The sequence below is a fragment of the Luteibacter sp. Sphag1AF genome (assembly GCF_014192715.1).
Lineage (GTDB): Bacteria > Pseudomonadota > Gammaproteobacteria > Xanthomonadales > Rhodanobacteraceae > Luteibacter.
Genome location: NZ_JACHYH010000004.1, coordinates 111,339 through 169,009 on the forward strand (window position 1 = coordinate 111,339; position 57,671 = coordinate 169,009).

Consider the following 57,671-nt stretch of genomic DNA (forward strand, 5'->3'; position numbering starts at 1 on the left):
CACTGGCGCGCGGCCCAGCTGCCAGATCAACCAGCCGAGCAACGGTACCGAGATCGCCTTGAGGATGCCGCTGGTCAGAATGATCGCCCGCGCATAACCCACAGCCGCAATGGCCTCAGGCGGAAGCGTTCCGCCCGTCATGAGCGCTGTGAGTTCAAAGCACTGCCTGAAAGCCAGCCCTGCGGTGACGGCTGCCCATACGAGGAGCACGGCTGATACAACGCGCATGCCGTTGCGCGCCCATGGCCGCCAGCGCAGCGCGGCCAGGCACATGACGATCACGATGAACGCAAAGACGGCATACCCCACCGCCCAGGCCAGCGCCACCCGCGGATCGGGCGTGCCCGGCACGTTGGCCAGGCCTTCCATCATGTTGCCTACCATCATCACGGAGCGCACGTTGAGGATGAAGCCAACGCCTGCCAGCAACATGACCAGCCAGGTGACCATGCGCCAGGCCGCGAACGGCCGGGCGCGCTTCTGAGCCTTGTTTGCGGCAAGAACCATCAGGCGTTCGCCGCCTTCAGGGAGGCCAGGTCAGCAAGGACCTGCGCGGAATTCTTCTCCGGGTCCACGTCCTTGTAGATCTTCACGATCTTGCCAGCCGGGTCGATAAGGAAAGTTTCGCGGCGTGCGTACTTCATGCCCAGCTTGCTGGTCAGCACGTCGTACTTCTGCGCCACCGAGCCGTCGGCATCGGACAGCAACGGGAAGGGGACGTGGTACTTCTCGGCGAATTCGGCATGCGACTTCACATCGTCGAGGCTCACACCCAGCACCGTGGCGCCGGCCTTGTGCAGCCTGGCGATGTCGTCACGGAAGGTGCAGACCTCGGTCGTGCAGCCGGGCGTAAAATCTTTCGGATAGAAATAGACGACGAGCCACTGTCCCTTGTGAGTGTCGAGCGTGTGCCACTCGCCCTTCTGGTCCTGCAGGCGGAAGTCGGGCGCCTGCTGACCGACGGCGGGCTCAGCGGCCCAGGCGGAAACAGCAACGAAGGCAAATGCCAGGAAAGCGATGAGTCGACGCATGGGGAAACCTCGCAGGTGTGGGAACGCGGACACGAAGTGTAGCGTCAAGCCTTACCGTCCCGCAGGGCCGCACCCCATGACATAAAAGAAAGGGGCGCCGAATGAGGCACCCCTTTCCCATTCCGCCGTCAGGGCAGAAATTACTTCACACGGGTGATCGTGAACTTACCCACGTCGACACCGAGGTTCACGCCTTCGCCCGTACCGGTGATGGCCAGCGAGACGGTGCCCTTGGTCATGACGCTGGAGCCTGCGCTCTTGACCACGCCCGCATCGGCATTGGCCGCGACGTAGTCACCGAAGACATCGTTGATGCTCTTCACGTTGGTGATGTCGCCCTTGCCATCGTTGATCTGCCACTTGCCTGCGGTGAGGCCACCGCCCCGGACTTCAATCTTGATGTTCGCGGTCTGTCCGTTCTCGCAACGGACCTTACCGGCGCCGTCTGCCTTCTTGTAGATGGCCGACCAGCCCTTCAGGTTGAAGTCCATATGGCATTTCAGTGCCGCATCATCCGCCTTGGCGGGCTGTGCGGAGAAAACGCCGGCTACTGCGAGAGCCAGTACAGCCAAACCCGTCATGCGCTTGATCATTTCGTTTCTCCGTTGAAAGTGGCAGGAAGTTGTGGGAGGGGATTGTCTACTCACGAATGTGAAGAAACCTGCAGGCCGCAAAAGCCTGTTCAGGATCGGCAAGGTTTCGTGGATTTCCCGTCACATCCTGCCCGGTTCGCACCCGTGCCCGGACTGCGCCTACTATCGGCTCAACAGGCACATTTCAAAGGAAGCGCCATCCATGCCGAAAAATATCCTTGTGGGCTACGACGGCTCGGACACCGCCCGCCGCGCGTTCCATTTCGCCCTGGAGCTGGCGCGCTGCGCGGGCGCCCGGGTGCGCGTGGTTTCCGTCATTCAGATCGCCGAGGGCGGTCCCGACGTCGCCACCCTCATGATGAGCGACACCAGCGAGAAGCGGGTCCGCGAACTGATGGCCGAACTGACCAGCATAGAGCCCGACGCCGCCTTACTGGTGGACCTGGACATCGTGCACGGCAGCCCTGGTGACGCCCTGCTCACCCAGGTCACGCAAAATGGCATCGACCACATCGTCATCGGCCATACAGATCGTGGCGCCCTCGCCCGCTGGCTGCTCGGCTCGGTATCAACCGATGTACTGGCGAAGGCGCACGTTCCTGTCACGGTCGTTCGATAACGCGGCTCAGCCTTCCAGCGTGGCCATGTCGATGACGAAGCGATATTTCACGTCGCTGCGCAGCATGCGCTCGTAAGCCTCGTTGATGTCTGCGATGGCGATTTTCTCAATGTCGCAAACAATGCCGTGTTCGGCGCAGAAATCGAGCATTTCCTGCGTCTCGGCGATGCCGCCGATCAGTGAGCCGGCCAGCGAGCGACGGCCGAAGATCAGCGGTGCGCCGCTCACGGTGGGCGGCGTGTCGGGCAGACCCACCAGAACCATCGCACCTTCACGCTTGAGCATGCCCAGATAGACGTTCAGATCGTGCGGGGCCGATACGGTGTCGAGAATGAAGTCGAACGTGCCAGCGTGCGCTTTCATCGCCTCGGCATCGTTGGAAAGAACCACTTCATTGGCACCCAGACGCATCGCGTCAGCGCGCTTGGACTCCGACGTGGTGAACTGCACCACGTGTGCGCCGAATGCGTGAGCAAACTTCAGCGCCATGTGGCCAAGACCGCCCAGGCCGATGACGCCCACCTTGCTGCCCTTGCCTACCTTCCAGTGGCGCAGTGGCGAATAGGTGGTGATGCCGGCGCAAAGCAGGGGAGCAGCGGCCGCGGCATCAAGCTTGTCGGAAATGCTGAGCACGAACTCCTGGCTGACCACGATGTTGTTGGAGTAACCACCCTGGGTCACGCTGCCATCGTGGCGATCCTTTGCCCCGTAAGTTCCCACGAATCCCTTCTCGCAGAACTGTTCAAGGCCTTCGTTGCAGCTGGAGCAGGTACGACACGAATCGACCATGCAACCGACGCCGACCAGATCGCCTTCACGAAACTTTGTCACACCTGAACCGGTGGCGCGCACTCGGCCGATAATCTCGTGGCCCGGCACCATCGGGAACTCGCCCCGGCCCCATTCGTCACGAATCTGGTGAAGATCGGAGTGGCAGACGCCGCAATAAAGGATGTCGATCACGACGTCATCGGCACGGGGATCGCGGCGCTCAAAGGCATACGGGGCGAGCGGCGCGTGGGCTTGGGAAGCCGCGTAACTACGGGTGGGGATCATGGGGACGTTCCTTTGGGGTTGACGCAAACCCGTATGGTAGCGGCACAGACCTCTTCGACACGTAGCCACCGGCTGTACGGTTTGTCACAATTCGGTCACTGGCCCCCGGGGGGACCAACGCCGAGCATGGTGAGGAACAAACCGAGTGAGCTACCCCGCAACGTTACCCTGGACGCTCGAAAGCCTCGATCTCAACCGCATTGAGGTCGACCGCGTCCGACAGAATGAAGACCTGTTCCTCCTGCTTTGCAGCTCGTCATTCGTCGAAAGCGGATCGGACCTGTATACGCACAATCTCGTGGATCACTTCGCGGGCGACGACGAATTGCAGGGGTGGCTGCGCGACCACTGGGAACATGAAGAACTCCAGCATGGGCGCGCGCTGGCCGCCTATGTGCGCCACGTGTGGCCGGAGTTCGACTGGGACACCGGCTTTCGCAACTTTTTTGCCGAATATGGCGCGGTGTGCACGGCCGAAGAGCTGGAAGACAGCCGCGGCCTGGAGCTTGCCGCGCGCTGCGTGGTGGAAACCGGCACCGCCAGCCTCTACCGCGCGCTCAACGACGTGACAGATGAACCGGTGTTGCGTCAGCTCACCAACTACATCAAGAGCGACGAAGTGCGTCACTACAAGCACTTCTACCAGCACTTCCGCATTTACCGTGATCGCGAGAAGATCAGCCGGTTCAAGGTATTCCGCGCGCTGTTCAAGCGCGTGCGCGAAATCAAGAATGAAGACAGCGACATTGCGCTACGCCACGTCTTCAACATCCGCTATCCGGACAAGGCGACTGACGACGCAGAATTCCGCCGGGTCATCAGCCGTGCGGAAGGCCTGCTGAAGCGCCATCTGCCCGCGGAAATGACCGTGAAGATGCTGCTCAAGCCGCTGGACCTTCCGCCCAAAGTGCATACCGCACTGGAATGGCCGCTGACGCGCATCACCGAGAAGCTGTTCCTGCATTGATGCAACTGCCTGGTCGCGGCATGACCGCGACCAGGCCCGCGATCATTTTTTCTTCTTCGCAGGCAACGGCGCCCACTTCTGCGGATCGTAGCCACCCACTTCGTACACCAGCGTCTGCTTGCCGCGCGTTTTCGTCACGACGTCGATCGTGATGCGTTTGGCCTTCTGTAGCGCCGTGATGAACGCCGGATCATTGCGAAAGATCAGGGCAGGCTCGCCCGTAGGTGGCGAGAATGCTTTCAGCGGATGCGACTTTCCATCAAACGTGGCGGGAAGCGTGCAGTCACCAGAGCACTGGAAGCCCTTGCCGCTACCGTACAGGAACACGTTCTGTCCCCAATCGGTATGGCGGCGAAGCACCAGACGCACCTTGTCGTCACCACGCGGCTCGCTAGAGTAAATGGTGGCCGTGCTTTGCGTGCCGCCCTGCATCGGCGCCACCTGGTACTGCCACAGATTGGAAAGGCGCGCTTTGGTGGATGCTTCCTTCCATGACGCTTCGATGCCCGGCAAGGTCTTGTTGACCTCGTTGGCGGCCTCGGTCCCCGGATACGTCGACACGATTTCCTGGCCCAACTGGATCGCCACTTGATCGCTGTGAATCTTCACCATCTCCTGATACGCCGCCAGCTTCCGCGCCGACGCGTCGGCTTCCGGCGCCTGTGCCGCCGCAGGCGGGGCCGCATCCGGCTGCTTTGAACATCCTGCGAGCGCGAAGCCGCCGAGGGTCATGGCAAGCAGGGAACGGGAAATGGCGGGCATGCGGGATTCCTTGGAATGGATGTTCAGGCCGCTACTTTGGACCGCACGGACCTGCGCTGGCAACTTGCGCTGGCGCGCGGGCACATCGGCCGTACAATGGCGCGTCGATTTCGGAACGTACCCATGTCTACCAGCACCCGGGGCGATGCCCCGCTGTTCGCGCACCGCGCCTTCGTCCAGTTCTGGTTTGCGAAGAACGCTTCCAGTTTCGGCTTCCAGATGATGTCGGTGGCGGTTGGCTGGCAGATTTACGAGATCACCCATCGCGCACTCGATCTCGGCCTCATTGGCCTGGCGCAGTTTGTGCCCTCGGTGCTGCTCGCACTGCCGGCAGGCCACGTCGCGGATCAGTTCGAGCGTCGGCGCATCGTGGTGCTCTGCCAGATCATCGAATGGATCGCCATCGCGTCACTTGCCGTCGCCAGCGTGATGGGGCGGCTGGATGAAGTGATCATCCTTTCGCTGATATTCGTCATCGGCGTGGCGAAGGCATTTGAATTTCCTGCCATGCAGTCGATGCTTCCCGCCCTCGTGCCGGCGAGCATTCTTCCACGGGCGATGGCGGCCAATGCATCCGCCGGACAGGCCGCGATGATCATGGGACCTGCACTGGGCGGCTTCCTGTATGTGGCTGGGCCAGCGATGGTCTATGGCGTTTCCGCACTGCTGTTTCTTATCGCCGTGCTGCTGATGACGCGTCTGGAATACGATCATCCGCCCGCAAGGCGCGAGCCACCCACGTTGCGCACGCTGTTCGCAGGCGTCCATTTCATTCGCCATCGCCCTGCCGTGCTAGGCGTGATTTCGCTGGACCTCTTCGCTGTACTGCTTGGCGGTGCAACGGCCCTGCTTCCCATCTTTGCGCGCGACATCCTGCATACAGGGCCGTGGGGTCTCGGCCTGCTGCGCGCGTCGCCGGCGGTGGGTGCACTGCTGATGTCGGTGTGGCTGGCCCGCAACAGTCTCACCCGGCGGGTGGGACCGATCATGTTTGCATCGGTCGCCGGCTTCGGCGTCGCCACGCTGGTATTCGCCCTGTCGAAGACCCTGTGGATGTCCATGGCCTCGCTGTTCGCGCTGGGCGCGTGCGACATGGTGAGCGTAGTGATCCGGGGCGCGCTGGTGCAATTGGAAACGCCCGATGACATGCGCGGACGCGTCAGTGCGGTCAATGCCATTTTCATCAATACGTCCAACCAGCTTGGCGAGTTCGAGTCGGGCATGCTGGCCGCTGCGCTCGGCGCCGTGAATGCCACACTGATCGGCGGTATCGGTACGCTGGTGGTGGTTGGGCTGTGGATGTGGTGGTTTCCGTCGCTGCGCAAACGCCAGGGACTGGTCTCCCACCCCGAGCCGGCAGAGGGCGCCAGCAACACGATCTGACCGACGGCGGCACTTGCCGTTTTCGCTCAGGTGCGTGCTAGTCTGGCCGTCTATACCGCCGGGAGGGGAACACCATGCACCGTCTTGTTGCAGCCAGTCTGCTTGCGCTGGCCGCGCCCGCCTTTGCCGCGACCCATGAGGGTCCGGCCACCATCGACGCCGCGCTGGCTCAGGCAAGGAAGGACCATAAACCGGTCCTCATAGATTTCCAGGCGGTGTGGTGTTACTCCTGCTATTACATGGCCAGCCACGTGCTCAATGGCCCGGAATGGACAGCGCTGAACAGCAAGGTCGTCTTTGTTGAAGCCGATGCCGACACACCCGACGGCCAGGCCTGGATGAAGAAGCTGCGCGTCCAGTTCCTTCCCAGCTATGTGGTCATTGGCGACAACGGTGACGAACTGGGCCGCATTCTGGCCGAGCGCCCGCGCGACAAGTTCTATCCCGAGATCAACACGATCCTTGCCGGCGACGCGCGCCTGGACAAGCTCAAGGCCGATTCCGCGAAGGGCTCCCTCGCCGCCACGGCGGCCGTGCTGGATACCTACCAGTCGCGCTATCAGGGCGACGAAGGCATGGCCTGGTTCGCGAGCCTGCCTGCCACCGTGCGCAATGTGTCCGACCAGGACAAGCGCGTGGCACTGGCCAAGCAGCGCCTTCTGCTGTTGCAGGCCAAGGCGGCAAAAAACTATCGCGGCATCGCCGAGGCGGCGACCAAATCGCTTGCTGGCAACATCGGCTGCGACCGTCCCTATGTGCTTGACGACCTGATCGAGGCCAGCGGCCACTTCCACCCGGAAACCGGCACCCCCATGCTCACGCCGCAGAAGGCGCCCATGGACAACTACCTGGCAACCCAGGTGTTCACCGCCTCCCCTGCCTGTGCGGATCAGCGCAGTGCTGTCATCACCGCCGCAGACCTCGACGCTGCGCTGGGTGACAAGGCGGCTGAGGAAGCCGTGCTCAGAAAGGCCATTGACCTCACCCGCGAGAAGCTTGGCAGCAACCTCGGCTCCGACCGCAACCTGGCGGACAACCTGCGTGCTTACTACGTACGGGCGAAGGACACGGACGCGCTGAATGCATTGCAGAAGGATCTGATCGCAGCGTACCCGGACGACTACGTCTATCCGTACCGCTACGGTCGCAGCCTCACCGATGCCGGCAAGCCGGACGAAGCGCTGCCCTATCTGGAGAAGGCCGCATCGAAAGCCTATGGCGCCAATCGCTTCGCCGTGGCCACAGCACGGGTCAAGGCGCTGCGCGCCCTGCACCGCGACAACGAGGCGCGCAAAGTAGTGGACGCCGTAGTGGCGTCGGACGGCAAGGCGTTCCCCGAGCAGTCCAAAAAGCTGAAAGACAGCCTCACTTCGTAAGAACCGCGCGCGCGGTACATCAGGTCTGGGATGTGCCGCGCGCGACCGAGTCCAGGTGAATCACCTGCTCGATCCGATCCAGCCACAGCGTGACTTGCCAGCCGGGACGCGTGGGGTCGGTGAGCTTCACCACGCCGTTGACCCCCTCTTTGCCGTCCGCGTCGCGGAAAGTCTGCACCGTGGGAAGCACGGTGACGATGCCGGTCGTCCGCGTCCCGTCCGTCTCCACGATGGTGACTTTGGCGTTGTCCGCCAGATCGTCCACCCGGGCCTCAAGCCGCTGGATGGACGCCGGGTCTGAATATACCTGTGGCGCGTGACTACCCATGGGATCACCTTCGACGACGGCTGACGTGTGGAGGCTTGAAACTACTCCCCGCGCGTCGACGCGATGTCTACGAGTCACTGGTACGCTTCATACTTCCACTGAAGGGGCACCGTGATGATCGTCGTTCACCACCTGAACAATTCGCGCTCGCAGCGTGTGCTGTGGCTTCTGGAAGAACTGGGCCTGCCCTATGAGATCAAGCGCTATCAGCGCGATCCGAACACGATGCTTGCGCCCAAGGAGCTTCGTGCCGTTCATCCACTGGGCAAATCACCTGTCATCACCGATGGCGAGGTCACCATCGCCGAATCCGGCGCCATCGTGGAATACCTCGTTGGCCGCTACGGCCAGGGGCGACTGATTCCGGCCGCCGATACGCCCGAGCGGCTGCGCTATACCTATTTCCTGCACTACGCCGAAGGCTCGGCGATGCCGCCATTGCTGCTGAAACTGGTGTTCATACGGATGGAATCGGCGCCTGTGCCGTTCTTTGCCAGGCCGGTGGCACGCATGCTCGCCAAGGGTGCGCAGAAAGCCTTCGTCGATCCCCAGCTCAAGCTGCATCTGGACTACCTCGAAGGCGAAATCAGCAAAACCGGCTGGTTCGCAGGCAATGAATTCACGGCAGCCGACGTCCAGATGAGTTTCCCCCTGGAAGCGGCTGCCAGCCGTGGCGGCCTGGATGAAAGCCGGCCGCACCTGACCGCCTTTCTCTCCCGCATCCACGAACGCCCTGCATATCAGGCTGCGCTGGAGCGCGGCGGCGACTACGACTTCGCCCCCAGGCCCAGACGCTGAACGACTGCTCAACCGGCAGCTCCCCTGTTTACATGGCAATCACGGTGGCAAACGCACAGTCGTTGCTCAAACATGTCAAACGAGGGAGCCATCCGATGAGCAGAGACCGGGAATTTGCACGACAGGTGGAAAGCGCCGTCAATGGCGTCTCGGGCCGCGTGCGTCACTACGCTGACGAAGCCACCGGCACCGCCAGCGATCTTTATGATAGCACCCGCCGCATCAGTGCGAAGCTCGCCAAGAAGAGCAACGGCAGCGGCCAGCGTGCACGCTACATGGCAGAAGATTTCGCAGACGAAGCCACTTATCAGTATCGTCGCCTGCGCAAGCAGGTGCGCCGCCATCCGGCAACGACAATCGGCATAGCCGCGGCTGCCATCGGCACGTTCCTGCTGATCCGCCACGCACTGCGCAGCAACGACGACTGAGTCGGCTCAAGCTGAGATGCGGGAGCGAGCCTGCTCGCTCCCGCAGTCGTTTTTGTTCACGGAACCGGATGCTGCTCCACGATTTTCTCAACGCGCCAGCGCAGTGACACGCTGTCTGCTGGCGGATGCGCCACGCGCACCTCGGTAATTTTCAACAGGTACTCGTTACCTGGCTGATAGTCGAAGTTGTCGATGGGTATATACGACAGCTCCCACGGTTTGGACGGCTCTTCGCGTACCTGAAGACACTCGGTCTTCGCCACGCCCGCCGTGCAGGGTGCCCTGCTTGCTGCCACGTAAATCTGTCGCGTACGCGAGCCATGCTCGCTGCCTGTACTGGCGCAACCGGCCAGCAGTGTGCACAGGGCCATACCGATAAGACGCATTGCGGCCACCATCATCCTGGAATCTGCGGACAGAAATAGCAGAGTCGCCGTGCAGACACGATAAAGGCCGGACTGGCCGGCCTTTATCGTTACCTTTCGATTCGCAAATTAACGCGTAATCGGATTCGGCGTTTCCGGATCAAGCTTGTACTGCTTGATCGCGCGGCTGACGTCCTTCGCGTTGACCTTGCCTTCCTTGACCAGAGCCGACAGCGCGGCAACCACAATCCAGTGGCGGTCGACTTCAAAGAAGTCACGCAGTGCTTCACGCGTATCGCTGCGCCCGTAGCCGTCCGTACCCAGCACCGTGTAGTGCATGCCATGGGGCATGAACGCGCGGATCTGATCGGCAAACTCGCGGACGTAGTCGGTGGAGGCGATGGCCGGACCCTGACGGTCCTGCAGCAGGCTGGTGACGTAGGGCACGCGCTGCTCGGCTTCCGGATGCAGGCGGTTCCAGCGTTCTGCGTCGAAACCATCGCGACGCAGTTCGATGAAGCTCGGGCACGACCAGATGTCGGAGCTGACACCGAAGTCCTTCTCCAGCAGTTCCGCCGCAGCGATGACTTCACGCAGGATGGCGCCCGAACCCAGCAGCTGCACGCGCGGCTCGTTCTTCTTCGCCTTGCCGCCATCCTTGAACAGGTACATGCCCTTGATGATGCCTTCCTCGCTGCCCTTGGGCAGGTCGGGGTGAACGTAGTTCTCGTTCATCACCGTGAGGTAGTAATAGACATCTTCCTGTTCCTGCATCATGCGGCGCGTGCCGTCCTGCAGGATCACTGCCACTTCGTACGAGAAGGTCGGATCGTACGACTTCACGTTCGGGATGGTGCCGGAGAACAGGTGCGAATGGCCGTCTTCGTGCTGCAGGCCTTCACCGTTCAGCGTGGTGCGACCCGACGTGCCGCCGATCAGGAAGCCGCGCGCGCGCATGTCGCCCGCTGCCCAGCAAAGATCGCCGATGCGCTGGAAGCCGAACATCGAGTAGTAGATGAAGAACGGCAGCATCGCCACGTTGCTGATGCTGTAGCTGGATGCGGCAGCCATCCACGCGCCCATGCCACCGGCTTCGCTGATGCCCTGCTGCAACACCTGACCCTTCTGGTCTTCGCGGTAGTAAAGCAGCTGGTCCGAATCCTGCGGACGGTACTTCTGACCGAACGGCGCGTAGATGCCGATCTGACGGAACATGCCTTCCATACCGAACGTGCGGGCTTCGTCGGCCACGATGGGCACAACGCGGGGACCGAGTTCCTTGTCGCGCAGCATGAGGTTCATGCCGCGGACCAGCGCCATGGTCGTGCTGATCTCGCGATCGCCCGAGCCCTTGGTGATCTGCTCGAATGCTTCCAGCGACGGTGCAACGAACTGCTGGTCGGCCTTGCGGCGACGCTGCGGGAGGAAGCCGCCGAGCTTGCTGCGACGATCAAGCAGGTACTGCACTTCCTCGGAGTCCTTGCCCGGATGGTAGAACGGCACTTCTTCCAGCTTGTCGTCGGGCACCGGGATGTTGAAACGATCGCGGAAAGCGCGGATCGAATCGGTATCCATCTTCTTCTGCTGGTGCGCCGGGTTCTGCGACTCACCCGCGCGACCCATGCCGTAGCCCTTCACCGTCTTGGCGAGGACCACCGTCGGCATGCCCTTCGTGTTGACGGCAGCGTGGTACGCGGCATACACCTTGTGCGGATCGTGACCACCACGGTTGAGGCGCCAGATGTCGTCGTCGGACATGTTGGCGACCAGCGCAGCGGTTTCCGGATACTTGCCGAAGAAATGCTCGCGCGTGTAGGCGCCACCAAAAGCCTTGCAGGCCTGGTACTCGCCGTCGACGGTTTCCATCATCAGCTGACGCAGCTTGCCCGTCGTGTCACGTGCAAGCAGCGGATCCCAGTAGCTGCCCCAGACCACCTTGATGGCGTTCCAGCCAGCGCCACGGAACACGCCTTCCAGTTCCTGGATGATCTTGCCGTTGCCACGCACCGGGCCGTCGAGGCGCTGGAGGTTGCAGTTGATGACGAAGATCAGGTTGTCCAGACCTTCACGGCCGGCCAGCGAGATCGCACCGAGCGACTCCGGCTCGTCCGTTTCGCCGTCGCCCAGGAAGCACCAGATCTTGCGATCGGACTTCGGAATGAGGCCACGGTGTTCGAGGTACTTCCAGAACTGTGCCTGGTAGATGGCCTGGATCGGGCCCAGACCCATCGAGACCGTCGGAACCTGCCAGTAGTCGGGCATCAGCCACGGATGCGGGTACGACGACAGGCCCCTGCCCTTGCCTTCCACTTCGCGGCGGAAGAGGTCCATGTCAGATTCGCTGAAGCGACCTTCCAGGAACGAACGGGCATACACGCCGGGGCTGGAATGGCCCTGATGAAAAATCAGGTCGCCCGGATGCTCGGCACTGGGAGCGCGCCAGAAATGGTTGAAGCCCACGTCATACAGCGTGGCCGACGAGGCAAAGCTGGAAATGTGGCCGCCAAGATCACCCGGCCGGCGATTGGTGCGCACGACCATGGCCAGTGCGTTCCAGCGGATCAGCGAGCGGATGCGCCATTCGATGGCGGCATCGCCCGGGCTGCGCGCTTCCATGTGCGCCGGAATGGTGTTGACGTATTCGGTGGTCGGGTCGAACGGCAGGTAGCCGCCCGCACGACGAGTCGAATCGACCATGCGCTCCAGAAGGAAGTGTGCACGCTCGGTGCCGTCATGGTTGATGACCGCATTGAGCGATTCGACCCATTCCCGGGTTTCGGTGGGGTCGAGATCCTGGTGGAGGATGTCGTCGATCTGATCCATGGACTACTCCGCGGCGCGCTGCGCGCTCATGGGGGAAGGAAGGCCCGCGGGGGAGCGGGAAAACCTTTTCATGATAGCGCCGGGAGGGGCATTTCGCACGTGATAACGCCGTACCTGGGCGTATGTAGACCGGTCGCGGGCCAGGAAGAGAGGGGCAAAGCCCCGCTCCTCCTGGCCCGGCAAGACGTTTACCGGGGCTTCTGCGTCCGGATCTGGGCCTCGACGCAGGCCACCGAGGTCATATTGACCACGCGGCGGACGGTCGCCTGCGGCGTGAGGATGTGGGCCGGCTTGGCCACGCCCATCAGGATCGGGCCGATGACCACGCCGTCGCACAGCACGCGCACCATGTTGTAGGCCGTGTTGGCGGCATCGAGGTTCGGGAACACGAACATGTTGGCCTTACCTTCCAGACGCGAGTTCGGGAAGATCCGCTCGCGCAGTTCCGGCGTGAGGGCCACGTCGGCCTGCATCTCGCCTTCCACTTCCAGCTTGGGCACGCGCTCGCGGATGATCTTCAGCGCTTCGCGCATCTTGGCCGAGCTCTTGGTCTCGCGGCCGCCAAAGTTGGAATTGGACAGCAACGCGACCTTCGGCTGGATGCCGAACAGCTTCAGGCGGATGGATGCCTGCATGGTGGCTTCGGCAATCTGCTCGGCGCTGGGATCGTCCTGCACGTATGTGTCGAGGAAGAAGAAAGTGCCCTTCTCCGTCGAAACGGCTGCCATGGCGGAGGCTTCGGATACGCCTTCGTCCAGACCGATGATGCTGGTGATGTATTCCAGCTTGTTGTGATACGTGCCCACGAGACCGCAAATCATGGCGTCGGCTTCGCCGCGCTCGACCATCAGCGCCGCAATCACGGTGGAACGCGAACGCACCGCCGCCTTCGCGGAGGCCGGCGTGACGCCACGTCGCTCCATGATGCTGTGGTACAGGCGCCAGTAGTCTTCAAAGCGCGGATCAGAGTGGATGTTGCACATCTCGAAATCCACACCCGGGCGCAGGCGCAGGCCGGCACGCTGGATGCGACGCTCGATCACGTCCGGGCGGCCCACCAGGATGGGCTTGGCCAGACCTTCATCGACCACCGTCTGCACGGCGCGCAGCACGGTTTCTTCTTCGCCTTCGGCGTACACCACGCGCTTCGGATCCGCCTTGGCGCGATCAAACACGGGCTTCATCAGGAGGCCGGTGCGGAACACGAAGCTGGTCAACTGGTCGATGTAGGCACCGAAGTCCTCGATGGGACGTGCGGCCACACCCGACTCCATGGCCGCGCGCGCGACGGCGGGCGGCAACTGGATCAGCAGGCGCGGATCGAACGGCTGCGGAATCAGGTATTCCGGGCCGAAGCTCGGCGGCTTGCCGCCATAGGCGCGGGCACTGACGTCCGACGCTTCGCGGCGGGCCAGCTCGGCGATGGCGCGCACGCAGGCGACCTTCATCGACTCGTTGATGACCGTGGCGCCCACGTCCAGCGCGCCGCGGAACAGATACGGGAAGCACAGGGCGTTGTTCACCTGGTTCGGGTAATCCGAACGGCCGGTGGCCATGATGCAGTCGGGACGCACGGCCTTCGCGTCTTCGGGCAGGATTTCCGGGTTCGGATTGGCCAGCGCGAAGATGATCGGACGGTCGGCCATGGTGGCCACCATTTCCGGTTTCAGGATGCCGCCCGCCGACAGGCCGAGGAAGATGTCGGCACCTTCCACGATTTCAGCCAGCGTGCGCTTGGGCGTGTCGCGGGCGTAGCGCAGCTTGTCCGGGTCCAGGTCGGTACGCCCGGTATGCAGCACGCCGTCACGGTCGAACGCCAGGATGTTTTCCTTGCGCATGCCCAGAGCCACAAGCATGTCGACGCAGGAGATGCCTGCCGCGCCCATGCCGGTGGTGGCGAGGCGCACGTCTTCGATCTTCTTGCCGGTGACCAGCAGCGCGTTGATGACCGCCGCACCAACGATGATGGCGGTGCCATGCTGATCGTCGTGGAACACCGGAATCTTCATCCGCTCGCGCAGCTTGCGCTCCACGATGAAGCACTCCGGCGCCTTGATGTCTTCCAGGTTGATGCCGCCGAAGGTCGGCTCAAGGCTGGCAATGATGTCGACCAGCTTGTCCGGGTCGTTTTCGTCGATTTCGATGTCGAACACATCGATGCCGGCGAACTTCTGGAACAACACGCCCTTGCCTTCCATCACCGGCTTGGACGCCAGCGGGCCGATGTTGCCAAGGCCCAGCACTGCCGTGCCGTTGGTGATCACAGCCACCAGATTGGAACGCGCGGTCATTTCCGCCGCCGCCTGCGAATCGCTGACGATGGCCTCGCACGCCGCTGCCACACCGGGCGAATAGGCCAGCGAGAGATCGCGCTGAGTCAGCAGCGACGTCGTCGGAGTGACCTTGATTTTGCCGGGGCGAGGAAGGCGGTGATATTCAAGCGCCGCCTGCCTGAGTTCCTCTGAGATAGCCATCGGAATCCTGTGAATGGGGTGGAGATGGGGACGCGCAGCATGGAGGGAGCACGTGAGGCCTGAAATGGTAGCACCGGCGGCCCCTCACCGGCCCGCCTGCGCAGCCGATTCACGCGCCAGGGCGCGGCAGCGGCCCGCAGGTCCCGGGGACATCACGTGCTTGCATGACAGCTATGCGGCCGACGTCGCTGACCGACCGCGATCCCGCATTCCTCCTACATTCGTGCAGGCACCAGCCGACAGACCAGCCCACACCTTCGTGGCTTCATATCTGTCAGGCACGCCTCATCCGAAGCGCGCCGTTCATCCCAAGGAGCACCACGTATGGACACAACCCTCACTGTACGCAAGCACCGGCTTCCACTGATCATCGGCGCACTGCTTTGCGCCACCGCCGCCCACGCCGAAACCAGTTCCGACCGCCTCTGGACAGATGCACCCGCCACCGACAGAACGCAGGCTCCCGCACGACGCGGCGCTTCGGTCCCTTCCACCCTGCCCAGCCAATACCGCACCGTGATGCTGGATGTCGACGCACTCATGCGCTCCATTGCGCCGCGCACCCACACCACCGCGCGCGGCGCGACGACGGCGGCAGCGTCCATTGACATCCCCATCCCGGAGGGCGGCTTCTCGCGCTTTGAACTGGAATCCTCTGACGTGATGCCGGCAAGCCTGGCGCAGCGATTCCCGCACCTGCGCAGCCTGAAGGGCCGCGATGCCTCCGGCCGCAGCATCCGTCTGGATACCACCGCGCGGGGCGTCCAGGCTCTGGTTTCCGACGAGAAGGGAAGCTGGCTGGTGCAGCCGTTGTCCGACCTGACCGGCGCCCGCAAGACCATGGCTCGCGGCGCAACGCCGGATGCCACCTATGCGGCATTCCGGCGCAAGGATGCGGCACGCACGAAAGGCGATTTCCTTAAAAACGACATCATGTCGCGTGCCAGCACCGCCAAAGCCACGCCAGCGATGACGGGTGTTCACGCCACGGCGCGCAACGGTGGCGCGGTGCTACGCACCTTCCGCATCGCGATGTCCGCGACCAGCGCCTACACAAAGGCATTGGGCGGTTCGGTCGAAGACGGCCTCGCGGGCGTCATCCGCACCGTCAACCGGGTAAACCAGATCTTCGAAAACGATCTCGGCATCCATCTGGTACTGGCCGAAAACAGTGACCGCCTGATCCTCACCGATCCGGCCAACGATCCGTTCGAGGCCGAAAACAACAACCCGGCCCACACGGCCAACGGCGCGGAAGGACGCGATGAAGCCGTCGCCCTGGCCAATACCAGGTTCACCGACGAGAAGCTCACCCAGAAGGGATTCGATATCGGCCATGTGCTGGATGCTCACCGCGATTCGGGCGTGGCCGGAACACTGGGCAATAGCTGCGTGGACTTCACGCCTGGCATGTCTGATCCGGGCCTCACCAAGGCCGCCGGCATGACCGGCAGCCCGAAACCGGTGGGCGATGCGTTCCATGTCGATTTTGTCGCTCATGAACTGGGGCATCAGCTGGGCGCACCGCATACGTACTCGGTATGCGGCTCATCGGGTAACTACGCCAATATCTCGATGGAGAGACGCTTCGAGCCGGGATCAGGCTCAACGATCATGGCGTACGCCGGCTTGTGTGGCGAAAACGACCTGCAAGCCAACAGCGACCCGTTTTTCCACATCGCCAGCATCGACGCCATCAACGCCTGGATGGCCAGCGCGGGGGGTGCATGCGCCAGTACCCGCAGCAAGTCCACGCGCACGCCCTTCCTCCAGCCGGCCGCCCCGGAACCCTTCATTCCGGCGCACACCCCGTTCTACCTTAGCGAAATTGCCAGCTTCGCCGACCCGCTCGCAACGCTCACCTACGCCTGGGACCAGGTAGACGTGGGGGTGCCGCAGCGCTCGCCCGTGCTGACCGATCAGGGCAATGGCCCGCTGTTCCGCTCCCGGGCTCCCACCCGTGAATCACGGCGCACGTTCCCGGCAATGAAGGTTCTGCTGGGCGACGAGCCGCTGGGTCTCGGGGATGCCCTGCCAACCACCAGCCGCGTGCTGCACTTCCGCGCCGTGGTGCGCGACAACCTGGATCATCGTTCCACCGTGGCTTCGAGCGATCGCTACGTCCACGTGCACAACACTGGCGAGGCATTCGCCATCCGGGCTCCCCGGGCAGGCGCCAGCCTCACGGCGGGCAGGACCTACCTGCTCAACTGGAATGTTGCCAAAACCGATCAGGCACCGATTTCCTGCCGGAACGTCAGCGTGGACCTCTCGGTGGATGGCGGCCGTACGTTCCTTGCCAGCCCGCTGCTGAAAAATGTGGCCAACAACGGCAAGGCGCGGATTGCCCTGCCGGCGACGCTCCCGGCCAGCGCTCATGCACGCCTTCGTGTGACGTGCGACAGCAGCACGTTCTTCGCCCTGTCACCGGGTGACTTCACCATCCGCAAATAGCGCGCGGCGCTACAGGCCGAGGGAAATTTCCTCGGCCTGTACGCCAGCCATGTGGATGTGATTCACGAACAGCGAAAAAGCCAGCTTGCCGGCCAGTCCATGCACGTGCTGCATCCACGGCGGCAGATAGCGCGGAGCAGCGATTTCGCCGGAGATGAAGTGGGCTTCCAGACTCATGACGTCATGCAGCGCGAGCTTGCCGGCAAACAGGTTGCGCAGCAGATCCAGCCGGCGCTGACGCAGCGCCCAGCGGAAGAACGTATGCACGGCAAGCAGGCCGGTCAGGTACACGTTGTCTTTCGCAAACGCCGAGCCACCGGTCAGCGGCACGCCACGGAACACGCGCTGCGCGGAGTGGAAGCTGTCGGCCACGTTCTGTCCGCAATCGCGGAAGAAGCGGAACACGTCGACGAAGTCCGCGCCGTTCAGCGCCATGTCGATGGCAAGAATGCGCAGACTGATGCGTTTCAGGCGTGAGATGTCGATAGCGCCGGACATCAGCTCGGCGAACACCGCAAGACCTTCCTGCGTTGCCGTGACACGCGGCGAGGTACGCGCCAGCGACGCCAGCACAGGCTGCTCGCGACCATTCAATGCGGTAAGCGAATGCACGAAGGCTTCGTGCGCCAGCAGCTGATGGCGATCGTATTCAGTGAATCTTGCGCCGCCGCGCAGACGGATGCGCGTGGCGCCTGCCGCTGCCTTGGCGGTCAGTTCCGGGTCAACTTCCACGGAAATGGTGCCGGGGGCGAAAAAGGCGTCCAGGCTCTGCGCCATGTCGCGGCGCAGATCTTCGGCCTGAATGTTGCCGGTGGCATCTTCGGTATCCAGATCGGCGCCCAGCTCGTCGGCCAGGTCCACGAAATAGCGCGCGGCGTCCAGATTGCTGCGGTTGCTGCCCGGAATGGCATCGCCCGGCCGGCCGTACAGCGACACCGAGGCGGCCGTAACCCCCTCGGTACCCACCGCATCCAGCAGATCGGCGGCCACCCGCCAGGACTCCGCCGTGCGCTTGAGGTAATCGGCAATGGGATGACCCTCGCCGGCCTCCGCCTCGATGGCGTCCAGTTCATGCCGGGCCGCCGAGAGGTCTGGCGGGGCATAGCGGATGTCCGGCAGGGACAGCCGGCCGGCGCCGAACTCGGCAATCAGCCTTTCTTCCACCGAAGCCGGCCAGGCGACCGTCGGAAGGATGCGGATCGGACGCACGGCGGCGAGCAAGCGCTGATCCAGCGTGGCAAAACGCTGCATGTCCGGGCTGAGATGGGCGACAACAAAGGGTGCGTGCATGTGCTTCGGAGTCTATCCCGGCTTGCCTGCCACGGCGATTACCGGGATGAAATGTATTTCTCGCGACGGATATGCTGAACCGCCAGCCCGGCCTCTTTCAGCGCCGCGAACGAGGCGTCCACCATGTTCGGGTTGCCGCACAGATAGGCGATGTCGCCATCTGCACGGGGCTCCAGCTCGGCCAGAACGCTCTGCACATAGCCCAGGCGATCATGCGGACGCGGGTTCGGGCGCGCGCCACGGCTCAGGCACGGGTGGAACACGAAACCCGGATGCTGACGCGCAAAGGCTTCAAATTCCTCACCGTAGAGCAGCTCGCCCTCATTACGCGCCCCGTAAAGCAGCACGAACTCGCAGCCGCGGTCGCGGATCAGCGCTTCGATCTGGGGCAGCATGGCCCGGTACGGCGTGACGCCGGTGCCGGTGGCGATGAGGATGTAGCGCTTGTTGGTGTCGCCATCCATCAGGCAGAAGCGGCCGTACGGGCCACTGGCGTCGATCACGCCCTCGTGGGGCAGCTCGCTCAGAAGCTTGGTGGCGGCGCCGCCTTCCACGTAGCTGACGGCGATTTCGATGCGCTGGACCGGGCTCGAACCATCGCCCACGGTACCCACCGAATAGCTGCGCTTGGTCGGCTTGCCATCGTCGTAGGCGAAGTGCACCTGCAGGAACTGGCCCGGCACGAAGGTCAGCGGCTGACCGTCCACCCGCTCAAACGACAGGTGTCGCACGCTGGGTGCGAGCATGAAACTGTCCGCGAGGCGGAGCTGGAATTGTTCAGCCATGGCAACTCTCTATTGACCGTGCGACACAAAGTCGGCGTGGGAAAGCCCGGTATAATAGGCGGCTTGTCAGTCCGGCGCAGCCCATGACCACTCCCGCTTTACACGTCAAGGATTTACGCAAGACCTACGGAAACGGCGTCGAGGCCCTCAAAGGGGTCTCCCTGACCGTCGAACAGGGCGATTTCTTCGCGCTGCTCGGCCCCAACGGCGCGGGTAAATCCACTCTTATCGGCATCCTGTCCTCGCTGGTGAACGCCTCCAGTGGCGAGGCCGAGGTTTTCGGGGTGTCCATTCACAAAAACCGCAGCGCGGCGATGCAGCTGATTGGCCTGGTCCCCCAGGAAATCAACTTCAACCAGTTCGAGAAGCCATTCGACATCTGCGTGAACCAGGCCGGTTTCTACGGCATTGGTCGCGCCGAGGCATCCGTGCGCGCAGAGAAGTACCTCAAAGAGCTGCGCCTGTGGGACAAGGCACACCATCAGGCCCGCATGCTGTCCGGCGGCATGAAGCGCCGCCTGATGATCGCCCGGGCCATGATGAACGAGCCGCGGCTCCTGATCCTGGACGAACCCACGGCGGGTGTGGATATCGAAATCCGCCGCTCCATGTGGCAGTTCGTCAGCGGCATCAATGCCGCCGGCACCACGGTGATCCTCACCACGCATTACCTTGAGGAAGCCGAGCAGCTGTGCCGCAACATCGCCATCATTGACCACGGCCGCATCGTCAAGAACACGACCATGAAGAGTCTCCTGTCCACTCTGGACGTGGAAACCTTCGTGCTCGACGTGGCCACGGTGCCCGGCACGCTGCCAGTGCTTCCGGGTGTCACGTTGCGCCCGATTGACGACCACACCATCGAAGCTGAAATGTCCCGGGCACACGACCTCAATTCGCTTTTCTCGTCGCTTTCCGCACACGGCGTCACCGTGACGTCGATGCGCAACAAGGCGAACCGGCTGGAAGAGCTCTTCGTCCGTCTGGTTGAACAGGGCCGGGAGGCCGACGCATGAGCACCTCCACCAACCTGGTCGCCCTGGGCACCCTTGTTCGCCGCGAAGTGGCCCGCATCCTGCGCATCTGGACGCAGACGCTGATTCCGCCTGCCATCACGATGACGCTGTATTTCGTGATCTTCGGCAAACTGATCGGCAGCCGCATCGGCGTGATGCATGGCTTCACGTACATGCAGTACATCGTGCCCGGCCTGGTCATGATGAGCATCATCACCAACAGCTACGGCAACATTTCCAGTTCGTTCTTCGGCGCCAAGTTCGGCCGCTTCGTGGAAGAGATGCTGGTGTCGCCGATGCCCAACTGGGTGATTCTGCTGGGGTACGTCACCGGTGCCGTAGCGCGCGGCGTCATCGTTGGTGCGCTGGTGCTGGTCATCGCCCTGTTCTTCACCGACCTCAATGTGGCCCACCCGCTCATCACCGTGCTGTCGGTCATTCTGGGTGCCACGGTGTTTTCGCTGGCGGGTTTCGTCAACGCGGTATTCGCCAAGAAGTTCGACGATATCGCGCTGGTGCCCACCTTCGTGCTGACCCCGCTGACCTATCTGGGCGGCGTGTTCTACTCAGTAGACCTGCTGGGTGAACCGTGGCGCAGCATCTCCATGGTCAATCCCATCCTGTACATGGTGAACGCATTCCGCTTCGGCGTGCTGGGTGTCAGCGATGTGCAGATCGGCACCGCCTTCGCCGTCATGCTGGTGTTTGTGGTGGGGCTGTCTGCGCTGGCATTGCATCTCCTGAAGCGTGGCGTCGGTCTGCGTTCCTGATGCGCGTCAACAAATACATCAGCGAAGCGGGCATCTGTTCGCGGCGTGAAGCCGACGAACTGCTTGTGGCGGGCCGGGTCACCATCAACGATGAAGTTGTTGGCATGGGCTCCAAGGCGCTCGACGGCGATGTCGTGCGCGTGGACGGCGAAATCGTCGTGGCGCGCACGCTGGCGCCCACGTCGTCCCGGAGTCGCGCGGTCTACATCGCGCTCAACAAGCCGGTGGGCATCACCTGCACCACTGACCAGTCGGTGGACGGCAACATCGTCGATTTCGTGGACCACCCGCAGCGCATCTTCCCCATCGGTCGTCTGGACAAAGACTCCGAAGGCCTGATCCTGCTCACCAGCAACGGCGACATCGTCAACGAAATCCTGCGCACTGAAAACGGTCACGAGAAGGAATATCTCGTCGCCGTGAACAAGGCGGTGACCGACGAATTCGTGATCGGCATGTCGCGTGGCGTGCGCATTCACGGCCAGATGACCAAGCCATGCAAGGTGCGGCGCATCGCGAAGTACGGCTTTTCCATCGTGCTGACCCAGGGTCTGAACCGGCAGATTCGCCTGATGGCCGCCGCATTCGGCTACCGCGTGACCCAGCTTCGCCGCGTGCGCATCATCAATGTGAAGCTCGGCCACCTGAAGCCAGGCCAGTGGCGCAACCTGACCGAGGCCGAGCTGAAAGGCCTGCTTCCAGGCCGCACCAGCTGGTAAATCACTGATTGTCGCGGGTCGCCGCATGGCGGAGGCCCGCGCTGTTTCCTTCGATGGCGCCGGAGATGCGATCATGTGCGCATGACCGATTTCAGCCAGCTCGCCCTCAAACCCGCCCTTCTCTCTGCCGTGGAGGCGCTGGGCTACCCCGGCATGACGCCCATCCAGGCCGCCAGCCTGCCCCCGATTCTTGAGGGCAAGGACGTGATTGCCCAGGCGCAGACAGGCAGCGGCAAGACGGCAGCGTTCGCTCTGGGCCTCCTTCAGCACCTCAAGGTGGAGACCATCCGCTTGCAGGCACTGGTGCTGTGCCCCACGCGTGAACTGGCCGATCAGGTCAGCAAGTCGATCCGCAAGCTGGCCGTGAACATCCCGAACGTGAAGCTGCTCACGCTGTGCGGCGGCATGCCGCTGGGACCGCAGCTGGCATCGCTGGAACACGATCCGCACATCGTCGTCGGCACGCCAGGCCGCGTGCAGGAGCACCTGAAGCGCAACAGCCTGCACGGCGGCGGCATCAACGTGCTGGTGCTGGACGAAGCCGACCGCATGCTGGACATGGGCTTCGAGGAAGCGATCAACGACATCGTGTCGCGCATCTCCAAACACCATCAGACGCTGCTGTTCTCGGCCACCTATCCGGACGAAATCCGCGCCGTCAGCGGTCGCGTGCAGAACAACCCGGTCACGGTCACCATCGACACGCCGCATGGCGAAGCCACCATCGAGCAGCGCCTGGTTGAGGTGGAAGTGAGTCAGAAGATCGACACGCTCTCGCAGATCATCACGCACGAACGCCCGGAAGCCGCGCTCGTCTTCTGCAACATGCGCAAGGACACCGAGACGCTGGCCGCCGAACTGGATCGCCGTGGCTTCTCCGCGCTTGCCCTGCATGGCGACCTTGAACAGCGCGACCGCGACGAGGTGCTGGTGCGCTTCGCCAATCGCAGCTGCTCGATCCTGATCGCAACGGATGTGGCCGCACGCGGCCTGGATATCGCCGAACTGCCGCTGGTCGTCAGTTACGACGTGGCGCACGATGCCGACACGCATACCCATCGCGTTGGCCGCACCGGCCGTGCAGGCAACACCGGCCTGGCCATCACGCTGGCCGGCTCGCGCGAGCTTCCGAAGATCCGCGCCATCGAAGAGAAACAGGGCGCGCCGCTCAAGCGATATCCCGCCAGGCCCCTGGTGGGCGCACGCAAAGTGCTGAACCTCGCGCCGATGAAGACGGTAGTGATTGATGCGGGCCGCAAGGACAAGCTGCGTCCCGGCGACATTCTGGGCGCCCTGACCGGCGATGCGGGTCTGGATGCAAAGGACATCGGCAAGATCGACGTCTTCGCCACCCGTGCCTATGTAGCCATCCGCCGGGACCTTGCCAACAAGGCGCTGGAGCGTCTGCGTGCAGGCAAGATCAAGGGCCGCAACTTCCGTGTGCGGCCCCTGGGTTAAGCCTCAGCAGTCCGGATCAGGCGCCGGCGGCGGCGAACGCGGCGGGCTGTCCAGCACATCCTCCAGGTACCAGCTCGACTGTGCAGCCCGGTGCCTGCGGGTAGTCCGCCAGACGATGTTGCGCACGTCCTTGTAACGCGCATATGCCGGGGAGTCCCTCAGCAGATACTCGATCTGCGGTTCGGCGATGCGGGGATGAAGTTCAAGGAACTGCTCGAACGCGCCGCGGCATGAATAGCACGGCGCCTGAGTGATCCGGCCCGCAAGCACCCCACCGTCTTCCACCACGCCACTGGCAATCTCCGCGTGCAACTGGCGAAGCATTTTCAGCTCCGCGTCGCGCGCGTGGACCACGCCATCGAGCGCATCGCCAGCCTTGATGGGCGATTGATCCTCATCAATCAGCACCACCCGTACGCTGCTGCTGGACGTACGAAACGATTCCGATGCAGGCGATAGCGGGGGTCGGTAGCCCGTAGCCGCTTCAACGAGACGTCCGAATGCTTCGTCAGGCTCTTCGCCTGACGTGCTGTAGTAAGTCCGCACGAATTTCCTGCCGTTGACCTCGTACTTGTATTCAAAGCGGCCGAACGTCGCGCTCAGAAAGCGACTGGCGAAATTGTCATACACGCCACCCACAATCAGCGTGGGCGAACCCGGTGCCTCCAGACGCAACCAGGCGTCAATGCTGAATGCGAAACGGGAGAACGTGTCGATCATCTCCTCGACCACGCCGCTTTCCGCATCGTCTACCGGCACATACTCCGGCGTGCCTGCAAATGCGGGGCTTGCAAGGCAAGCGGTGAGCAACCACGCATATATCCGATGCCTCTTGGCGCCATGCCGTGCCATCACAGATAGATCCTTCCGCAAGTGCGCTCTTCGGCGCGGGACGATGCCAATTCCGCCTCTTTTTCTTCAATGAGGCCGGACGAATACATTTCCTCTGCAACAAGCGGCTCCATGAACTCAAGCAGTGCGCCCACATCCGTGAGCAGTAGCGCCGGCGCAAGAAGATTCAGGATTTTCGAGGCCGTGCTCGGGCCTTCGGCATGCAAGCGTTCGCGCATGCCGTGCGCCTGATTCCACAGTTCGCCGACGTACCACTTGTAGACCGCCCGATCCGTGGCGCCCACAAAACACAGCGGACGTTCGTCGCCAGGCTGCTGGGTACCGGCGTAGCCCAAGCGTGCGTTGCCCTGGGCATCACAGGGCCACGTGGCGAAGTAACCCTGCATGTCGCGATAGGCAGCGGCCACGCGTGCCACGCGGAAATGTGTGGGAATTTCCCGGTCACCCCGCGATGTGGCGCGACCCACGCGCCAGCGATTCATCTCCTGGCCGATAGTCATCGACAGATATTCGCGATCAGACTCAAGCAGTTCGTCGGAATTGCGGGTGGCGAGAAAGCGCTCCAGCACGTCAAGCCGGACTCCCATCTTCCCGTAGTCGGAAGGATCCACGCCACGTGCCCTGTCGCGGAGAATCTGCGCTCCCACGGCGATGTTTGCAGCAACGGTGGAGTGCCGGTGACTCAGAAGGTCGATGGCCTTGTCGAAGATGTCGCGGTCCACCCCGGCTTTGCTGTAGTTCGCCGCAATGAAATCATCAGGGGCGATACGGCTGATTTCCTGTCCCGGGCGCGCCTTGGTAAAACCGCCATCCCATTGCAGAAAAGCCAGCGCGACTTCCGGTGACATGGGGCTTCCGGCCACTGACAGATTCGAGACGGCATCGAACCACGCCACGTCGTTGGTCAGTGTGGGAGCCGCCTCCAGTTCGCTGTACGGCGATGCGGGGTCAACCAGCATCATGGCAACGAAGTCGCGGTCGTGCATGGCGATGGCACTGGCCACACCTTCGCTTTGCATTCGTGACTTGATGAGTGCCGAGGTGATGTCCGTCGGGTCCGACGCCGCCATCGCGTTCGTGGCGGCGAGGCACCCCGCCGCGAGGGCGAGGCGAATGATCCGTTTCATGTTTGAACTCCCATGTATGTGTCGGCGATTCCGTCTTTGGAATCGCTGACATTAGAGTGGGTTCATCAAACAGCCGGGATCGGCGAAGCGACGCAATGTCTGCGGGCGAGCCTGCGTGTGCAGGCAGGAACAATGCAGGGCCCTCGCGTAGGTCTTCAGTCCTCGACGTGCGAAACGAATGACTCAGGTTCCGCGAGGCTTCGCCCGGTGCGTGGCCGTGGCGGTCCACGGATCATCAGGCCAGGGGTGCTTGGGATAGCGCCCTTTCAGTTCCTTTTTCACTTCCGGATACGTGCGCGTCCAGAAGCCGTGCAAGTCCTGGGTCACCTGGATGGGCCGACCGGCGGGCGACAGAAGATGCAGCATCACGGGCACGCGACCACCGGCGACACTTGGAGTTTGGGCCAGTCCAAAAAGCTCCTGGAGCTTGACCGCGAGCACGGGCGACGCGCCCGGATCATCGTCACGCGTGCCGTATTCAAGGCGGCGGGTCATGCCACTGGGCACCGTGATGTCATCGGGTGCCTGCGCGTCCAGTTCACGACGCTGATCGTAGGTGAGCATCGACGCCAGCGCCTCGGACAGATCACTGGCCTGCAACGCACCGAGCCGGCGCTTGCCTGCAAGGAACGGCGCGAGCCATGCTTCCAGCGTGCCAAGCAACGCCTCGTCAGACACATCCGGAAGGCCTGCTTCCGGGCGCCACAATCGCAGCGCCCCCATGCGCGCGCGCAATCGGCGGGCCGCTTCACTCCATGGCAACGCATCGACACCACGTGAGCGAATGGCCGCGAGCAATGCAGGCAGCGCATCTTCCGGCGTGATGGGCACGCTGCGCCGCTCGATCACCAGCGCATCGAATCGTCGCTCTTCAAACGCTTCGGCGATATCGCGTTCGTCGTCCCAGCGCAGCACGCGCTCACTCACGAGGCGCGAGGGATAGTCCGATTCAAGCAGGCCCGGGTCGAAGGGCGCGGCTGAGTAGATGAGGCTGTCGCGCGCTTCCAGTCGCAGGTCCAGCACGACGAGCCACGGCTCGCCATGCAGTGCGCTATTCTCGTGCAATCGCGCACCACGGCCATTGGCCAGCTGATAGCGCGACGCATTGCTGTCGTCGCGCCGGGCAATGCGATCCGGGAAGGCATGCGCAAGCATGTCGCCCACCGCGTGCGCATGCGGCACGCCGCTTGCGCCATTGCGCACCTGAAGTCGGCGGCGCCAGCCTGAGGCCGATTTTTCGATGGCCGCCAGCGCGCCGACATCAGCAGAACTGGACCGCGCGCCACGTGCGCCGCTGTCGCGCCACACATGCAACGCCGCCACGCGCACGCGAAAGTCATCGGTACGCCCCTGTTCGCCACGCAGTGGCGAGCGCGCCTCCATCAAGGCAAGAAGGTCCGATACCAGGGGACGCAGCGTGGCGTCCGCGCGCAGCGCGGCCGCGGCCAGTCGCGGTGACGCACCCAGGACGAGCATGTCGCGCCCCAGCGCTGTGATGCGCGCATCCTCATCCAGCGCACCAAGACGGCGCAGCAGATCGCGTGCCTGACCCAATGCACCTACAGGGGGTGCGTCCAGCCACGCCAGGTCGTCGCTACCCCACGTGGCCAGCTCCAGCGCGAGACCCGACAGCTCCGCCTGCGCGATTTCTGCCGTGCGCTGTGCCTCCAGCCTCCTGCTCTGTGCCCACAGCCGATATGCCACGCCTTCGGCAACGCGGCCCGCACGTCCGGCGCGCTGGTCGGCGGATGCCTGCGAGATGGTCACCGTTTCAAGGCGCGTGAATCCGGATGACGGGTCGAAACGCGGCTCGCGCGCAAGGCCGCTGTCGATGACCACGCGAATGCCCGGCAGCGTCACACTGGACTCGGCCACGTTGGTGGCGAGGATCACGCGGCGCGTGCCCGGATCGGCGGGAGCCAGCGCCAGCTGCTGCTCTGCCAGCGACAACTCGCCGTGCAGGGGCACCACTTCCACGCTTTCATGCACGCGCTCCACGATGAGCCGCGTGCGTTCGATTTCGCGGCGTCCGGGAAGAAACACAAGAATGTCGCCGTCGTTGTCGCGCAGCGCCATCTGTACCGTGCGCGCTACATGCTGCTCCACCGTTTCCTGATGGCGCGCCGGCGGGTAGTCGATGCGCACGGGAAAACTGCGGCCCGGACTGCTGATGCGTGGCGCGTCCAGCCACGTGGCCATGCGCTCGCCATCCAGCGTGGCCGACATCACCAGCAGACGCAGGTCCGGACGAAGATTGGCCTGTACGTCCAGCGCCAGGGCAGCGCCAAGATCGCCGGCCAGATGACGCTCGTGGAATTCATCAAACACGATGGCGCCCACGCCTTCCAGCATCGGGTCGTCCTGAATCATCCGGGTGAGGATGCCCTCGGTCACCACTTCGATGCGCGTGAGTGGGCCGACCCGCGACTCAAAACGGATGCGGAAACCGACCGTCTGACCCACCTCCTCGCCCAACAGCGACGCCATGAATCCGGCGGCCGAACGGGCCGCGAGGCGACGCGGCTCCAGCATCACGATCTTGCCGCCGTCCAGCCAGGGCGCGCCGAGCAAAGCCAGCGGCACCTGCGTGGTCTTGCCCGCGCCAGGCGGCGCCTCAAGCACCAGACGCGGGTGGTCCGCCAGCGACGCCAGGATGTCCGGAATAACCGGAGTGATGGGAAAAGAAGTGCTCATGGACCGGCTATGGTACGGAAAGCCGGTCCACGTGGGCGAACGGATCAGGCCTCCCGCGCAGCCTTCGGGCCATCGGCCCTGGGCGGCGCCACCGGCTCAAGCGAGCGGAAGCGCTGACGAAACTCGTCGGCTACCCGTTTGGCGTCCTCACCGTTGGCGATGACTTTCGGGGTTATCAACACGATCAGTTCGGTGCGGCCGTCCTGACGCGAGGTCTGGCCGAACAGGTTGCCGATCCACGGAATGCGACTCAGGAACGGCACGCCGGATCGCGTGCGTTCATCGCCTTCCTTGATGAGCCCACCCAGCAGGACAGTCTGGCCACTTTGCACGGCAACCTGCGTCGCCAACTGGCGCTTTCCGATCGTGGCGTTGGCCGCATTGGGGCCCTGCTTCACATCGCTGACTTCCTGTTGGATTTGCAGGTAGACCAGACCACCCGGATTCACGCGTGGCTTCACGTTGAGGATGACGCCGGTGTCCTTGTACTCCACCTGGCCCACCTGATTACCCGCGTTGGCGCCTGTCTGGACGAAGGTCTGCACAATGGGAATCTGATCGCCGACCTGGATGCGCGCCTTCTGATTGTTGACCACCACCAGCGAGGGTGAAGACAGCGTGCGTGTATCGCCACTGGTCTCCAGTGCGCGCACTTTCGCCTGCACTTCGTTGTTGATGAACGAATAGAAAAAGCCACCGGTTTCCCGGGCTGGCAACGCTGCCCCCAATTGCCATTGCTGTTTGTTGCCCGGCTGCCCGCCGCCCACCAGGCCTTCGAGGAACCACTGCACGCCGAAAGCAAACTCGTTGCGCAGCGCCACCTCAAGAATGCGCGTTTCGATCTGCACCTGAAGCGGTATGGCATCAAGGCGGCGGATCACTTCCTCGATCTCGGCCCACTGCGCAGGCCGTGCGCGAACGATGAGCTGGTTGTTGGCTTCCACCGCAGTGAAGCGGACGCTGTCGCCCGATGCGTTGCTTGGAGTGGGCACGGATGCGGCGGGTTTCTTCTCCGATGCAGCAAAGAAATCCGGATCGCTGTCGCCACCGCCCGCTGCTGCCGTCCGGGGATGGGTCGCAGGCGATTCGGATGATTCATCCGTGTTCTGCGTCGTTGCCGCCGTGAGCCCCGGTGAAACGCGTCCGCCCTGATCCACAGGCTTCGACGCGCCGCCATACAGACCCGAAAGATATTGGGCCATGTCGGCGACCGGAAGATTGCGCACGTCGTACACGAACAGTCGCGGCTCATTGCCTCCGCCCTGGTCAATCCGCTCGATCCACTCGTGCACTTTTTGCAGGTAGGCTTCCTGCGGGCTGATGACGACCAGCGCATTGGTTCGCTCGATCGGCATGAAGCGCATCAGTCCTGCCACCGGCGTGCCGCTCTTGTTGCCGAACAGGTTCTCCAGCGTGGGCATCAACTCTTTGACGTTGGCGCGCTGCAAATTGAAAACACCCACGGACATGCCGCGCAGCCAGTCGACATCGAATGTTTCGATGGTGCGCTGGTAGTTTTCCAGTTCGCTGGCCGAACCGGCCATCACGAGCACGTTGCGCGACGGATCGGCCAGCAGCACGGCATCGGGCCGCGCGAAGGGTTTCACCAGCTTGTGCATTTCCACCGCGGAAATGAAGCGTAGCGGGAACAGCCGCGCCTGAAGACCATGTACCGGCTTTGCCGCACCCAGGCTGGGCGCCACGTTTCCCGCAATGGCCTCGCGCGCGGGCATCACCACGTAACGGGTGCCCTCGCGCACCAGCGCGTTGTCTGTCCACGACAGCAGGGTTTCGAGAATCGGCAACGCCTGATCCTCGGTCACGGGTTTGGATGTAGAGAACGAGATGCTTCCGGCGACGCCGGGAACGATGCTGTAGTTCTCACCGAGCAGGTCGCCGAGGATCGCCTTCACGACGGCCTCGACCGGCTGGTCTTCAAAGTTGAATGTCACCGTTTCCTTGCCGCCCACCACGGGACGGGGCTTTTTCAGAGCGGCAGGATGAATGAACTGGCCAGTGCCCCTGGCGATGACGCTTGTTGGCGGTGTCGAAGGTGATTCGATCGCGGGAGGGGCCTGCGGGCGTGGCGGGTCTTTGTCCAGGCCAGCGAGAGCTTCCCGCTGCATGGCCCCGTTGTCACGCGGTACGCCGAAATCCGCGCAGCCGGCCATGAGCGTGACAAGTGCCGCGCCTCCGATTCGCATTCCCGTATTCATGTTTCACCGTACTCCTTCCTTGGCTGGATCTGCCTGCTGCTGTTGCTGCTCGGCCCTGCGCTTCTGCACAGCGGCCTTCAATGCTTCAATCCTCTGCTGTTGCAACGCCGCGTCGTCCTGACGCGGGCGGGGCAAGGCAGGACCTGTCATGCCTGGGCTGGAAACGCGCGCCACCGGCGGGGCTGCCGGCAGGATGGTCGGCGGGGGCGGAGGCGGCGAGTTCTGCCCATCGGCGCGTTTCGGCCCGTCTTTCAATGCTTCGGGCGCGCTGACTTTAAGCGTGAGCTCACGACGTTCGCCGCCGTTGTCGAATGTGGCGCTACGTGCACCCAGCGTGGCCAGCGTCCAGCGCCCTTCCAGCAGCGCGCCTTCGCGCACGCGCACCGTGGAGTCTTTGCTGCGATCACGCAGAAGTGCGATGCGCAGGCCGGGCGTCATGATGATGCCGGTAAGTTCCAGATCGCCCAGGTTGCTGGCTTCGCCGTCGCCGTCGGCCAGTACCAGCGGCTTGCGATCGCTGGTGAACAGCGGACGCTGCCAGACCTCGGCAAAGGTGGCCAGCGGCACCGACGGCGGCAGCGCGGGCGGCCGGGCGGCCGGGGGAGCCGTGGCAGCCAGCGGCTCTTCCCAGCGGATGCCGCTGCCTGCCCCGGCCAGGATGCCGACAAAAACCAGCGCGAGTACACCCGTTACCGCTGCGAGCACGGGCGTCAGACGACGTTGCTGGGCGGCCCTCATGAGGACCCCTTCGCGCTGTTGGCCTGGCGGATGTAGCCCGATACGGTGAACTGCACTTCCATCGGCACCGGGGCACCGGAACGTGCCGCTACCGGATTGCGATAGACGCTGAAGTCTTCGATGAACAGGTATGGCGTGCCTTCTTCAATATCGTGCAGCACCGCGGCCAGCGGCTGCATGTGGCAGCGCAGGCTGATGTTGACGGTGACCTTGCGATACGGGTCCGATGCCCGCTCCTGGCTGGGCACCGGCTGCTTCTGCACCACGTCGCAGGAGCCATCGTCGTGATGGGCGGCAGCCACGTCCACGATGTGCTGCATCAGGCCAGCCGCGGCCGCGTTGGTGTCGTCTTCCGGCAGGAAGGCGCTGCTCTGGGTCTGTCCCTGCGCGAGGCCAGCCAGACGCTTCTGAATCAGCGGACGCTCGGCGATGGCGGCGGCGTACCGGCGCTGGGTGTCGCGCAGATCGTTCATTTCATCGGCCATGGCGAACTGCGGTGCCACAAACCACCAGTGCACCAGCACGAAATAGGCTGCGACAAGCACCACCACCAGCAGAAGAATCGCGGCGATGCGCGACTCAGTGGGTTTCATTCGCACGGGCGACCTCCGGCTTCGCGACGTGTGCCTTCGCCTGCATGTAGAAGCGCTCCTTGCCTGACGTCGGGTCGGTCTGGATGGTGCCCTGGAAACTGGGATCGCCCAGCTGCGTGGCGCCCTTGAGCGTGTCGATGAGGCGCGCGGCCTGCGGGCTTTGTCCCTGGAAGCCGATCTGACCGGTGGTGCTGAGTGTGAAGCGCTCCAGCCAGGTGTCGTCAGGCAGGCGGTGCGTCAGTTCGTTGAGCACCGGCAGCACGGCAGGGCTTTCCGCCTTGCGCTGGGCAAGGAAGCCCGAGGCGCCCGCGCTGTCGGTCAGCCGTTGCCGAAGCGCCGCCACGGCCTGCGCGTCACCACGCATGGATTCGACCTGCTCGCGCATGGCATCCAGTGCGGCTTCACGGTTGTGCAGCCACGCGCCCATGCAGGCAAAGACCAGCACGACTGCGCCCACGGCCAGCGCAAGGTTGATGCGTCCGCGCATGTTGACGCGCCGCGTGGCACGGCCCGGTGGAAGCACGTCGATACCGACACGCTGGCCGCCCTCGATCACGTCAACCCGATCCAGTGGTACACCCAGCGCCTGCAACCGGTCCAGCAACGGATCGAGCCGTCCTCGGGGAACCACGGCAAGCTCCACGGGGAAGCGACCTTCGCCTGCCGGCCCGGTGAGTTCGCGAACACCGAAATACACGTCCGCACTGCTGAAAGGGGTTTGCCGGTCGATGTCGTAGCTGGCGACCTGGCGCAGGTTGGAACGCGCCACCAGCGGCAGATGGAGACGACGGCGCAGCACATCGGTAGGCGGAAGGCAAAGCGCCACATAGCGATCCACCGGCTCCACGCCGTTCATGGCGGCCTTCAGCGCCGAGGCCTGTTCGTCATCCGGAGCGTCGTCGCTGACGCGTACCGGCAGCGCATCGGCAGCAGGCCCACGCATGGACCAGCCATCGCCATCGCGCTGAATCACAAACCATGTGGCCCCGCCTTCCAGCAACGAGCGCGCGCGCGGCGGCACCAGCCAGCGAAGTTCGCCGCCCCACCATGAAAAAAAGGCGGGTAACGGTGATCCCTGCCACGCCCGGCGCATGCGCTCCAGGGGTTGAGCAAGAGCATCCTGCATTGAAGTCATTCACCGTCTCCTTCGCGCCATCGCAACACGGCGTAGGGCTGAGTTCCCGATCTTATCCCACGCAGTCGGATCGTCGCTGTAAGGGAAGCCCTTGTCTTGTCCGGAAGAATCGCCTGCGCGTGGATTGTATGTGTCACACCATTACCGCCTGACAACGCGTTGCCGACCGTGCTGCCCCTTTGCGCAAGAATCGCGCTGGCCTGATCGGGTGACAGGCCGGGCACGGCGGCCAGTGCCAGCGCAGGCGCATGGGCGGTGTTCGGACGCTCGCGGCCGGACCAGATGGTCACCACGGGCGCGATGGTGGCAAAGGTCGCCGCATCCATGCCAAGCACCATGCGGGCTTCCTCGATGGTGGCGAAAGGTCCGTTGCGCGGGCCGTAGGTGAGTCCGGCAGCCTCGTACTGCGGCTTCTTCGCGCCATTGGGCAGCGCGCCCTGGGTCGGATTGCGCCAGTCCTGCACTGCCGCCGACAGCTTTGTGGCGCGGTCGTTGTCCATGCCGGCAGCGACGAACAGCGCCACCAGCACCTGATCGGACGCCGCGTTGAGATCCACCTTGCCGTCTTCGTCGGTGACGCTCACCTCGACCCGGGCATGGTCGAACTGGAATGCGTATGTGCGACCGTCAGCGATCCAGCGGGCGTTGTCGCTGGAATCCTGCAACGCCTGTACCGCACGCATGATCCCGGCCTCGGCCGCGTAATGGGCCTGGGTCTGCGCAAACTGGTAGCGCGCCTGCAAGCCTTCGGTACGCGCCAGCATGGCAAAGCCGCCCAGCATGATGGCGAGCAACGTGCATCCCCACAGCACGATCAGAAGGGCGACGCCCCGCGAGGAACGACGGCCGCGCATCAGCGCACCGTCCCGGCGCGCAGACCGCGCGCCAATGAATTGGGTCCGCCGGTCGCCGACGGATCAATTCGCAGCGGCGCTTCCATCAGCGGCCACGCGGTACCTCCGTTCAACGTAAGCGACAGGCGAACCAGCGAAGGCGTGCGCTGTTCGTCGGACCAGCTGTCTTCCCAGCCTTTTGGCTGTCCCTGATCGTCCAGGCCCCGGTATTCAAAGCTGCCCGAGCGAATGCCCGTCAGCAGAACTTCGGGCTCGCCCACGGTTTCCGGCTCGCTGCCATCCGGCGGCAACAGCGCGAAACTCGCTTCAAGACGCAGCCCGTGGCCGTCGTTGTCCACCAGCCGCACGGTCTGCAACTGGGGACCGAGCTTGCCGAGATAACCGGGCAAGGGCGCCACGAACGTCACGGTTTTTGCGTCGCCCTTGAAAACGATGGGGTCACCATCGTCGTTGCGTTCAAAGCCCACACTCAATGTCTGCGCCAGTTCGGTGCGCAAGAACTGCTGGGTTGAACGGATGGCGTCGATGCGTTCAATGGCCATGTCTCCGCTGCGCACGATGCGTGATGCGGTACGAATGCCTGAATACACACCCAGCAACACGATGGAAAGCAGCGCCAGCGCGGCCAGCACTTCCATCAGACTGAAACCCCGCGCGCGCCTCACTGAAGCCCCCCCTCAGGCGGAGCGCCCATGCGCAGCGTGCTGAATCGTGCGCTGCGCTCGCTGGAATCATTGCCCCACAGCACATCCAGATCGAGGCGATACAGCTTGCGCGATGCGTCGCCTGCGTCTGCCGGACGATCCGGCGCCTGCCAGGGCGTGACGGTCAGGCGCCAGCGGTAGGTGTCGTCAAAGCGGCCTTCGGAGGTGCCTTCGCGCAAGGGTTCAAGCACGAAAGCGGTATCCAGCATCGAACGGGCGCGGAGTGCGGCCTGGGTCCGCTCGGTGGCGCGCGCCGTGAGGCTCATGGAACTGCCCGCCACCTGCATCAACGCCGCGAAGGCGATGGACAGGACGGCGATGGCGGCAATCACTTCAAGCAGACTGAAACCACGTGCTGACTTCACGATCGTCCATCCGTGATAACCACACTGACAGCTCCGGTCAGCCAGCCGACATTGACGTGCCACTCGCGACTGCCGCGTCCCAGCGTGATCCGCCCGCCCGTCGAACTGCCGTCGGGAAAGAAACGGATGCGTCCGGTGGTCGCGTTCACCCGGTCTTCCTGTGCACTGGTGAGCGCGAGCTTCATGCCCTTGGGCAGACGCACATCGGATTTGCCAGGCGCGCGATAACTGGCATCGGCCGTGTTGATTTCCAGTGCAAGACTTTCCCCGCGAACGATGGACTGCGCGCGCGTCCAGCGCAACGCGGCGGCAAGCTCACTGGATGCCGCATTCACGCGCGCGCTGGCCAATCCCTGGGTCACCGGAATCGACACGGCAGCCGCGGCTATCCCGATCAACAGGATGACGGCCAGCATTTCGAAAAGGGTGAAGCCACGCGCGCGCATGCGTTTTCGTCCGCTTACTGCCAGTTGCCCACGTCGGCGGAATAGCCTTCGCCGCCCGCCTTGCCATCCTGCCCGTAGAACACGAGGTCAAAATTGCCGTGCTCACCCGGATAGCGGTAACCGAACGGATGACCCCACGGATCTTTCAGGTCGGACGGCTTCGCGTACGGGCCCTGCCAGTTGCCCGCATCGGCCGGCTTGGCCACCAGGTCATCCAGCGCCTGCGGCGGGGTGCCGTTGTCCAGCGCGTAGTTCTCGATCTTCTGGCTGAGCGTGGTCAGCTGCGCCTTGCCTGCGCCGTACTTGCCCTTGTCGACGTTCTTGCCGACCTGGGTGACGACGATGGCGCCGATGATGCCGATAAGCACGATGACCGCCAGCATTTCCAGCAGCGTGAAACCGCGGGCGCGGCGGGAGCGATAAGTCGGTTGAGAGCGCATCGAATGTCCTTGTCTTGATTCGTCGTCAGTTGATATTGCTGGTAAGGCTGAGCAGCGGCAGCAGGATGGCCGCCATGATGATGGCCACCATCACTGTCATCACGATGGTCAACGCGGGGACCAGCGCCGCCAGCAGGCGATCAATGGCCCGTTTGGCTTCCACATCGAACGTGTCGGCCACTTTCAGCAGCATGGTGTCCAGCGCACCGGCTTCCTCGCCCACCTGCACCATTTGCAGTGCAAGGCGTGGAAAACGCTCCGATTGCGCAAGGGCAACGCCGAGGCCCGCACCACCTTTTACCTGTTCGGCCGCTTTGGCCAGCGCGTCGTCCAGCGCGCGGTTGCCGGTCACCTGCCGCGCAATGGTCAACGCCGAGAGCAGAGGCACACCGTTCTTCAGCAGTGTGCCGATGGTGCGCGCAATACGGGCCGTTTCCACTTTCAAAAGCAGCGGACCTGCCACACGCATGGTGAGCAGCCGTCCATGAAACGCGAGTCGGGCATCCGGATCACGCAACCGCGCATGCACCAGCAGCGCGACCACGATCAGCGTGACCACCATCGCCCACCACCACGAACTGATGGCCGAGCCCAGCGCCAGCACAGCGGATGTGATCCACGGCACCGGCACCTGCATGTCTTCAAAGATCGGAACGAATTGCGGCACGACGTAGGCCAGCAACAACACCAGTGAGCCGAGCACGCCGACCATGAGGAAGGCCGGGTAGATCAGCGCGTTGACGATGCTGCCGCGCAGCTGCTGCGAACGTTCCAGATAATCGGCAAGGCGACGCAGCGTTTCGTCCAGCGAACCGCCCGCTTCACCCGCGCGCACAAGGCTGATGTAGAGACGCGGAAATACGCCGTGTTCTTCGTCCAGCGCCTGCGACAGCGTGGTGCCGCCGCGCACGCGGTCGCGCACGCGCTCCACCAGATTTTTTGCCCGCTCGCCTTCCGGCAAATCCAGCAGGATGCCCAGTGCACGATCCAGCGGCTGGCCCGCGCCCAGAAGCGTGGCCAGCTGATGAGTGAACTGCGCCAGCTGATCGCCGGTGAACGGACCTTTGCGGAACAGCGCGGACAAGCCGCTGGCACTGCCATCGCCGTCGGCCAGCCGGGCCTCAAGAGGCGTGTGCCCCTGATCCTGCAAACGTGCAATCACGTCCTCGACCGTGGGCGCTTCCATTTGCCCGGTCAGCGCTTCACCGGCCGCCGTGATGGCGCGATAGCGAAACTGGCTCATGACCGCTCACCTGCCCGGCCGCTACGCGAATCAGGACTCCTGCGTGACACGCAACACCTCCTCGATGGTGGTAATGCCCGCCACCGCCTTGGCCAGACCATCTTCGTACATGGTGCGCATGCCTTCGGCGCGTGCCTGCTTTTCGATCTGGCCAGCGTCAGCACGCTGCATCACCAGACGGCGCAGCGGATCGGTCATCACCAGGAATTCCATGATGGCCCGGCGGCCGCGATAGCCCGTGGGATTGGTGGCACTGCTGCCCGGCTTCCACAGGCGGATCGGGCGCTCGTCGGTGTACTTGTCCAGTTCGAACTGCTCGATGACTTCCGGCAGCGCCTCATAAGGAATGGCAGTTTCCGGATCGAGGCGGCGTACCAGACGCTGAGCCAGGATGCCGTTGACCGTGGAGCCCAGGAGGTAATCCTCCACGCCCATGTCCAGCAGGCGGGTAATGCCGCCCGATGCGCTGTTGGTATGCAGTGTGGACAACACCAGATGGCCGGTGAGTGCCGACTGGATGGCGATGCGGCAGGTCTCAAGATCGCGCATTTCGCCGATCATTATCACGTCCGGATCCTGGCGGACGATGGAACGCAGCGCGCCCGCGAAGTCCAGGCCGATCTGCGGCTTGACCTGAATCTGGTTGATGCCCTCGATCTGATATTCGACCGGGTCTTCCACCGTGATGATCTTCACGTCCGGCGTATTGATCTGCGACAGCGCCGTATACAGCGTGGTGGTTTTGCCCGAGCCGGTGGGGCCGGTCACCAGCAGGATGCCGTGCGGTCGATCCAGCACTTCCACGAAGCGCGACTGGAAATTTTCGGTGAAGCCCAGCGACGCGAAATCGAACACCACCGATTCGCGATCCAGAATACGCATGACCACTGATTCGCCGAAGCTCGTGGGCACGGTGGACACACGAAGATCCAGCTCCTTGCCCTGCACGCGCAGCTGGATGCGGCCATCCTGCGGCAGGCGCCGCTCGGCGATATTCAGGCGCGCCATGATCTTCACGCGCGAAATGACCGCCGCCGTGGAGCTGGCCGGAGGTGCTTCCACTTCATGCAGCACGCCGTCGATGCGGTAACGCACCTTCAGGCGGTTCTCGAACGGCTCGATGTGCACGTCCGATGCGCGCTGTTCGACGGCGCGCTGGAGAATCAGGTTGACCAGACGGATCACCGGCGCCTCCGACGCGAGGTCGCGCAGATGCTCCACGTCGTCTTCCACCGCCGCGCTGCCGTCCAGGCTTTCCACGATGCTTCCCATCGCGGAGCGGCCCTGACCGTAATAACGTTCGATCAGGTCATCAATTTCCGACCGCAGCCCCACGCGGAGTCCCATGTCGCGCCCGGCCGCCAGACGCGCGGCTTGCAGCGGATACGGGTCAGCGGGGTCAGCCACCAGCAACACCAGGCCATCTTCCCCCTCGCGGACGGGAACGACGTGGTATTGCTTCAGGAAGCGGACGGACAAATCCAGATCCACCGGGGGTAATTCCGGCGCATCCTTGGCGGCCAGCAGCGGCAGCGCCAGCAATTCGGCCCAGGTATCGGCCAGATCCCTTTCTGACACAAGCCCAAGGCGTGCCATAAGAGAAGTGAGGGTGCCTTCGGGCGATTCTTCGTGCAGCCTGCGGGCGCGGACCAGGTCGCTGTCCTTCAGCCGACCGCGCGCCACCAGGTGCGCGCAGACCTCGGCTTCGCCCGGCTCGCCAGTCAGCATCTCCTTATGCGCGGTCGTCACCGACATGGGCTCTCCTGATCGTGAACGATCTTTCGGGTTACGTGCGGACGATCCTGTACGCACGGGCCGACATTGTTATCACAGACCATGCTTCATCCGCGACCGTCCGGCCAACGTATTGCGACAGGACGCAAACAACAAGGGCCGGTGCAACGCACCGGCCCTCCCTTTCAGACATGGAGCGCCCTCGCGGGCACCCCTGCATCATTACCAGCCGATGCCTACACCCACACCGCCGGAAGTCTCACTACCGCTGACGGCGGCGCCGAAGGTGACGTTGGCATTGTGCGAGATCGAGCGGGAGTAACCCACCGACAACGCCGCCTGCCCCCGATAGCCGCCCACGCCCACGCCCACGCGGTTGTCCGTGTTGATGCCCTGGGTACTGAAGGCCATCTGGGACATCGCCGCGCCCATGGCACCCACCTTGTTCAGCTTGTCGTCCAGGCGGGTGAACCGGTTGTCGGTATCGCGCTTGAACTGGTCAAAGGACGAGCCGCTGACCATATCGCCGAACTTCTGGTCCGTATAAGCACGTGCACTATTAAGAGTGGCAACGTCGCCGGCGTCCGCGTACTGCTTGGCCGTCGTCAGGGCCTGGTCGACCTGGCCCACGTTGGCGGCGTCCGTGGGCGCCGTACCGGCCGCCACGTTGGTCACCCGGCGCTGGGCAGTGGCCGAACCCACCGACACCGTGTTGGCCTGATCGGCCACCGAGTTGGCACCCAGCGCCACCGAGTTCGTGGCATTCGCCGTTACCGTGGCATTGGTGCCCACCGCCGTGCTGTTGTCCGCCCCGATGGTGGCGTTGTTGCCGAGGGCCAGATCGCCGGAGTCCTTCGCGTGGCTGCCCGTGCCGATGGCCAGACCGTTACCCGTGCCCTGGGTAATGGTGGTCCCGGTGCCGGGCAGCGGATCGGTGGCCGGTCCCCGGGTGCTCTCCAGCGTTCCCACCCGGCTGTTCAGGCTGGACAGGGCGCCATCCAGGGCGCCAATCGCGTCACCCACCGAGCTGTACGTGCCGCCCTGAGCCCGGTACACCGGCCCGACGAAGCCGTTGGCTCCGACCATGGCGCCTCCACCCAGTGCCTGAGCCAGCACGTCGCCGTAGCCTGAGGCGGTCAGATTCACCGCGTCGATGGCCAGGTTCATCTGCTTGAGGTTCACCGCGTCCGTATCGCGTGAACCGGCCGCCACGTTCACGATCTGGCGTTCGCTGCCCACGCTGCCGACCGACACCGTATTGGCGCGCGAGGCGCTGGAGCCGAAGCCCAGCGCCACGGAGTTGGCGGCGCTTGCCGTCGCCCCGGCGCCCAGTGCCGTGCTGTTGTTGCCTGCCGCCGTGGACAGCGCACCCACCGCCGTCGTGTTGGCGCCCGTAGCGGCCGCCTGTACGCCGTTGGCCACCGAGAGGTCGCCGCTGGCCACGCTTTCCGCGCCCGTGGCGGTCGCCGCAAGACCGGAGGCACTGGCGTAGTAGCCGGTGGCCGTCGCTTCCACCCCCGATGCATCGCTCAGGGCGCCACTGGCCGTGGCGCCGTCGCCGGTCGCCGAGCTGGCAGCACCGGAGGCCGTGGACTGTTCGCCGCTGGCAAGACTTTCCGCGCCGGTCGCCGACGCGTATTCGCCCGTCGCCTGTGCCGTGGCACCCGTGGCAACCGAGTTCGCGCCCGAAGCCGTGGCGTTGAAGCCGCTGGCCGTGGCGTTGATCGCCGCTGCCGTGGCCCCGCTGCCGATGGCCGTGGCACCGTTGCCCAGGCTGAAGGCCGCCGAGCCGATAGCGGTGGCGTAGTTGCCCGACACTATGGCGTCGTCATTGCCCGTGCCGTCGCCGGATGCCGCCACGTAGCGGCTGGCACTACCGATGTGATCGGCCAGGCTGTTCAGCTGATCCAGATTCACCGCATCGGTGCCGGAGGTACCGGCAGCCACGTTGGTGATCTGACGCTCGCTGCCCACTGCACCCACCGACACCGCGTTGTCCCGCGAGCCCACCGAGTTCGCACCGATGGCCACCGCATTGCGGCCGCTGGCGCTGGAGCCGAAGCCCACCGCCGTACTGTCGCCGCCCGAGGCCGTGGCCAGTGCGCCCACTGCCGTCGCGTTCGGAGACGACGCGTAGCTGCCGCTGCCGATGGCCGAAGCAAAATCGCCATCGGTCGCCGCGCCTGCACCCACCGCCGTGGACTGCTCGCCATTGGCCGTCGATTCGGAACCCAGCGCACTGGCACCCAGATCGTTGGCCACCGCCATTTCGCCCAGCGCCACGCTCGAATCCGCCGAGGCCGTGGCATTCCAGCCGATGGAGGTGGCGTACTGACCCGTTGCCCAGGCACCGGCACCCAGCGCAATCGCGCCAGCACCGCTGGCCTGAACCGGGAACAGGCCGAAGGAGGAACCGCCGATGGCGATGCTTTCCTCACCCGTGGCCTGCGAGCTTTCGCCTACCGCAACGCTGCTCGTGCCGGTGGCGGCACTCTGCGTACCCACCGCCGTCGAGTATTCGCCCGTGGCGTTGGCTACTGCACCCAGCGCCAGCGCCTGGCTGCCAGACGCATAAGCACCGACGCCGAAGGCCGAGGCCGCAAAGCCATCCGCCTGCGAACTCGCACCAACAGCCGTGCCGCCAACACCTGCGCTCGTTGAACCGGTTTCCACCGGCACGCCGCCGTTGGTGATGAGCGGATTGCCATCTTCGTCGACAGCCACGCCGCCGATGGCGACACTGCCCGGGCCGCGGGCCTGTGCATTCGCGCCGTAAGCGGCGCTGTTCTGACCATCCGCCACACTGTTGTAACCGGTGGCCGTGGCGTTCGAGCCCGTGGCGGTCGCGCCGCTGCCGACGGCCGTTGCACCCTGTGCACCGGAGAACGCCGCCGAACCGAGTGCCGTGGCGTAGTTGCCGATAGCCATCGCGTCATCGCTGCCATCACCCAGACCGTTGGCCTTGAAGTAGTGACTGGCGTCGCCCACGTTGCTGGCCAGCGCATCCAGCTGCGCCTTGTTCACCGCATCGGTGGACTCCGTACCGGCGGCCACATTGGTGATCTGCCGCTCGGCTCCTTCGTCGCCCACCGACACCGTGTTGTCGCGGCTGGTGAACGAGTTGGCGCCGATGGCTACCGCGTTGTTCGAGGCCACGACAGCCCCGGCACCGAGAGCCGTGCTGTTGTCGCCAAACGCCCAGCTGCCCGAGCCCAGCGCCACCGAGTTGATGCTCTCGATGCCGAGTGCGGCAAAGCCGGTTTCTGCACCGTTGCCGATGGCAACGCTGTTGATGCCCGAGGCGCTGGCGCCCACACCCAATGCCACCGCACCACCGCTGTACGCGGCCGAGAGATAGCCTGCTGCCAGCGACACATCACCCGCCGCATAGGCCTGTGCACCCAGTGCCGTCGCGCCTGAACCAGATGCTTCAGACAGGTAGCCCGCCGAGGTCGACTGCTCGCCCTGAGCAAAGGCTGCCGTACCCAGCGCGGTTGCGAATTGACCGGCCGACTGCGCGCTGGCACCGACTGCCGTCGACGACAGACCGGACGCATTCGCCGGACCCACCGCCTCACCCGTCGAGGTGTATGTGATGAGCGGATCGCCGTTCTCATCTACTGCCTGGCCGCCGATGGCCGTGGCGCCATTCGCCGCAGCCGTGGCACCCGCACCGTAGGCCGTGCTCTGCACGCCCGTAGCAACACTGTTGAAACCGGTCGCCGTTGCCTGATTGCCGAACGCCGTGGCGCCGCTGCCGAAGGCCGAGGCGCCCGTGCCGTTGGCAAACGCAGCCGACCCGGCAGCGGTCGCATAGTCGCCAAAGGCGATAGCGTCGTCGCTACCGTCACCCAGGCCATTGCCCTTGAAGTAATGGCTGGCGTCGCTGACGCTCGAAGCGAGCGAATCAAGCTGCGACTTGTTCACCGCATCAGTCGCTTCCGTGCCCGCCGCAACGTTGGTGATCTGACGTTCGGCACCTTCGTCACCGACCGACACCGTGTTGTCGCGGTCGTTGTACGAATTGGCACCAATGGATACCGAGTTGTTCGCCACGGTCCACGCATTCGTGCCAAGCGCTGTGCTGTTGTCGCCCAGCACCCAGCTGCCCGCACCGATGGCGACCGCATTCGCGCTTTCCAGGCCGAACAGCGCGAAGCCCGTTTCAGCCGCGTTGCCGATGGCAATGCTGTTGCTGCCCGCTGCGCTTGCGCCTGCACCCACCGCAACCGCGCCCTCGCTGTATGCCGCCGCCTGATAGCCCGAGGCCAGCGAGAGATCGCCGGCCGCATAGGCCTGGCTGCCGCTCGCGACCGAGCCTGCACCGGACGCTTCTGCAAGGAAACCCACCGCCGTGGACTGCTCACCCTGGGCGAATGCAGCCGTACCCAGCGCGGTCGCAAACCGACCCGCCGACTGCGCGCTCGCACCCACTGCCGTCGAGGAGAGACCCGACGCATTGGTCGGACCCACGGCCTCACCGGTCGAGGTGTAGGTAATCAGCGGATCGCCGTTCTCATCGACCGCCTGACCACCGATGGCCGTCGTGCCATTGGCAGCCGCTGTTGCGCCCGCGCCATACGCCGTGCTCTGCGAACCGGTAGCAACACTGTTGAAGCCCGTCGCAGTGGCACCGACGCCGAACGCCGTCGCACCACTGCCGAAGGCCGAGGCGCCCGTGCCGTTGGCAAACGCAGCCGACCCGGCAGCGGTCGCATAGTCGCCAAAGGCGATAGCGTCGTCGCTACCGTCACCCAGGCCATTGCCCTTGAAGTAATGGCTGGCGTCGCTGACGCTCGAAGCGAGCGAATCAAGCTGCGACTTGTTCACCGCATCAGTCGCTTCCGTGCCCGCCGCAACGTTGGTGATCTGACGTTCGGCACCTTCGTCACCGACCGACACCGTGTTGTCGCGGTCGTTGTACGAATTGGCACCAATGGATACCGAGTTGTTCGCCACGGTCCACGCATTCGTGCCAAGCGCTGTGCTGTTGTCGCCCAGCACCCAGCTGCCCGCACCGATGGCGACCGCATTCGCGCTTTCCAGGCCGAACAGCGCGAAGCCCGTTTCAGCCGCGTTGCCGATGGCAATGCTGTTGCTACCAGCCGCGCTTGCGCCTGCACCCACAGCAACCGCGCCCTCGCTGTATGCCGCCGCCTGATAGCCCGAGGCCAGCGAGAGATCGCCGGCCGCATAAGCCTGGCTGCCGCTCGCGACCGAGCCTGCACCGGACGCTTCTGCAAGGAAACCCACCGCCGTGGACTGCTCGCCCTGTGCGAAAGCAGCCGTACCCAGCGCGGTCGCGAACCGACCCGCCGACTGCGCGCTCGCACCCACTGCCGTCGAGGACAGACCGGATGCATTCGCCGGACCCACGGCTTCCCCGGTCGAGGTGTAGGTAATCAGCGGATCGCCGTTCTCATCGACCGCCTGACCGCCAATCGCAGTGGCGCCATTTGCCGCAGCCGTGGCACCTGCACCGTATGCCGTGCTCTGCGCACCCTGCGCGACACTATTGAAACCCGTGGACGTCGCGCCAGCACCGAACGCCGTCGCACCGCTGCCGAATGCCGAGGCGCCCGTGCCGTTGGCAAACGCAGCCGACCCGGCAGCGGTCGCGTAGTCGCCGGAAGCCACGGCATCATCGCTGCCGTCACTCTTGCCGTTGCCCTTGAAGTAATGCGCTGCATCGCTGACGCTGGAAGCAAGCGAATCGAGCTGCGACTTGTTCACCGCATCCGTGGCTTCCGTGCCCGCCGCAACGTTGGTGATCTGACGTTCGGCGCCTGCCTTGCCGACCGATACCGTATCGGCGCGATTCGCTACCGAACCCGCACCCAGCGCCACCGAGTTGTCGGCGGTCGCGCGCGCATTCTGGCCCACCGCCGTCGCGTTGGCTGCCGTGGCGCGGCTGCCATTGCCCACTGCCGTGGCATTGGCGGCGTTGGCACGTGCATCCGTGCCGAAAGCGCTGGCCTGCGAACCCGTGGCGCGGCTGCCCTGGCCGAAGGCAGAGGCACCGGCCTGATTGGCGATGGCGTCCTGGCCAAATGCCGACGACTGGAGACCCGTGGCGCGACTGCTCTGACCTGTGGCCGTTGCATAGTCCTTGTTCGCGATGGCGTCCTGTCCGTATGCCGTGCTTGCCACGCCCGTGGCACGACTCATCGTGCCCACGGCCGTGCTGTAGACCCCTGTAGCACGAGCCGATACGCCGCACGCAAAAGCCGACTCGCCGCTGGCCACCGGGGCAAGGCCCTGGAAATCACCGGCACATATAGTTCCTGCCTGCGCTGATACGCTGCCCAGCGCCAGCATCACGCCGGCTGCCAGTGGCAGTGCCACCATCGACTTGCGCGCACGCCGGCCTGCGCTGCCTTTGCCATTGGCACGAGCCAGCTCCGAGGCAACCACAAGGATGCCGAGCGACTTGTTCCAGACTTTGCTGTAGATGGTGTTCACAGACTTTCCTCCCACGGAAACCCGCGTTGAGCGATTGAGTGACGACGCCTCACGGCGCCACCTGCTGCATGCTGTTCGCACGTCGCCCGAGGGCTCGGTGCCGGAATGACAGGCAGCCGACCCCGTGTCGGCGGCGACGCCTACATCGAATGCTTCAGTTACCCCTGTCCGCCATGCGCGGACCCCTTGGAAAAAAGTCCCGGCGAACCGGGACTTTTTCCTGACTCTTACTTCGAGTAGGCCGCGTACACGGTCACTCCGGCGTATGCCTTCGTACCTGCGCTGACGCTCAGGTAGTAGGTCGTCACCTTCGGCGACGCGATGGTCACCGTTTCGGTATTGCCCGGACGGGTCGACACGAAGTCGTACACGGTGGACGTGGGAGCCGAATCGGCCTTCACGTATAGCGAGACGTCACCGCTGCTGCCGCCATAGGTGCGCAGCACAAGGTTCTTCGCACCTGCCGGCACGGTGATCTTGTAGAGCACCGAGGTACCGGCTGCACCGCCAGCTGTCCGGGTTGCACCGTTGGTCAGCTCGATCGCGGGCGTACCCGGGTCCGTGCCGCCACCTGGGCCCCAGGCGTTGTACTGGTTCTGCGTTTCGGCATCCGAGAGGCAGGCGTTGAGGCTCGTGGCCTGGCCGGCCGTGATCAGGCCATCGGCAGCCAGCTGCGCGGCGTAGGCGTGGATCGCGGCGCGGTAGTCACCCACCGAGGACGCGGCACCGGCCAGCACCTTCACGTTGGACAGCACGTTGGCACCGATGATCACGCCACCCGGCACGAAGGTCGGAATACCTGTGTCGCAGGTCAGCAGCTTCTGCGTGCCGGTATTGATGCCCCAGCCGATGTCCTTGAACAGCGCAGGCGTCAGGTCAACGTCGATCTGGCCAACCAGGTCCTGGTTGATCGCGTATTCCATGATCGCGTTCGGCGTCAGGCGGGTGTCGTAATGCGAGAACGACGAACCCTGAGCCAGCACGGTCGGTGCATAGATCAGCACGTTGCCCGCTGCATCAGCGCCAGCGAGGCCGTTGCCCTTGGTCACGGCGCCGGTGAGGCCGGCAAGGTTGGCCTTGAGCTTGTTGCCGTCCACCTGGCTGACCGCCACGACCGGAATGGTCACCGGGGAAGCAGGCGTGCCTCCCGGAGTGATCGCGCCAGCCTGGTTGTTGGCGATGATGACGCCCGTCGCACCAGCTGCCTGGGCGTTGAGGGTCTTCACCGTGAAGTCGCAGGTACCACGATCAATGAGCGCGATGTGGCCTGCAATGGCCGACGCATTGGACGGTGCAACGCAACCCAGCGCGTCGGTGCCGCTGACCACCTGCACAACAGCGCCTGTCAGGTTCGTGGACGAAGCCTTCGGACCAAACGATGCCTGCGAGAACTCGTAGTCACCCTGTGCCGCCGCCGGGGCGGAAACACGGAAGACGTCCGGCGTCGACAGCGCGAGCGGCGCTTCCGCCTTCACGGTGGCACCGGTGAACACCAGGTGGCCATCGTCGAGAGCGGCCGTGACGCGCTGTGCTGGCGTCAGGTCGTACCAGTTCTTGTTCTGCGTGTCGGAGAACACGTAGGTCGAGTAGATGTCGTTCAGCGGCGTGCCGTCGTCATCCGGGTAGCCCTTGCCGGTGGTCAGGCTGCCGAAGCCGGAGAAGCCCAGACCATGCGCCATTTCATGGAGCACGACGTTGAGGAAGTTGATCGAGCCATCGGGCGTCTTGCCGTCCAGACCGAAGTACCAGGACGAACCCTCAAGGCACCCGGGGCTGCCGAGGCTGCCGTTGAACTGGCTCTGGATATCGTCGTCATCCGGCACGCCGTCTTCGTGGGTCAGCGCATCGGCCAGCGCCGAGTGATACCACGTGTTGGCGATGGCGCCGGCCGGCACGTTCGGTGCCTTGAAGTTGAAGATGTAGTTGGTGCCCGAGGATCCCAGCGTGCCGGAGGTGGCCGTGCAGGCCAGCGCCTTGAAGGTCGCGCCGTTGCGGATCTCGACGTCGCTCTGCAATACCGCGCCCCAGATGTCGGCAGCGAACTGGTAAACGATCAGGGCCTGCTTGCCACGGGTGGTACCCGGGTTGCCACCAACCGGCGAGGCGGGTGTCGGGTCGTCCAGGCCCTTACCGGTGCCGACGTCCTGGTTGATGATCTTGATGTCGGCTGCGCTGGCCATGCCGGCGGCACCGAAAGCAGTGGCCGCGGCCAGCGCGGTGACGAGCAGTTTACGGCGGATCATCGCGTCACCTCCGGTGCGCTCGCGGGTGCAGGCGCCTGGCCATCGTCGTGGTGGATGCTGAGGCTGCCGTCCGGCTGGCGCTCAGCGACCACACTGCTCATCAGGCTGGCCGGTACTTTCACCGCATTGGCGCGGGCACCGTTCTTGAACTGCACCGTGCGGAAGGTGGACTTCGCATCCGCTTCCGTCAGGGGCTGCCCGACAAACGCATCCTGCTGAAGCGAACGCGCTCCGGCAGCCTGCGCCAGGGCGGCACGCTCTTCAGCCGTGGGCGCACGGAGGCGACCGGTGGCCGGGTCAATCGAGACCTGAACACCCTGGACCGTCACCGACTGCGTCGCCGGCTTCTGCGCATCGGCGGCATAGGCCGAACCCGCGGTGAAAATGCCCGTCAGCACAAGGCCTAACGCCTGTGCCATGGATCGTGAAGTCATGAAACGTTCTCCCATGATGTGGCGCCGGGACCCCTCCCTGCGCGCCGGTCGGCGAAGGCCCCCCTTCACCGACAAAAACCTGGTGTTCCGATGTGACCTGATGGGGTCGGTGGCGCTGAAAATTGCGCCTGCCGTCTTTTCTTACGGTCGCAACTGACCGCAACAGCGGGTATCCGCCATCGGTTGTAGTTCATGTCGGCCAGACGGCCGATGCGCAAGGACGCGCAGGCAGAGGCTCACGGCGGGCAACGCGGAGCCCGTGGTGGCGGGGAGGCGACGCGCCTCCAAATGAGCTGAATCAAACATTTGCACTACTCCTTCAGTGACACAGTCGGCCAACACCCCGTCGGCGGACCCCCTTGCATCCATCCTGGACGCCTTGCTGGACGTTCCCCCCGGAACGGCCACTCCCCTAACGGATCGTCATTTTTTTGACATCCGTCACGAAACCTAACAGCGCATGAAGTTGCGAGTCAATTGTTTGACGCAACATTTTTCGTGAAGATCGAAAGATCCCGGAAACCATGCAACTCGCGCGATAATCACGCGTCATATCAAACAGATGCGTGCGCCTCCGGGCGCCGTAATCCTTCTGAAGCTCAGGCGACAAAGCGAAAAAAAACATGGACTTGATCGACATCGGAGCGAACCTCACTCACGAATCTTTTCGTCATGACTTCGACGACGTGCTGGCTCGCGCCACGGCCCACGGCGTGGGAAAGATGGTGATTACGGGTGCATCCAGGGAAGGCAGCGAGCAGGCGCTCGAACTGGCCCGTGCGTCGGGTGGACGGCTATTTGCCACAGCGGGCGTGCACCCGCATCACGCCATCGACTACGACGACGACATCGACGCGCTGCTGCGCCAGCTGGCCGCACAACCGGAAGTCCGCGCCGTGGGAGAGATGGGGCTGGACTACCACCGCAACTACTCGCCGCCGGATGTTCAGCGCGATGCGTTCGAGCGCCAGCTGAAAATTGCCGTGGATCTGGGCATGCCCGTGTTTCTGCACCAGCGCGACGCGCATGAAGATTTTCTGACGCTGCTGGCGCGCTACCGCCCGCAACTTCCCGCTGCGGTCGTTCACTGCTTCACCGACACGCGTGAGGCGATGCTCGATTACCTCGCACTGGACTGCCACATCGGCATCACCGGCTGGATCTGCGACGAGCGCCGCGGCAACCATCTGCGCGAGTTCGTGCGCGAGATTCCTGCCAACCGGCTGATGCTGGAAACCGACGCACCCTATCTGCTGCCCCGCACGGTCAAACCGCAGCCGAAGCATCGGCGCAACGAGCCCATGTATCTGGCACACATCCGCGATGAAGTGGCGCGTGATCGCGGCGAGTCGGTGGAAGAACTCACCGCTGCCACCACACGTACGGCAGAAGCCTTCTTCGGGATCTGACCGGCTAGCGGCGACGGCGCGCGGGGGTAGCGTCCAGCACCCGCGTTTCGCCCGGCTGAAGACCTGCAAGTGCGTGCCCGCCCACCTCTTCGCGCACCAGGCGCAGGGTGGGCAGGCCGACCGCTGCCGTCATGCGCCGCACCTGCCGATTGCGGCCTTCGCGAAGCGTCAGCCGCAGCCACGCGTCCGGCACCGTCTTGCGGAATCGAACGGGCGGATCACGCGGCCACAGCCATTCGGGCGCGCTTTCCAGCGCTTCCACACCGATGGGAAGCGTCATGCCATCGTTCAGCATGACGCCGCGACGCAGGGTGTTCAGTGCCACATCATCGGGGATGCCTTCGACCTGAACCAGATAGGTTTTTGGCTGTTTGTGCTTCGGGTCGGTGAGCCGGTGCGCAAGACCACCATCATCGGTCAGAAGCAGCAAACCTTCGCTGTCGTAGTCCAGTCTTCCGGCCGGATAGACGTCCGTTTGACGGACAAAATCCGCCAGCGTGGACCGACCATCCACAGCACTGAACTGGCACATCACATTGAACGGTTTGTTGAGCGCGATCAGCACGGCAATTACGGCGTGGCGGCGGGCTTCACGAAGCGCAGCGTCATGCGATCAGACTCACCGATGGCCTGATATTTCGCGTGATCCTGGTCGCCCAGCTGGTAGGTGGGAGGCAGCGTCCAGACTCCCTTCGGGTAGTCTTTCGTATCACGCGGATTGGCGTTGATTTCGCTCTGCGCCTCAAGGCGGAAACCCGCGTCGGTCGCCAGCTTGATGACCGAATCCACGGGCAAATAGCCCGAGTCCATCACCTTGGCCAGGGTGGCACCTTCGGCCGCACGATGATCCACCACACCCAGCACGCCGCCGGGTTTCAGCACGGCAAAAAAGCCGCGAAACATCGCCGCAGCGGTGTTGGCCTTCACCCAGTTGTGCACATTGCGGAAGGTAAGCACGCGATCGGCCGAGCCTGCCGGGCCAAAGGCCGGGGCGCTGGGGTCGAACGTGACGACGGACGCCTTGCCGTAGTGGGCAGGATCGGCCGCAAATTTGGCCTTGATGGCGTCTGCGCCCTTCGTCGACACCTGCACGGCGGCAATGTAGTGGCCGTTGTCCATCAGCAACGGGGCAAGCACCTCGGAGTACCAGCCGGCACCCGGTGCGATCTCGACCACCGTCATGTACGGCTGCACGCCAAAAAATTGCAGCGTCTGGGACGGATGACGATAGACATCTCGCGCCCGATTCTCAGAAGATCGCCAATCGCCTGCCAGCACGCGGTCAAGCTCGCTTGCCGTCAGCTGACTGGCACTGGTGGGCGGCACCAGGGCGGCGGGCTGATCGGACTCGGCCTGCTTGTCCGGCGCAGTCGTCGTGGCGTTGCAGGCGCACAGGGTAAGCAGCGCGGAGAGGGCGATGGCTGTCTTGAACATGGGAACCTTGGGGAGGCGGCGGGAACTGGCGCAAAGGCTAGCATGGCCCTGCCGCCTTCACCGGCAGCATCCATACGTTCGCGCGAAAATCGCATCCGACGAGCCGCCGCGCCCACGGAATGCCTGTATGCCCTCTTCCTCCGTCCGCCACCTGCTTGCCTGCGGGCTGACCTTTTTCACACTGAATGCCGCTGCGCAGAGCGCGCCGCCTGCCCGCACGGACCTTTCCCCCGTGGTGGTGACGGCCACGCGCACGGCACAGCAACCCTTCGACGTTGCCGCCGCCATCGACGTGGTGCCCAGTCCACCGGATGGCACGCTGGATGTGAACCTCTCCGAACGCCTTCAGTCGATCCCCGGTGTGGTCGCACGCGACCGCCAGAACTATGCGCAGGACGAGCAGGTTTCCATCCGTGGCTTCGGCGCCCGAAGCACGTTCGGCATTCGCGGGGTCCGTCTGTACACCGATGGCATCCCGGCCACCATGCCCGACGGACAGGGGCAGGTATCCCACTTCAACCTTGATTCGTCGGATCGGGTGGAAGTGCTGCGCGGGCCCTTCTCGGCGCTGTACGGCAACGCATCGGGCGGCGTGATCCAGCTGTTCACCGCCGATGGCACCGAACCACCGGAGTTCCGTTTCGGCGTGGCGGGCGGCAGCCAGGGCAATCTGCGTGTCTCGGCCAACGCGCGTGGTGTGGAAGGCCCGGTCGACTACAACATCGATATCAGCCACTTTCGCACCAGCGGTTACCGCGACCACAGCGAAGCGCGCCGTGAATCAGGCAACGCCAAACTGGGCTGGCAGATCAACGACGATGCGAAGCTGACCCTCGTATTGAACGCGCTGGACGTACCCCACGCACAGGATCCTCTGGGCCTCACCCGGGCGCAGTACCAGGCCAATCCGCAGCAGGTCGCCAGCGTCGCGGACATCTACAACACCCGCAAGTCCACCAACCAGCAGCAACTGGGACTGATCTGGGACCAGCAGATCAACGGCAGCAACAGCCTGCGCGTGATGACCTACTACGGCCAGCGCAGCGTCACCCAGTACCTGTCCATTCCGAAGGCCACTCAGCTCACCCAGGCGGGCAATTCGGGCGGCGTGGTCGACCTGGGCAATGAATACGGGGGCGGCGACGTCCGCTGGATCTATCACGACACGCTGGCCGGACGTCCGTTTGAGCTTGCCGTCGGCACCACGTACGACAACCAGAATCAACATCGACAGGGCTATAACAACTTCGTGGGCGACACGCTTGGCGTGCAGGGTCTCCTTCGCCGCGACGAAATCGACCGCGTCTACGACTTCGACCAATACGCGCAGGCCACCTGGCGCGTGGCGGACGACTGGACCCTGATGGGCGGCGTGCGCCACAGCTCGGTGAAGTTCCAGTCCACGGATCGCTTCATCAATGCAGGCAATCCGGACGACAGCGGCCGCGTCGATTACAGCGCGACCACACCTGTGCTCGGCGTCCTCTGGCGCGTCACACCCATCGCGCACCTGTATGCCAACTGGGGCAAAGGCTTTGAAACGCCCACGTTCTCCGAGTTGGGCTATCGTTCGGACAGCGGGCCCGGTCTGGCATTCAACCTGCTTCCATCGCACAGTCGCAGCCAGGAAGTGGGCCTGAAACTTCAACCAGCCGACGACACGCACGCGGACATCGCGCTGTTCCGTGCGGATAGTCGTGATGAACTTGCCGTCGCCACCAATGTGGGCGGTCGCACCACATATCAGAACATTCCGCGCTCGCGCCGGCAGGGCGTGGAGGCGTCGTTCGATACGAAGCTTTCCGAACGCTGGAAGCTGGTCGTTGCCTATACCCATTTGCAGGCGACCTTCCGCAGTCCGTTCCTGACCTGCGTCACCGCGAACTGCGCTGCGCCGAACACACCCGTACCCGGAGGAACCCGGATTCCCGGCGTGCCGCGTTCCAACGGCTACGTGGCAGCCCGCTACGGCGCCGAACGAGGCTGGCAGGCGGGCATCGATGCCAGCGCGATGGGCGCCACGTCAGCCAACGATCTGGGCACGGCTGCCGCGCCTGGCTACGTGGTATTCGGACTGTCCGGTGGGTACATCATTGAGCGCGATCACTGGCGCATCAACACATTCGCCCGCGTGGACAACCTGGCTGACCGCCACACCATCGGCTCGGTGATCGTCAATGACGGCAACGGCCGCTACTACGAACCCGCACCGGGCCGCAGCTTCCTCGCAGGCGTAGACCTGCGATGGAAGCCGTGACCCGAACCATCAGCCTGATATCGCCAGCCGTTCGGAGCGATACATGTACGCGGTGGCAGCCACCGCCACCGCAGCAGCAGCAAAGCCACCGGCCATGCACAGAAGAACCTGCTGACCGGTGACGCCATCGCCACGCAGCAACTGCACGATGCCCAGGTTCTGACCAAGCAACGGCACCGCATACATCCATGCTTCGGCCTTGATCGGCATCACCGACATCAGTGCACTGGGGAGCACCGGAATGATCATCAGGATCGACTGGTACGTCTGCGCCTCGCGGTAGCTTTTCGCAAACGCGGCCACCAGCGACTGCAACGCGGCCATCAGGATGATGAGTGGCAGCATCAGAAGCACGACGCGACTCGCGAACGAGAACCCGAGATCCAGCGCGATGCCCAGCTTCTCGATGGGAATGAAGAACGGCGCTGTCGCAAATGCCGCAAGGCTGAGGAACAGGCTCACTGTCGAGAACACGCAGATGGCCGCCAGCTTGCCCGCCAGAATCTTCCAGCGCGCCACCGGATTCACAAACAACGGCTCCATCGACTGACGCTCGCGCTCACCGGCCGTGACATCAATGGCCAGATACATGCCGCCCAGGAAAACGGTAAGCACAAAGAAGTACGGCAGGAACGAGAACATCAGTGCCGAGCGCGACTGCGAGGTGGCCTGATCGCGGTCGGCCACCTGCACCGGCCATGCCGTGATCGGCGCCATGCCACGGGCAATCAGGCGCATCGCACCTTCGCGCCGTCCGTAGCTCTCCACCACGCTGCGTACGCGCTGCACCGGCGTGGAGGCGTCGCGACGGGACGAGTCGTAAATCAACTCCACCTGCACGGGCTGCCCCTTGTTCCATGCCTGGGCGTAGTCCGGCGCAATGCGGATCACGACGTCGGCGCGCTGGTCGTGCACCGCCGCTTCCGGGTCACTGACGGCGGGCAGCGCGTCGATGCCCGCCGATTTCAGCGAGGCCACGAGGTTCGGCGCCAGCGCCGCACCAATCACCGGCACGCTGATGGGCTGGTCCACTTTGGCCAGCTCGCGGTTGACCATCACGTTCATCAGCATGATGAACATGACCGGCCCGAGCAGTGGGCCGGTAATCAGTGCATTGATCAGCGTGCGACGGTCGCGCAGGTTTTCCCGCACTTCCTTCATGAAGACAACGATGGAACTGTTCATGCGGCAAGCCCCTCGTCCGTGCCGATGATTTTCACGAAGGCGTCCTCAAGATTCGCCTCGCCCGTCTGTTCGCGCAGCGCGTCAGGCGACTCATCGGCCACGACGCGGCCGTGCGCAATCACCACGATGCGATCGCACAGCGCCGCCACTTCCTGCATGATGTGGCTGGAGAACAGGACGCAACGTCCCTCGTCCTTCAGTTGCCGCATGAAGCGGCGCATGGCTCGCGTGGCCATCACGTCCAGACCATTGGTCGGCTCGTCCAGCAGCACGTTGCGCGGATCGTGCACCAATGCACGGGCGATGGCTGTCTTGACGCGCTGGCCCTGCGAGAAGCCCTCGGTGCGGCGGTCAGCGATATCGCGCATTTCCAGTGCGTCGATCAGCGCTTCGCGACGCGATGCCACCAGGCGTTCAGGCATGCCGTGCAGGCGCGCGAAGTAGTCGATGTTCTCGCTGGCGGTCAGTCGCTTGTACAGCCCCCGTGCATCGGGGAGCACGCCGAGCTGGCGACGCACGGCCTGCGGATCAACGGCCGCATCCACACCGTCCACCAGCACCTGTCCGCTATCGGGCTTCATCAGCGTGTACAGCATGCGCAGCGTGGTCGTCTTGCCCGCGCCGTTGGGGCCCAGCAAGCCGGTGATTTCGCCGTCCCGCGCCGTGAAGCTCACGCCGTTGACGGCTTTTACGTCGCCGAAGGCGCGATAGAGATCCTTGACTTCGATCATGGCATCGCTCCGTTGAATCCGACGAACACAGGAACCGGACCCATGCGATCCAGACACGTTGTGTCCAGCGCCTTGGGGTCGGTCTTGTCCAGGAAGTTCTGCACCAGGCGCGGCATGCAACCGCGCGTAATCACGTTGTGCCCCTGCCCTTTCAGCACCACGTGCCTTGAATTGCTGAGCCCTTTTGCGACCTGCTCGCCGTAGTGCGGCGGGGTGACCGGGTCATACTCGCCGGACATCAGGAGGGTGGGAACGTCACTGCGCAGCGGCTCGTGGAAGTCCGCCGGACGCTTGCCGTGCGGCCATACCGAACACGCGGCCCGGAACGCTTCAATCATCGTGTCACCCAGAATGGTGTCCTTGTCCTGGGGGCGTGGCTGCAACAGGTCGGCATCCTCGCTGCAAATGACCGAATACTGCATGCCGCCGTCCATCGTGTCGCCCAGATCGCCGGACAGAAGCTTCGCCTGCCCCAGCAACGGCCCCACGTCACCATGCGCTGCCGCGTCGATCGACAACGGAAGCAACGCCGCCGTTTCTGGCGAGTAGGCGAACATGCGCACTACTGTGGCCAACGAATACTCACTGAGCACGCGCTGCACGGACGCGTAGTTCTGCGGATCACGGAAGCTCACCTTGTGAGGATTCGCCCGAAGCGCATCACGCAGCTGATAGAGCGTCTGGTACGGATCGGCAAAGCGTGCCTGACACGCCTTGTCGGCGGCGCAGCGGGCGAACTGTGCTTTCAGCGCAGCGTCCAGATCAACGGCGAAGCTCTCACCCAGCACCAGCTCGTTGGGCGCCACGCCATCAAGCACCATCGCACGCACGCTTGAGCGGTGACTGCGCACGTATTGCTGCGCCACACGGGTGCCGTAGGAAACGCCAATCACATCGAACTGCGGCGATCCGAGCGCCTTGCGCACGTCTTCCAGATCAGCCACGGCGTCCGTTGTGGTGTAGAAGCGCACATCCGCGTTCTTCGACAGCGTATCCAGACACTCCTTCGCTCCCTTGCGTACAGAGTCCGCATCGAAACCATGGCTCTCAGCCGAATCGCTCCCGGCGCCCGCATCCTCATCGTTACGACAACTCAGCGGATGGGATGCACCTGTGCCGCGCTGGTCCAGAAGAACGAGGTTACGGTGCGCCAGAAGCGGCGCCATCGCCGGCGCAATGGTCGGATACGTCTCGGTGGCGGCCTGCCCGGGTCCACCGGCCAGGAACACCACCATGTCCGACAGCGGCACCTGCGCACTGCTGCGGATCACGGCCAGACGCAGCGGAATGCGTCGCCCGTCCGGATGTTCGCGATCCTCCGGCACGTCCAATGGCGCACACCATGCGGCCGTGCTCAGGCCGCTATGCGGCTGGGGCAGTTCGCAGGGCGTGAAGGTAAGCGAGCCAACGCGCCACGTTCGCGGCCTGGATGGCGCGACCGGCGCGTTGCTCGCCTGGGAGGTGACGGATACGGCTTTTTCCTTGCCGTCGTCACGCAGATAGTGGCGCCCTGCCAGTACTGCCGCTGCGATCACGACAGCCAGCACGATGCGATGAGAACGTTGCATTCGATTATTCCCCCGGCTCGAAGATGGACTCGATGGAAAGCGCGAAAAGCCGCGCTATTTTGAACGCCAGCGGGAGACTGGGATCATATTTCCCCGTCTCGATCGCGTTGACTGTCTGCCGGGATACATCCAGCTGCTCTCCCAGGTCAGCCTGCGACCAGCCGTGTTCGGTACGAAGCTCGCGAAGACGGTTGTTCATTGCACGCGGTAACGCCGATTGGTGAGGCATTTGACGACACCAAAGGTGCCCATGAAGGTCGGCAACACCCAGATGGCCACCGCCTGGGCCGTCGGCGACGGCAGTACTGATGCGCCAAGCAGCAGGCCATAGGTGAAATAACCGAAGCAGGAAACGGCGCCCGCAATCGCGAAGGATTCAAGATGAATGCGCCGCTCCAGTTCGTCCTGGCCGCGGATGGCCCGAACCATGGCGCGGATAGCAAACGCGATGGGAATGGTGGGCAGCAGGGTGATGGCCGCACGCGCCGGCGGCGAACTGACATAGCGGACAAGCCACACAGAACCGAGCATCAGAACCACATATGCCGCCATGGCGGGCAGGAATTCGCGCAGATAGCGCTTGTGTACCGGTCTCATGCTCATTGCCCCGCCCCCGCGTGTAAAGTGTGCTTGACACGCATCCTCGGCCAATGATTTCGTCATGTCAAGCAACCTTTACATACTCAACCGCGCGCTTGCCGTTTATGTGTGACGTGCCGGGCGGGTTTTTCGGCAAAAAATGTGTAGCCGTCGCAAGTTCTTCTGCGCGTGCGCAGCGAAATCATGGATCACTAAGCAAAATGGGCACGACCGCCGAAAATTCACACACGGTCGTCGCTCTTCACGCGCAAGCTGGCTCCCACCACTGACTCGACGTCATAAGGCGGCGCGCAAAACGCGTCGAATGCACGGGGGAGAGAGCCATGAAGCACCTGATCATCGCAGCGCTGGGCACCATCGGAACCCTGGCGGCCGTCACGGCTGCACAGGCGGCCACCACCACGACATTCAATGTGCGCATCACGATCAGTGCGGCGTGCGACATCAGCACCACGGCACCCACGGACGTCAATTTCGGCACCCAGCCGTCCACTGCAACCAACGTGGACAATCAGGGCGCGCTCAACGTCAATTGCACACCGAGTTCGCCGTATACCATTACGCTGGACAATGGCCAGAATGGCACCGATGCAAACTCGCGCAAGATGAGCAACGGCACGGCGCTGGTGCCCTATCAGCTGTATCGCAACGCGACCCGCACAGCCGCCGATGTCTGGGGCAGCACCACCGGTACCGGCGGCAATGTCTACTC

General features: G+C 64.0%; 49 protein-coding genes (2 of these 49 cut by a window edge). 14 read left to right on the forward strand and 35 right to left on the reverse strand.

Annotated elements, in window-relative coordinates:
* From FHW69_RS12295 to FHW69_RS12305, 3 genes are all read right to left on the reverse strand, one after another.
* Positions 1–507 carry the 5' portion of a hypothetical protein gene (locus FHW69_RS12295; protein WP_183423364.1) on the reverse strand. Its footprint begins 30 nt before the window's first position, so 507 of the gene's 537 nt are visible here — the first part of the coding sequence; the start codon lies at positions 505–507; the stop codon falls past the left edge of the window.
* Positions 507–1,031, reverse strand: a complete 525-nt coding sequence (locus FHW69_RS12300; RefSeq protein ID WP_183423365.1) for a peroxiredoxin — start codon at positions 1,029–1,031, stop codon at positions 507–509. Before FHW69_RS12300 ends, FHW69_RS12295 begins: the two co-directional genes overlap by 1 nt.
* A gap of 140 nt (positions 1,032–1,171) precedes the next feature.
* Positions 1,172–1,624 (reverse strand): hypothetical protein, encoded by a 453-nt coding sequence (locus tag FHW69_RS12305; RefSeq protein WP_183423366.1) that lies wholly within the window; start codon positions 1,622–1,624, stop codon positions 1,172–1,174.
* Between the two features lie 202 nt (positions 1,625–1,826).
* On the opposite strand from FHW69_RS12305, the gene FHW69_RS12310 reads away from it, so the two are divergent.
* Positions 1,827–2,243, forward strand: a complete 417-nt coding sequence (locus tag FHW69_RS12310) for a universal stress protein (protein WP_183423367.1) — start codon at positions 1,827–1,829, stop codon at positions 2,241–2,243.
* Positions 2,244–2,249: 6 nt separating this feature from the next.
* Here the strand turns inward: FHW69_RS12310 and FHW69_RS12315 are convergent, their stop codons facing one another.
* Entirely contained in the window at positions 2,250–3,299 is a 1,050-nt protein-coding gene (locus FHW69_RS12315; RefSeq protein WP_183423368.1) for an NAD(P)-dependent alcohol dehydrogenase, read from the reverse strand.
* Between the two features lie 145 nt (positions 3,300–3,444).
* On the opposite strand from FHW69_RS12315, the gene FHW69_RS12320 reads away from it, so the two are divergent.
* Positions 3,445–4,266 (forward strand): ferritin-like domain-containing protein, encoded by an 822-nt coding sequence (locus tag FHW69_RS12320; RefSeq protein ID WP_183423369.1) that lies wholly within the window; start codon positions 3,445–3,447, stop codon positions 4,264–4,266.
* 42 nt (positions 4,267–4,308) lie between these two features.
* Here FHW69_RS12320 and FHW69_RS12325 read toward each other — a convergent pair whose 3' ends face one another.
* Positions 4,309–5,028 (reverse strand): hypothetical protein, encoded by a 720-nt coding sequence (locus tag FHW69_RS12325; RefSeq protein ID WP_183423370.1) that lies wholly within the window; start codon positions 5,026–5,028, stop codon positions 4,309–4,311.
* 123 nt (positions 5,029–5,151) lie between these two features.
* Between FHW69_RS12325 and FHW69_RS12330 the strand changes: the two genes are divergently transcribed.
* Positions 5,152–6,411 (forward strand): MFS transporter, encoded by a 1,260-nt coding sequence (locus FHW69_RS12330; protein ID WP_183423371.1) that lies wholly within the window; start codon positions 5,152–5,154, stop codon positions 6,409–6,411.
* Between the two features lie 74 nt (positions 6,412–6,485).
* Positions 6,486–7,787 (forward strand): thioredoxin family protein, encoded by a 1,302-nt coding sequence (locus FHW69_RS12335; protein ID WP_183423372.1) that lies wholly within the window; start codon positions 6,486–6,488, stop codon positions 7,785–7,787.
* A gap of 19 nt (positions 7,788–7,806) precedes the next feature.
* Here the strand turns inward: FHW69_RS12335 and FHW69_RS12340 are convergent, their stop codons facing one another.
* Positions 7,807–8,115: a DUF3247 family protein gene (locus tag FHW69_RS12340; RefSeq protein ID WP_183423373.1), complete on the reverse strand. Its 309-nt coding sequence runs from the start codon at positions 8,113–8,115 to the stop codon at positions 7,807–7,809.
* A 114-nt stretch (positions 8,116–8,229) separates the two neighbouring features.
* Between FHW69_RS12340 and FHW69_RS12345 the strand changes: the two genes are divergently transcribed.
* Entirely contained in the window at positions 8,230–8,913 is a 684-nt protein-coding gene (locus FHW69_RS12345; protein ID WP_183423374.1) for a glutathione S-transferase, read from the forward strand.
* Positions 8,914–9,008: 95 nt separating this feature from the next.
* Positions 9,009–9,341 (forward strand): hypothetical protein, encoded by a 333-nt coding sequence (locus tag FHW69_RS12350; protein ID WP_183423375.1) that lies wholly within the window; start codon positions 9,009–9,011, stop codon positions 9,339–9,341.
* A 56-nt stretch (positions 9,342–9,397) separates the two neighbouring features.
* Here the strand turns inward: FHW69_RS12350 and FHW69_RS12355 are convergent, their stop codons facing one another.
* The 3 genes from FHW69_RS12355 to FHW69_RS12365 form a co-directional block, all read right to left on the reverse strand.
* Complete coding sequence (locus FHW69_RS12355) at positions 9,398–9,727, reverse strand: DUF4377 domain-containing protein (RefSeq protein WP_221195523.1); 330 nt, start codon at positions 9,725–9,727, stop codon at positions 9,398–9,400.
* A gap of 108 nt (positions 9,728–9,835) precedes the next feature.
* Complete coding sequence (gene aceE / locus FHW69_RS12360; RefSeq protein WP_183423377.1) at positions 9,836–12,529, reverse strand: pyruvate dehydrogenase (acetyl-transferring), homodimeric type; 2,694 nt, start codon at positions 12,527–12,529, stop codon at positions 9,836–9,838.
* Positions 12,530–12,717: 188 nt separating this feature from the next.
* A complete protein-coding gene (locus FHW69_RS12365) occupies positions 12,718–15,003 on the reverse strand; it encodes an NADP-dependent malic enzyme (RefSeq protein WP_221195524.1) in 2,286 nt (761 codons plus the stop codon).
* A 324-nt stretch (positions 15,004–15,327) separates the two neighbouring features.
* On the opposite strand from FHW69_RS12365, the gene FHW69_RS12370 reads away from it, so the two are divergent.
* Positions 15,328–17,457: a reprolysin-like metallopeptidase gene (locus tag FHW69_RS12370; protein WP_183423378.1), complete on the forward strand. Its 2,130-nt coding sequence runs from the start codon at positions 15,328–15,330 to the stop codon at positions 17,455–17,457.
* Positions 17,458–17,466: 9 nt separating this feature from the next.
* On the opposite strand, the gene FHW69_RS12375 is transcribed toward FHW69_RS12370, so the two are convergent.
* Together FHW69_RS12375 and FHW69_RS12380 are read right to left on the reverse strand one after the other, a co-directional pair.
* The gene (locus tag FHW69_RS12375) at positions 17,467–18,747 is read right to left on the reverse strand and encodes a flavohemoglobin expression-modulating QEGLA motif protein (RefSeq protein ID WP_183423379.1); all 1,281 of its coding nucleotides are present in this window, start codon (positions 18,745–18,747) and stop codon (positions 17,467–17,469) included.
* Between the two features lie 38 nt (positions 18,748–18,785).
* The gene (locus FHW69_RS12380; protein ID WP_183423380.1) at positions 18,786–19,532 is read right to left on the reverse strand and encodes an FAD-binding oxidoreductase; all 747 of its coding nucleotides are present in this window, start codon (positions 19,530–19,532) and stop codon (positions 18,786–18,788) included.
* Between the two features lie 83 nt (positions 19,533–19,615).
* Here FHW69_RS12380 and FHW69_RS12385 point away from each other — a divergent pair, with 83 nt between their 5' ends.
* The 4 genes from FHW69_RS12385 (at position 19,616) to dbpA (ending at position 23,495) form a co-directional block, all read left to right on the forward strand.
* Positions 19,616–20,548 carry an ABC transporter ATP-binding protein gene (locus FHW69_RS12385; protein ID WP_183423381.1) on the forward strand — a complete coding sequence of 311 codons (933 nt, stop codon included), beginning with the start codon at positions 19,616–19,618 and terminating at the stop codon, positions 20,546–20,548.
* Positions 20,545–21,318, forward strand: a complete 774-nt coding sequence (locus FHW69_RS12390) for an ABC transporter permease (RefSeq protein WP_183423382.1) — start codon at positions 20,545–20,547, stop codon at positions 21,316–21,318. Before FHW69_RS12385 ends, FHW69_RS12390 begins: the two co-directional genes overlap by 4 nt.
* Positions 21,318–22,037 (forward strand): pseudouridine synthase, encoded by a 720-nt coding sequence (locus FHW69_RS12395; RefSeq protein ID WP_183423383.1) that lies wholly within the window; start codon positions 21,318–21,320, stop codon positions 22,035–22,037. Before FHW69_RS12390 ends, FHW69_RS12395 begins: the two co-directional genes overlap by 1 nt.
* A gap of 81 nt (positions 22,038–22,118) precedes the next feature.
* Positions 22,119–23,495, forward strand: a complete 1,377-nt coding sequence (gene dbpA / locus FHW69_RS12400) for an ATP-dependent RNA helicase DbpA (RefSeq protein WP_183423384.1) — start codon at positions 22,119–22,121, stop codon at positions 23,493–23,495.
* Positions 23,496–23,498: 3 nt separating this feature from the next.
* Here the strand turns inward: dbpA and FHW69_RS12405 are convergent, their stop codons facing one another.
* From FHW69_RS12405 to FHW69_RS12485, 17 genes are all read right to left on the reverse strand, one after another.
* Positions 23,499–24,347, reverse strand: coding sequence for a hypothetical protein (locus tag FHW69_RS12405; protein ID WP_183423385.1), 849 nt, complete (start codon positions 24,345–24,347; stop codon positions 23,499–23,501).
* Entirely contained in the window at positions 24,347–25,474 is a 1,128-nt protein-coding gene (locus FHW69_RS12410) for a hypothetical protein (RefSeq protein WP_183423386.1), read from the reverse strand. The genes FHW69_RS12405 and FHW69_RS12410 overlap by 1 nt, the downstream gene beginning before the upstream one ends.
* A gap of 183 nt (positions 25,475–25,657) precedes the next feature.
* Positions 25,658–28,168, reverse strand: coding sequence for an ATP-dependent helicase HrpB (gene hrpB, locus FHW69_RS12415; protein WP_183423387.1), 2,511 nt, complete (start codon positions 28,166–28,168; stop codon positions 25,658–25,660).
* A 44-nt stretch (positions 28,169–28,212) separates the two neighbouring features.
* Positions 28,213–30,384, reverse strand: coding sequence for a type II secretion system secretin GspD (gene gspD / locus FHW69_RS12420; protein ID WP_183423388.1), 2,172 nt, complete (start codon positions 30,382–30,384; stop codon positions 28,213–28,215).
* A gap of 3 nt (positions 30,385–30,387) precedes the next feature.
* Complete coding sequence (locus tag FHW69_RS12425; protein ID WP_183423389.1) at positions 30,388–31,122, reverse strand: general secretion pathway protein GspN; 735 nt, start codon at positions 31,120–31,122, stop codon at positions 30,388–30,390.
* Entirely contained in the window at positions 31,119–31,715 is a 597-nt protein-coding gene (gene gspM / locus FHW69_RS12430) for a type II secretion system protein GspM (protein ID WP_183423516.1), read from the reverse strand. Before gspM ends, FHW69_RS12425 begins: the two co-directional genes overlap by 4 nt.
* Positions 31,702–32,850, reverse strand: coding sequence for a PilN domain-containing protein (locus FHW69_RS12435; protein WP_183423390.1), 1,149 nt, complete (start codon positions 32,848–32,850; stop codon positions 31,702–31,704). Before FHW69_RS12435 ends, gspM begins: the two co-directional genes overlap by 14 nt.
* Entirely contained in the window at positions 32,847–33,704 is an 858-nt protein-coding gene (locus tag FHW69_RS12440) for a type II secretion system protein GspK (RefSeq protein ID WP_183423391.1), read from the reverse strand. Before FHW69_RS12440 ends, FHW69_RS12435 begins: the two co-directional genes overlap by 4 nt.
* A complete protein-coding gene (locus tag FHW69_RS12445) occupies positions 33,704–34,369 on the reverse strand; it encodes a prepilin-type N-terminal cleavage/methylation domain-containing protein (RefSeq protein ID WP_183423392.1) in 666 nt (221 codons plus the stop codon). Before FHW69_RS12445 ends, FHW69_RS12440 begins: the two co-directional genes overlap by 1 nt.
* Positions 34,366–34,773 carry a type II secretion system protein gene (locus FHW69_RS12450; RefSeq protein ID WP_343204016.1) on the reverse strand — a complete coding sequence of 136 codons (408 nt, stop codon included), beginning with the start codon at positions 34,771–34,773 and terminating at the stop codon, positions 34,366–34,368. Before FHW69_RS12450 ends, FHW69_RS12445 begins: the two co-directional genes overlap by 4 nt.
* On the reverse strand, positions 34,770–35,219 hold the full coding sequence (locus FHW69_RS12455) for a GspH/FimT family pseudopilin (RefSeq protein ID WP_183423393.1): 450 nt from the start codon (positions 35,217–35,219) through the stop codon (positions 34,770–34,772). Before FHW69_RS12455 ends, FHW69_RS12450 begins: the two co-directional genes overlap by 4 nt.
* Positions 35,220–35,233: 14 nt before the next feature.
* On the reverse strand, positions 35,234–35,659 hold the full coding sequence (gspG, locus tag FHW69_RS12460) for a type II secretion system major pseudopilin GspG (protein WP_183423394.1): 426 nt from the start codon (positions 35,657–35,659) through the stop codon (positions 35,234–35,236).
* 25 nt (positions 35,660–35,684) lie between these two features.
* Complete coding sequence (gspF, locus tag FHW69_RS12465) at positions 35,685–36,902, reverse strand: type II secretion system inner membrane protein GspF (RefSeq protein ID WP_183423395.1); 1,218 nt, start codon at positions 36,900–36,902, stop codon at positions 35,685–35,687.
* A 30-nt stretch (positions 36,903–36,932) separates the two neighbouring features.
* Positions 36,933–38,630, reverse strand: coding sequence for a type II secretion system ATPase GspE (gene gspE / locus FHW69_RS12470; RefSeq protein WP_183423518.1), 1,698 nt, complete (start codon positions 38,628–38,630; stop codon positions 36,933–36,935).
* A 228-nt stretch (positions 38,631–38,858) separates the two neighbouring features.
* Positions 38,859–45,098, reverse strand: coding sequence for an ESPR-type extended signal peptide-containing protein (locus FHW69_RS12475; protein WP_183423396.1), 6,240 nt, complete (start codon positions 45,096–45,098; stop codon positions 38,859–38,861).
* Between the two features lie 227 nt (positions 45,099–45,325).
* Positions 45,326–47,341: a PA domain-containing protein gene (locus tag FHW69_RS12480; RefSeq protein ID WP_183423397.1), complete on the reverse strand. Its 2,016-nt coding sequence runs from the start codon at positions 47,339–47,341 to the stop codon at positions 45,326–45,328.
* Positions 47,338–47,775: a hypothetical protein gene (locus FHW69_RS12485; protein WP_183423398.1), complete on the reverse strand. Its 438-nt coding sequence runs from the start codon at positions 47,773–47,775 to the stop codon at positions 47,338–47,340. The genes FHW69_RS12480 and FHW69_RS12485 overlap by 4 nt, the downstream gene beginning before the upstream one ends.
* A gap of 623 nt (positions 47,776–48,398) precedes the next feature.
* On the opposite strand from FHW69_RS12485, the gene FHW69_RS12490 reads away from it, so the two are divergent.
* Positions 48,399–49,184, forward strand: coding sequence for a TatD family hydrolase (locus FHW69_RS12490; protein WP_183423400.1), 786 nt, complete (start codon positions 48,399–48,401; stop codon positions 49,182–49,184).
* Between the two features lie 4 nt (positions 49,185–49,188).
* Here FHW69_RS12490 and FHW69_RS12495 read toward each other — a convergent pair whose 3' ends face one another.
* Positions 49,189–49,749: a pseudouridine synthase gene (locus tag FHW69_RS12495; protein WP_183423401.1), complete on the reverse strand. Its 561-nt coding sequence runs from the start codon at positions 49,747–49,749 to the stop codon at positions 49,189–49,191.
* A gap of 5 nt (positions 49,750–49,754) precedes the next feature.
* Positions 49,755–50,618, reverse strand: coding sequence for a class I SAM-dependent methyltransferase (locus tag FHW69_RS12500; protein WP_183423402.1), 864 nt, complete (start codon positions 50,616–50,618; stop codon positions 49,755–49,757).
* Positions 50,619–50,745: 127 nt separating this feature from the next.
* Between FHW69_RS12500 and FHW69_RS12505 the strand changes: the two genes are divergently transcribed.
* Positions 50,746–52,875 (forward strand): TonB-dependent receptor, encoded by a 2,130-nt coding sequence (locus tag FHW69_RS12505; RefSeq protein WP_183423404.1) that lies wholly within the window; start codon positions 50,746–50,748, stop codon positions 52,873–52,875.
* 9 nt (positions 52,876–52,884) lie between these two features.
* Here the strand turns inward: FHW69_RS12505 and FHW69_RS12510 are convergent, their stop codons facing one another.
* From FHW69_RS12510 to FHW69_RS12530, 5 genes are read right to left on the reverse strand one after another with little or no spacing between them, the layout of a single operon-like run.
* A complete protein-coding gene (locus FHW69_RS12510; RefSeq protein ID WP_183423405.1) occupies positions 52,885–54,060 on the reverse strand; it encodes an ABC transporter permease in 1,176 nt (391 codons plus the stop codon).
* Positions 54,057–54,791 carry an ATP-binding cassette domain-containing protein gene (locus FHW69_RS12515; RefSeq protein ID WP_183423406.1) on the reverse strand — a complete coding sequence of 245 codons (735 nt, stop codon included), beginning with the start codon at positions 54,789–54,791 and terminating at the stop codon, positions 54,057–54,059. The genes FHW69_RS12510 and FHW69_RS12515 overlap by 4 nt, the downstream gene beginning before the upstream one ends.
* A complete protein-coding gene (locus FHW69_RS12520; RefSeq protein WP_183423407.1) occupies positions 54,788–56,359 on the reverse strand; it encodes an alpha/beta hydrolase in 1,572 nt (523 codons plus the stop codon). Before FHW69_RS12520 ends, FHW69_RS12515 begins: the two co-directional genes overlap by 4 nt.
* Before the next feature lie 4 nt (positions 56,360–56,363).
* Positions 56,364–56,558, reverse strand: a complete 195-nt coding sequence (locus FHW69_RS12525) for a helix-turn-helix transcriptional regulator (protein ID WP_183423408.1) — start codon at positions 56,556–56,558, stop codon at positions 56,364–56,366.
* Positions 56,555–56,956: a hypothetical protein gene (locus FHW69_RS12530; protein ID WP_183423409.1), complete on the reverse strand. Its 402-nt coding sequence runs from the start codon at positions 56,954–56,956 to the stop codon at positions 56,555–56,557. The genes FHW69_RS12525 and FHW69_RS12530 overlap by 4 nt, the downstream gene beginning before the upstream one ends.
* A 326-nt stretch (positions 56,957–57,282) precedes the next feature.
* Here FHW69_RS12530 and FHW69_RS12535 point away from each other — a divergent pair, with 326 nt between their 5' ends.
* On the forward strand, positions 57,283–57,671 hold the 5' portion of the coding sequence (locus tag FHW69_RS12535; protein WP_183423410.1) for a spore coat U domain-containing protein. 112 nt of this gene lie beyond the right edge of the window; 389 of the gene's 501 nt are visible here — the first part of the coding sequence; its start codon is at positions 57,283–57,285; its stop codon lies beyond the right edge, outside the window.

What these genes read in the sequence shown, in the direction of transcription:
- FHW69_RS12440 (WP_183423391.1), bottom strand. Translation starts at nt 33,704, where the DNA reads ATGCGCGGCCGTCGTTCCTCGCGGGGCGTCGCCCTTCTGATCGTGCTG.
- FHW69_RS12370 (WP_183423378.1), top strand. Translation starts at nt 15,328, where the DNA reads ATGGACACAACCCTCACTGTACGCAAGCACCGGCTTCCACTGATCATC.
- gspG (WP_183423394.1), bottom strand. Translation starts at nt 35,659, where the DNA reads ATGCGCTCTCAACCGACTTATCGCTCCCGCCGCGCCCGCGGTTTCACG.
- FHW69_RS12385 (WP_183423381.1), top strand. Translation starts at nt 19,616, where the DNA reads ATGACCACTCCCGCTTTACACGTCAAGGATTTACGCAAGACCTACGGA.
- FHW69_RS12330 (WP_183423371.1), top strand. Translation starts at nt 5,152, where the DNA reads ATGTCTACCAGCACCCGGGGCGATGCCCCGCTGTTCGCGCACCGCGCC.
- FHW69_RS12455 (WP_183423393.1), bottom strand. Translation starts at nt 35,219, where the DNA reads ATGCGCGCGCGTGGCTTCACCCTTTTCGAAATGCTGGCCGTCATCCTG.
- FHW69_RS12305 (WP_183423366.1), bottom strand. Translation starts at nt 1,624, where the DNA reads ATGATCAAGCGCATGACGGGTTTGGCTGTACTGGCTCTCGCAGTAGCC.
- FHW69_RS12375 (WP_183423379.1), bottom strand. Translation starts at nt 18,747, where the DNA reads ATGCACGCACCCTTTGTTGTCGCCCATCTCAGCCCGGACATGCAGCGT.
- FHW69_RS12380 (WP_183423380.1), bottom strand. Translation starts at nt 19,532, where the DNA reads ATGGCTGAACAATTCCAGCTCCGCCTCGCGGACAGTTTCATGCTCGCA.
- hrpB (WP_183423387.1), bottom strand. Translation starts at nt 28,168, where the DNA reads ATGAGCACTTCTTTTCCCATCACTCCGGTTATTCCGGACATCCTGGCG.
- FHW69_RS12335 (WP_183423372.1), top strand. Translation starts at nt 6,486, where the DNA reads ATGCACCGTCTTGTTGCAGCCAGTCTGCTTGCGCTGGCCGCGCCCGCC.
- gspM (WP_183423516.1), bottom strand. Translation starts at nt 31,715, where the DNA reads ATGAAACCCACTGAGTCGCGCATCGCCGCGATTCTTCTGCTGGTGGTG.
- FHW69_RS12485 (WP_183423398.1), bottom strand. Translation starts at nt 47,775, where the DNA reads ATGACTTCACGATCCATGGCACAGGCGTTAGGCCTTGTGCTGACGGGC.
- aceE (WP_183423377.1), bottom strand. Translation starts at nt 12,529, where the DNA reads ATGGATCAGATCGACGACATCCTCCACCAGGATCTCGACCCCACCGAA.
- FHW69_RS12435 (WP_183423390.1), bottom strand. Translation starts at nt 32,850, where the DNA reads ATGACTTCAATGCAGGATGCTCTTGCTCAACCCCTGGAGCGCATGCGC.
- gspD (WP_183423388.1), bottom strand. Translation starts at nt 30,384, where the DNA reads ATGAATACGGGAATGCGAATCGGAGGCGCGGCACTTGTCACGCTCATG.
- FHW69_RS12515 (WP_183423406.1), bottom strand. Translation starts at nt 54,791, where the DNA reads ATGATCGAAGTCAAGGATCTCTATCGCGCCTTCGGCGACGTAAAAGCC.
- FHW69_RS12315 (WP_183423368.1), bottom strand. Translation starts at nt 3,299, where the DNA reads ATGATCCCCACCCGTAGTTACGCGGCTTCCCAAGCCCACGCGCCGCTC.
- FHW69_RS12405 (WP_183423385.1), bottom strand. Translation starts at nt 24,347, where the DNA reads ATGGCACGGCATGGCGCCAAGAGGCATCGGATATATGCGTGGTTGCTC.
- FHW69_RS12390 (WP_183423382.1), top strand. Translation starts at nt 20,545, where the DNA reads ATGAGCACCTCCACCAACCTGGTCGCCCTGGGCACCCTTGTTCGCCGC.
- FHW69_RS12500 (WP_183423402.1), bottom strand. Translation starts at nt 50,618, where the DNA reads ATGTTCAAGACAGCCATCGCCCTCTCCGCGCTGCTTACCCTGTGCGCC.
- FHW69_RS12350 (WP_183423375.1), top strand. Translation starts at nt 9,009, where the DNA reads ATGAGCAGAGACCGGGAATTTGCACGACAGGTGGAAAGCGCCGTCAAT.
- FHW69_RS12480 (WP_183423397.1), bottom strand. Translation starts at nt 47,341, where the DNA reads ATGATCCGCCGTAAACTGCTCGTCACCGCGCTGGCCGCGGCCACTGCT.
- FHW69_RS12325 (WP_183423370.1), bottom strand. Translation starts at nt 5,028, where the DNA reads ATGCCCGCCATTTCCCGTTCCCTGCTTGCCATGACCCTCGGCGGCTTC.
- FHW69_RS12530 (WP_183423409.1), bottom strand. Translation starts at nt 56,956, where the DNA reads ATGAGACCGGTACACAAGCGCTATCTGCGCGAATTCCTGCCCGCCATG.
- gspF (WP_183423395.1), bottom strand. Translation starts at nt 36,902, where the DNA reads ATGAGCCAGTTTCGCTATCGCGCCATCACGGCGGCCGGTGAAGCGCTG.
- FHW69_RS12520 (WP_183423407.1), bottom strand. Translation starts at nt 56,359, where the DNA reads ATGCAACGTTCTCATCGCATCGTGCTGGCTGTCGTGATCGCAGCGGCA.
- dbpA (WP_183423384.1), top strand. Translation starts at nt 22,119, where the DNA reads ATGACCGATTTCAGCCAGCTCGCCCTCAAACCCGCCCTTCTCTCTGCC.
- FHW69_RS12365 (WP_221195524.1), bottom strand. Translation starts at nt 15,003, where the DNA reads ATGGCTATCTCAGAGGAACTCAGGCAGGCGGCGCTTGAATATCACCGC.
- FHW69_RS12505 (WP_183423404.1), top strand. Translation starts at nt 50,746, where the DNA reads ATGCCCTCTTCCTCCGTCCGCCACCTGCTTGCCTGCGGGCTGACCTTT.
- FHW69_RS12410 (WP_183423386.1), bottom strand. Translation starts at nt 25,474, where the DNA reads ATGAAACGGATCATTCGCCTCGCCCTCGCGGCGGGGTGCCTCGCCGCC.
- gspE (WP_183423518.1), bottom strand. Translation starts at nt 38,630, where the DNA reads ATGCTGACTGGCGAGCCGGGCGAAGCCGAGGTCTGCGCGCACCTGGTG.
- FHW69_RS12345 (WP_183423374.1), top strand. Translation starts at nt 8,230, where the DNA reads ATGATCGTCGTTCACCACCTGAACAATTCGCGCTCGCAGCGTGTGCTG.
- FHW69_RS12425 (WP_183423389.1), bottom strand. Translation starts at nt 31,122, where the DNA reads ATGAGGGCCGCCCAGCAACGTCGTCTGACGCCCGTGCTCGCAGCGGTA.
- FHW69_RS12310 (WP_183423367.1), top strand. Translation starts at nt 1,827, where the DNA reads ATGCCGAAAAATATCCTTGTGGGCTACGACGGCTCGGACACCGCCCGC.
- FHW69_RS12510 (WP_183423405.1), bottom strand. Translation starts at nt 54,060, where the DNA reads ATGAACAGTTCCATCGTTGTCTTCATGAAGGAAGTGCGGGAAAACCTG.
- FHW69_RS12490 (WP_183423400.1), top strand. Translation starts at nt 48,399, where the DNA reads ATGGACTTGATCGACATCGGAGCGAACCTCACTCACGAATCTTTTCGT.
- FHW69_RS12300 (WP_183423365.1), bottom strand. Translation starts at nt 1,031, where the DNA reads ATGCGTCGACTCATCGCTTTCCTGGCATTTGCCTTCGTTGCTGTTTCC.
- FHW69_RS12340 (WP_183423373.1), bottom strand. Translation starts at nt 8,115, where the DNA reads ATGGGTAGTCACGCGCCACAGGTATATTCAGACCCGGCGTCCATCCAG.
- FHW69_RS12395 (WP_183423383.1), top strand. Translation starts at nt 21,318, where the DNA reads ATGCGCGTCAACAAATACATCAGCGAAGCGGGCATCTGTTCGCGGCGT.
- FHW69_RS12525 (WP_183423408.1), bottom strand. Translation starts at nt 56,558, where the DNA reads ATGAACAACCGTCTTCGCGAGCTTCGTACCGAACACGGCTGGTCGCAG.
- FHW69_RS12355 (WP_221195523.1), bottom strand. Translation starts at nt 9,727, where the DNA reads ATGCGTCTTATCGGTATGGCCCTGTGCACACTGCTGGCCGGTTGCGCC.